Origin of the sequence: Amycolatopsis iheyensis (genome assembly GCF_024703995.1) — a bacterium.
Taxonomy (GTDB): Bacteria; Actinomycetota; Actinomycetes; order Mycobacteriales; family Pseudonocardiaceae; genus Amycolatopsis; species Amycolatopsis iheyensis.
In genome coordinates this window covers 1-54,355 of record NZ_JAMXQV010000026.1, presented here as the reverse complement: position 1 = coordinate 54,355, position 54,355 = coordinate 1, and the positions used below count along the sequence as shown (strand labels likewise).

Below are 54,355 nucleotides of genomic sequence, written 5' to 3'. Positions count from 1 at the left end.
TGGTGCTGGTGCTGACGCTCGGCGGCGGCGCCGAACCGTCCACCGCGCAGCCGCCGCCCGCCGCCCAGCCGGTCGCGGTCGACCCGGAGCCGCCGGCCCAGGGCCAGGACGCCGTCGCGGCCCTGCCGAAGTCCGAGCCGGTCTCGATCGACATCCCGAAGATCGACGCGCACTCTTCGCTGGTCCCGCTGGGTGTCAACGCGGACAACACGATCCAGGTGCCGCCGGTGACCACGCCGCTGCAGGCGGGCTGGTACACCTACGCGCCGACGCCCGGCGAGGTCGGCCCGGCCGTCGTCCTCGGCCACGTCGACGGCAACCACCAGAAGGGCATCTTCTTCCGGCTCAAGGAACTGGCGCCGGGTGACCGGGTCTCGGTCGCCCGCCGGGACGGCACGACGGCGTCGTTCGAGGTGACGAAGGTGCACCAAGTGCCCAAGAAGGACTTCGAGGCCGAGGGCGTCTACGACGACACGGCCGGCCCGGAGCTGCGGCTGATCACCTGTGGCGGCGTCTTCGACCGCAGCGCGCACAACTACGTCGACAACATCGTCGTCTACGCCAAGCTCGTCGGCCGCTGAGAGTCCTTCGGCCCTGGTTTTGTCGGTGGTGGGTGCCAGACTGTGTCGGCCGTCACCTCGGCGGCGCGGACGAGGGTTGGGAGCCGACATGTTGTTCCGGGACGAGCGGTGGCCTGACGGCACACCCAGCTGGGTGGACCTGATGGTCCCCGACCAGGCGAAAGCGGTGGCTTTCTACAGTGGCCTGTTCGGTTGGGACGTGCAGAAGGGCGGCGAGGAGACCGGCTTCTACGGCATGGCGCAGCTGGGCGGCCGGTCGGTCGCCGGGATCGGCCAGACCCCGCCGGGCCAGGAGATGCCGGCGGTGTGGACGACCTACCTCGCGGTGTCCGACGTGGACCGGACGGCGACGGCGATCACCGAGGCCGGCGGGCAGATCCTGATGCCGGTCATGGAAGTGCTGAAGGAAGGCCGGATGGCGGTGGCGGCCGACCCGGCGGGCGCGGTCTTCGGCCTCTGGGAAGCGGGCGACCACATCGGCACCCAGGTCACGGCGGCGCCCGGCACGCTGGCCTGGAACGAGTGCATGAGCCGCGACTACCCGGCGGCGAAGGCGTTCTACGAGCAGGTGTTCGGCTTCGGCTTCCAGGACCTGTCGAACGACGACTTCACGTACGCGGTCCTGCTGATCGACGGCCGCCCGGTGGGTGGGCTCGGCGCGCTGCCCGGCTCGGTGCCGGCGGAGGTGCCGTCGAACTGGTCGGCCTACTTCTCGGTGGCGGACGCGGACGCGAGCGCGGCGAAGGTCGTCGAGCTGGGCGGGCAGGCGCAGGGGCAGCCGTTCGACTCGCCGTACGGACGGCAGGTGCGGGTGGTCGACGACCAGGGCGTGCCGTTCCTGGTGATCTCGCCGAACGAGCAGTCCGGCAAGCCGGAGGGCTGGGACGCCTGAGTGAACGAGCCGGAGGCGCCGCGTGGCGCCCCCGGCCCGAGCCGCTCAGTCCTCGTCGGCCACCCAGTCGAACGTCTTCGTCACGGCCTTCTTCCAGTTGCGGAACTCGCGGTCGCGGCGGGCGTCGTCCATGGCCGGGTCCCACTGCTTGTCCTGGGCCCAGTTGTTCCGGATGTCGTCCTCCGACTTCCAGAAGCCCACCGCCAAGCCGGCCGCGTACGCGGCGCCCAGCGCGGTCGTCTCGTTGACCACCGGGCGGATCACCGGCACGCCGAGGATGTCGGCCTGGAACTGCATCAGCAGCTCGTTGACGACCATCCCGCCGTCCACCTTGAGGGAGGTGAGCGAAACACCCGAGTCGGCGTTCATCGCCTCGAGCACCTCACGCGTCTGGAACGCCGTGGCTTCCAGGACCGCGCGGGCGAGGTGGCCCTTGTTGACGAACCGGGTGAGGCCGACGATCGCGCCACGGGCGTCGGAGCGCCAGTAAGGCGCGAACAGACCCGAGAACGCCGGGACGAAGTACGCGCCACCGTTGTCCTCGACGCTGCGTGCGTGTTCCTCGATCTCGGCCGCGGTCGCGATCATGCCGAGGTTGTCGCGCAGCCACTGCACCAGCGAACCGGTCACCGCGATGGAGCCTTCCAGCGCGTAGACCGTGTCGTTCGAGCCGATCTTGTAGCAGACCGTGGTGAGCAGTCCGTTCTGCGACATCACCTTTTCGGTGCCGGTGTTGAGCAGCATGAAGTTGCCGGTGCCGTAGGTGTTCTTGGCTTCGCCGGGCGAAAGGCAGGCCTGGCCGAACGTCGCGGCCTGCTGGTCGCCCAGGATGCCCGCGATCGGCACCCCGGCCAGCGCGCCCTTCTCGCGGACCTTGCCGTACTCCTCGGACGAGGAGCGGATCTCCGGCAGCATCGAAAGGGGGATGCCCATCTCGCCGGCGATCTCGGCGTCCCATTGCAGGGTGTCGAGGTCCATCAGCATGGTGCGCGAAGCGTTCGTCGGGTCGGTGACGTGCACACCGCCGTCGGCGCCGCCGGTCATGTTCCACAGCACCCAGGTGTCCATGTTGCCGAAGATCAGGTCACCGGCTTCGGCCTTCTCGCGGGCGCCGTCGACGTTGTCGAGGATCCACTTGATCTTCGGCCCGGAGAAGTACGTCGCGAGCGGGAGGCCGACCTTCTCGCGGTAGCGCTCCTGGCCGCCGCCGAGGTTGCCGAGCTCGGTGACGATCTTGTCGGTGCGGGTGTCCTGCCAGACGATGGCGTTGTACACCGGCTTGCCGGTCGCCTTGTCCCAGACGAGCGCGGTCTCGCGCTGGTTGGTGATGCCGACGGCGGCGATGTCCTTCGCGGTCAGGTCGGCCTTGGCGAGCGCGCCCGCGGCGACCCGGCGCGTGTTCTCCCAGATTTCCTCGGCGTTGTGCTCGACCCAGCCGGCCTTCGGGAAGATCTGCTCGTGCTCGCGTTGGTCGACGGCGACCACGCGGCCTTCGTGGTTGAAGATCATGCACCGGGTCGACGTCGTGCCCTGGTCGATCGCGGCTACGTACGAAGTCATGTGTGCTCCAGGAATCCGTTGGGTGAGGCGATCAGGTCAGGTTGTGCACACCGAGGTAGAGCAACGCGGCCAGCGCGCCACCGGCCAGCGGGCCGACGACCGGGATCCAGGAGTAGCCCCAGTTCGCGTTGGCCTTGTTCTTGATCGGCAGCAGGAACGCGTACGCGATGCGCGGGCCGAGGTCACGGGCCGGGTTGATGGCGTAGCCCGTCGGCCCGCCGAGCGAGGTGCCGATCACGAGGACCACGAACGAGACGCCCGCGTAGCCGAGCGCGGAGTTGCCGAAGGTCGGCACCCCGTCGCCGCCGGCCGCCGCCACCGGGCTGAGCAGGATCCACGCCACCAGCACGAAGGTGCCGATGATCTCGGTGACGAGGTTCCACACCTTGTTCGGGATCTGCGGCGCGGTGGAGAAGATGCCGAGCGTGTTCTCGGGTTCGGGGTGGTCGTCGAACTGCAGCTTGTAGGCGGCCCAGCAGAGGACGGCGCCGAGGATCGCGCCGACCATCTCGCCGATGAAGTAGAAGGGGACGTCGGCCCAGGCCGTCTTGCCCGAAATCGCCAGGCCGAGCGTCACCGCCGGGTTGAGGTGGGCGCCGGTCGGCGCCGCGATGCTGGCGCCGGTGAAGACGGCGAAGGCCCAGCCGAAGTTGATGAACAGGAAGCCGGCGTCATGACCGTTGTTCTTGCGGAGCACGTGGTTCGCGACCACACCGTTGCCGAGCAGGATCAGCGCGGCCGTTCCCAATATTTCCCAGACGATTATTGCCCCAGCACTCACCGCTGCACCTCCACACTGGACACTCTGCGCAGGGTCGATCACGGCGTGCCACGGCACCGTTGCCGACCCACGTCGGGGGGACGTTACCGGTGTGCCGAAGATCATTCCAGGCACCGGGTAGCCGAATCTTTTCAAGATCCTTGACGGTTACGCCACACGTGTCATCCGTGGACGGGCGGAGGATCACCAGGTCGTGCGATGCTGGGAGCCTCGCCAGTACGAGGAGGAATGTCACGTGGCGCAGCACGCAGCGGAGACGAACCCGGCTCGGCTCGGCCCGGTCAAGCGGGACGAGACCTGGCAACGGCTGGGCAGCGAAACCTTCGACCTCGTCGTCATCGGCGGCGGTGTCGTCGGCGCGGGCACGGCGCTGGACGCCGCGACGCGCGGGCTGCGGGTCGCGCTGGTCGAGGCCCGGGATCTCGCGTCCGGGACGTCGAGCCGGTCGAGCAAGCTCTTCCACGGCGGCCTGCGCTACCTGGAGCAGCTCGAGTTCGGCCTGGTCCGGGAAGCGCTTCGCGAGCGTGAGCTGATGCTGACGACCATCGCGCCGCACCTGGTCAAGCCGGTCAGCTTCCTCTACCCGCTGACGCACCGCGTGTGGGAGCGCCCGTACACCGCGGCGGGCCTGCTGATGTACGACACGATGGGCGGCGCGCGCAGCGTCCCCGGCCAGAAGCACCTCACGCGCGCGGGCGCGCTGCGGATGGTGCCGGCGCTGAAGCGGTCCGCGTTGATCGGCGGGATCCGCTACTACGACGCGCAGTCCGACGACGCCCGCCACACGATGACCGTGGCGCGCACGGCGGCGCACTACGGCGCGATCGTGCGGACGTCGACGCAGGTCGTCGGGTTCCTGCGCGAGGCCGACCGGGTGTCCGGGGTGCGCGTGCGCGACGTCGAAGACGGCCGCGAGACGGAGATCTCGGCGGCGGCGGTGATCAACTGCACCGGCGTCTGGACCGACGAGCTGCAGCGGCTGTCCGGCGGCCGCGGGCGGTTCCGCGTGCGCGCCAGCAAGGGCGTGCACATCGTGGTGCCGCGCGACCGGATCGTCTCGGAGTCGGGGATGATCCTGCGCACCGAGAAGTCGGTGCTGTTCGTGATCCCGTGGCGCAATCACTGGATCGTGGGCACGACGGACACCGACTGGAACCTCGACCTGGCGCACCCGGCGGCGACGAAGCACGACATCGACTACCTGCTGGAGCACGTCAACAGCGTCCTGGCGACACCGCTGACGCATGACGACATCGAAGGCGTGTACGCGGGCCTTCGCCCGTTGCTGGCGGGGGAGAGCGAAGAGACGTCGAAGCTTTCGCGCGAGCACGCGGTGGCGCGGGTCGCCCCGGGCCTGGTCGCGATCGCGGGCGGCAAGTACACGACGTACCGGGTGATGGCGGCGGACGCGGTCGACGCGGCCGCGGTGGACCTGCCGGGCCGCTCGCAGCCGTCGATCACGGACAAGGTCCCGCTGCTGGGCGCGGACGGCTACCACGCGCTGGTCAACCAGGCCGACCACCTGGCCGCCGAGCACGGCCTGCACCCGTACCGGGTCCGGCACCTGCTGGACCGCTACGGCTCGCTGGTCAACGAGGTCCTGGCGACGGCGGAGGGCCGGCCGGAGCTGCTGAAGCCGATCGAGCACGCGCCGGACTACCTGGGTGTCGAGGTCGTGTACGCGGCTTCGCACGAGGGGGCGCTGCACCTGGAGGACGTCCTGGCCCGCCGGACGCGCATCTCGATCGAGTACGCGCACCGCGGGGTGGACTGCGCGGACCAGGTCGCGACGCTGGTCGGCGAGGTCCTCGGCTGGTCGGCCGAGACGGTGAAGCGCGAGGTGGAGGTCTACCGCGGCCGGGTGGAGGCCGAACGCGAGTCCCAGTCCCAGCCGACCGACGAAGCGGCGGACGCGCTGCGGATCGCGGCCCCGGAGGCCCGGTCGGGCATCGTGGCCCCGGCCGGCTGAGGGGTCAGGAGGTCCGGTGCCACCGGATCAGCCGCTCCCCGGTAGCGGCCGGATCCGGTTCCGGGCCCAGCAACGTGAACCCACAGCGCTCCGCCACGATCGCCGACGCCGTGTTGCTCTCCTCGTACCGGTAGCTCACCTCGGTCAGGCCGAGGCCGCCGAAGCCGAACCGCAGCGCCGCGCTCAACGCCGTCGTCGCGATGCCCTTGCCCCGCTCCGCCGGGTGGACCCAGATCGTCGCCTCGGCGTACGCCGCGGGCAGGTCCAGCTCGCGCAGCCCCACCTCGCCCAGCAGGCGGCCCGACGTCGGTTCGGCGATCGCCCACGAACAGCGCTCGTCGCCGGCCCACTGGGCCGCCCGCAACGCCACGTACTCCGTTGCTTCGTCCACCGTCCGCAGGCGGTAGTTCAGCACGTACTTGCGGTGCGTCGGGTCCGCGAACGCCTCCATCAGCACCCGGCGGTCGTCGATGTGCCGGTCGGCGCGCAGCTGGCGCAGGTAGTAGGTGCCCGCGTTGATCTCCACCGGTTCCACTCCACCCAGCCTAGCCAGGCCGGACGCGCCCCGCGATCAAGGCAGCGAGTAGCGCCACACGACCGGACGGCCGCCGTTCGTCGTCGGCTCGCTGTTCGACACCACGCCCGCGATCGTGCCGTCGTCGCCCACTGCCTTCGCCCAGGCCTGCGTGAATCCGGGCGCCGGGGGCAGCGAGCCCATCGACCGGGTGCCGAGCCAGGCCGCGAGCGGGGTCGCCGAGGTGTCGTACCCCACGATCAGGCCGTACCGGTTGATCCCGAACGCCGCGTGGGACGACGGCAGCGCCGCCGGCTCGGTCGGCGTGCGCCACACCGCCGCTTGGCCGGGACCCCCGGCGAATTCGGCCGAGTTGCCCGTGACCTGCCCGTTCCGGATGGCCTGGGCGAAGGTGTAGGGCTGGCCCGGCAGGGTGGTCAGCTCCTGGAACTCGCCGTCGCGCCAGAGGACCGAGTGCGGGTACGAGTTCAGCAGGACCGTGCCGTCGTCGTCGATGTCCGTCGCGGACAGGGACGGCAGCCCGGTGATCTCCACCGGGTGCGCCCGGTCGGCCGCGTGCCAGACCAGCACCACCGATTCGCCGCTCCAGTTCGACGCGTTCCCCACCACGTCGCCGCGCTCGTTCAGCGCCACCGCCGTCACCAGCGGCCACTCGGTCGGCTGGGCCAAGCCCTGGTAGCCGCCGTCGCGGCCGAGCAGGAAGAGCTGGTGCTCCGAGGCGGCGCCGACAGAGTCGCAGAGCACCGTCCCCGCCGAGTTCTCGTCCGCCACCGCGGTCGACTCGAAGCCCGTGGGCTGGGGGTGCACCGTGGGCTGCCCCTTCGACCACGTGACGACGGTGCCGTGCCCGTCCAGCACGAGGTGCCCGGCGTAGCCGCCGTGGCTGTCGGTGCCGCGGACCCACCCGGTGGCGTCCGGGTGGCCGGCCGGCAACGCCAGCAGGTTCGCCTCCCAGTGACCGACGGCGGCCTCCGCGGGCTGCGCGAGCGTGGTGGCCAGCAGCGCCGCACCGATGGCGGCGAGCATCTTCGACCTCATCCGTTCCTCCCCTGTCCGACGCCACCACGCGCCGGCCCGGGGAACGGTTTAGAGCAGACCCCGCCGGAGCGCCTCGGCGACGGCGGCCGCGCGGTCGCTCACCCCGAGCTTCGCGTAGGCCTGGCGCAAGTGGGTCTTGACGCTCGCCTCGCTGATCACCAGCCGGCTCGCCGCCGCGCGGTTCGTCGCGCCCGCCGCCACCAGGCGCAGCACCTCCAGCTCCCGGGTCGTCAACGGCGACCGCAGGCGGTCCAGCAGGAAGCCCGCCGCGCGCGGGGACAGCACCGGCTCGCCGCGGGCCGCCGCGCGGACCGCCGCCAGCAGGTCCGGCACCGGCGCGTCCTTGAGCAGGTAGCCCAGCGCGCCCGCTTCGATCGCCGGCAGCACGTCGGCCGACGTGTCGAACGTCGTCAGCACCACCACCCGGACCGCGGGGTGCTCGACGGCCAGCCGCTTGATCGCGCCGACGCCGTCCAGCTCCGGCATGCGCAGGTCCATCAGCACGACGTCGGGGCGGTGCCGCGCCACCAGGGCCAGCGCCTCCACGCCCGACGCCGCCTCGCCCACGACCACCAGGTCCGGCTCGCCGGTGAACGCGCCGCGCAGGCCGTCGCGGACGATCGGGTGATCGTCCACCAGCAGGACGCGGATCACGCCGGGATCGCCGGGACCTGGGCGCTCACCGCCGTGCCGCCGCCCGGCGCGCTCTCGATCGCCAGCGTCCCGGCCACCCGGCGGACGCGCTGGCGCATCGCCTCCAGGCCGAACCCGGTGCCCTCGCCCCGGTCGCCGTCGCGGAAGCCGACGCCGTCGTCGACGACGTCGAGCAGCACCAGATCGTCCGAATAGGACAGCGTGAGCGCGATCCGCGACGCCTTCGCGTGCTTCTCCGCGTTCGCCAGCGCCTCCTGCGCGACGCGGTAGAGCGTCTCCTCCAGGTCGGGCAGCAGCGGCCGGGCGTCCCCGGTCGTCTCGGCGCGGACGTCTGCCCCGGACGTGCCGGCCACGCGCGCGGCCAGCCGGGAAAGCGCTTCCGGCAGCTGGGCTTCGGCCAGTGGCTCGGGCCGCAACGCCTGCACCGCGCGACGCGCTTCGCCGAGGCTCTCGCGGGCGAGCACGCGCACCTGCGCCAGCCGCCGGTCCCGGTCCGGGCCGTCGGCGGCCTGCAGCTGCGTGACGATCCCGGTCAGCCCCTGGGCGATCGTGTCGTGGATTTCGCGGGCCATCCGCTGCCGCTCGTCGAGCACGCCGGCTTCGCGTGCCTGCGTCAGGAGCTGGGCGTGCAGGTTGGCGTTCTCCTCGAGCGCGGCCTCCAGCCGGACGTTCGCCTTCCGCCGCTGTTCGCTCTCCGCGCCGACGAACCACGCCGCGTACAGCAGCGGCCCGGCCATCGACAGGACCAGCACCCAGGTCGGGCTCCGCGAGTCCGAGTTGGCGGCCAGCAGCGGCAGCGTCGCCGTCGCGGCCACCGCGAAGAAGCCCCAGCGCGCCGGGAAGAGCACGAAGGCGAGCGGGTACCCGAAGGACGCGAAGCCCATGAAGGAGTCGTCGTTCGCCACCAGCACCGTCGCGGCCGCGAGCACCCCGGCGTAGTAACCCGCGGCCAGCCACGGGTGCGTCCGCCGGTGCGGGAACAACGGGATCAGCAGCGGCACCCACACCGCCGCCGCCACGGCGACCACCAGGGTCACCCCGCGCAGCCCGGACCCCCAGAACGCGCACGCGGCGAGCCCGGCCAGGCCGACGCCGGTGAAGATCGGCCCCGCCAGCCGTTCGCCTCGGGCGTCCAGCGCGCCCGGAACCACGCCCATCACGGGGTGATTCTCGCAGGCTCAGCGCCGGCGGCGGGCGCCGGCGAGCATCGCCACCACGAGCGGCAGCGCGACCGAGATGATCAGCAGCCGGCCGCGGGACAGGATCAGCACCACCACCGCCAGGACGATCGCGATCGGCACGGCGCTGCGGGTCAGGAAGTTCGCCAGCGGGCTGTCGCCGCCGGACATGACCGGCACCTGCGGCGCGGCCGCCCCGTTCAGCAACGCGCTCGGGCGCGGCGAGGGCAGGTCGTCGAACAGCGGGATCAGCTCGCTGACCCGCTTGGCCGCGGTGACCTTCGCCGATCGCGACCCGTACTCGTCGATGTCGAGCCGCCCGGTGCGGACGTGCTCTTCGAGGACGTCCAGGGCGTCCTGGCGTTCGGCGTCGCTCAGCAGCATGTCGCTCACGGCGGGATCAGTGGTCCAGGCCGCGCCGCTGGTCGCGGTAGGACTCGCGCAGCGCGCGGCGGCGTTCGCGGTCGCGCACGTGGTGCTCGTGCCGCCGGTGCTGGTGCCCGCCGTGGCCCCACATCGACCGGCCGAAGACACTCAGGCCGATCGGGACGAGGATCAGCGCCCCGTGCACGACGCCGGTGGCGATCAACGCGATCGTGGCGATCCAGACCAGCGGGATGAACGCGGCGATGAACCGCTGCGGGCTCGTCCAGCCCTCCGGCGCGGCCGGTTGCCGCGGTGCGGGCGCGGCGGCCGGCTCGGGTGCCGCGACGGCCTGCGGGACGTCGTCGTACTTCGGGTGCGGCGCCGGCAGGTCCGCGAAGATCTCGACGAGCTCGCCACGCGTCTTCGCCGCGGTGATCCGCGCCGAGCGCTCGCCGTACTCCTCGATGTCGATCCGCCCCGCGGTCATGTGCTCACCGAGCGCGGTCAGCGCGGATTCGCGGTTCTGGTCGCTGATCCGCAGCTGCGGAGACGGGACTTCGGTCACGTAGTCGATGGTAGGCCGCCTCGGGGGCGGCCCACCACGACATCTGTAACGAACTGTCCTACTTGAGCTCGAGAAGCTGCGTGCCCTGCGTCACGGCGGCGCCGACCTCGACCGCGAGGCCGGTGACGGTGCCCGCTTTGTGTGCGGTGACCGGGTTCTCCATCTTCATCGCCTCGAGGACGACGATCAGCTCGCCGGCCTCGACGCTCTGGCCCTCTTCGACGGCGACCTTGACGATCGTGCCCTGCATCGGCGCGGTGACGGCGTCGCCGCTCACCGACGCCTTGCCGCCGCCGGCGCGCTTGCGCGGCTTAGCCTTCACGGCGGTGCCGCCCCCGCCGCCTTCGAGCGCCAACCCGCCCGGCAGCGACACTTCGAGCCGGCGCCCGCCGACCTCGACGACGACGTTCTGCCGCGGCGCCTCTTCGGGCGTCTCGACGTCCGGCGCGACGAACGGCTCGATCTGGTTGTCGAACTCCGTCTCGATCCAGCGCGTGTGCACGCTGAAGCCGTTCTCGTCGCCGATGAACGCCGGGTCGTCGACGATCACGCGGTCGAACGGCAGCACCGTCGCCATGCCTTCGACGACCATCTCGGCCAGGGCCCGGCGGCTGCGCTCCAGGGCGTTGTTCCGGTCCGAGCCCGTGACGATCAGCTTCGCCAGCATCGAGTCGAACTGGCCGCCGACCACGCTGCCGTCCTCGACACCGGAGTCGACGCGCACACCGGGACCGCTCGGCGCGACGAACTTCGTCACCGTGCCCGGGGCGGGCAGGAAGCCGCGGCCGGCGTCCTCGCCGTTGATGCGGAACTCGATCGAGTGGCCGCGCGGCTCGGGGTCCTCGGTGATCCGCAGCTTCTCGCCGCGCGCGATGCGGAACATCTCGCGCACCAGGTCGAGGCCGGTGGTTTCCTCGGAAACCGGGTGCTCGACCTGCAGCCGCGTGTTGACCTCGAGGAACGAGATCGTGCCGTCGGTCGCGACGAGGTACTCGACCGTGCCGGCGCCGTAGTAGCCGGCTTCCTTACAGATCGCCTTCGCGGATTCGTGGATGCGCTTGCGCTGGTCGTCGCTCAGGAACGGCGCGGGCGCCTCCTCGACGAGCTTCTGGTGGCGGCGCTGCAGCGAGCAGTCGCGGGTGCCGACGACGATCGCGGTGCCGTGCATGTCGGCCAGGACCTGCGCCTCGACGTGGCGCGGCTTGTCCAGGTAGCGCTCGACGAAGCACTCGCCGCGGCCGAACGCGGCGACCGCCTCGCGCGTCGCGGACTCGAACAGCTCCGGGATCTCTTCGCGGGTGCGCGCGACCTTCAGGCCGCGGCCACCGCCGCCGAACGCGGCCTTGATGGCCACCGGCAGGCCGTGCTCGTCGGCGAACGCGACGATCTCGCTCGCGTCCTTGACCGGCTCCTTGGTGCCCGGCACCAGCGGCGCGCCCGCGCGCGTCGCGATGTGGCGGGCGGTGACCTTGTCGCCGAGGTCGCGGATGGCCTGCGGGCTCGGCCCGATCCAGGTCAGCCCGGCGTCGAGGACGGCCTGGGCGAAGTCCGCGTTCTCGGAGAGGAAGCCGTAGCCAGGGTGCACCGAGTCGGCGCCGGCGCGCTTCGCGGCGTCGAGCAGCTTGTCGAAGTTCAGGTAGCTCTCGGCGGCCGTGGTGCCGCCGAGCGCGAAGGCTTCGTCGGCCAGCCGGACGTGCGGTGCGTCGCGGTCCGGGTCGGCGTACACCGCGACGCTGGCGAGGCCCGCGTCCTTGGCGGCTCTGATCACGCGTACCGCGATTTCACCCCGGTTGGCGACCAGGATCTTGGTCACCGGACCACCGGTGGATTCGCCGACCTGCTCGGCCACCCCGCACCTCCTGCGTCCCGACAGCTGCATTGCTGTACCGCCCGAAGCGGCATTGGGGAAGTCTACGGATATGCGGTCGTGAGTCTCTGGAGTGAGAGGTGGACCACGCTCAGACGTGGTGGCGCAGCTGTTCGGGCAGCGGCGAGTCGAGCACGATCACGTCGTACGGGTTCGCCGCGTGGACCTTCGGCAGGTGCTCGGTGTTCACCAGCACCCACGGCTGGTGCTCGCCGCAGCAGTCGATCAGCCGGTCCAGGGCGGTGAACGCGACCAGCGCGGTGCGCCCGTCCGGGGTGCGGCGCAGCTCGATCGAGGCGCCTTCGGTCTCGGCGCTGGCCGGGCCGGTCGGCAGGTACAGGGCGGGGGGAAGGTTGGGGTTCGTCACTCGGACAACATAGACGGACACGTTCCGCTATTCGCGGCCCCGTCGATTCCACCCGGCCGACGAAGGTTGTGCCCCTACCGGGTTGAACCGGCCACACCCCGCCGGGGCGCTGCCCACACACCGTCGCGAAGCGGCTTACGCTCTGTCTTATGCGGACTTCGGCGGCGCGGACGCCACGGTCGGCGCTGCTCACCGCGGTGCTGGCCGCGGTGGTGACCCTCGGCGCGATCGGCGCGGTGTTCGCCCTGCGCCCGCGGCCCGAGCCGCCCTCGGGCGCGGCCGAGCCCGCGGCCGCCCCGGTGACGCCCGTGGTGACCTGCGGCGGCGGTCCGTGCCGCCAGCTCGCGGCGATGACCGTCGGCGGGACGCCGGTGGTGCTGCTCACGGACGCTTCGGGCGGGTCGGCGCGGGTGCGCGTCGGGCCCGAGCCGGGCACGGTGTTCGAGCTGACGATCGCCCAGCTGGGCGTCCGGCTCGACCAGAACTCCCTGCGCTGCATCGACGGCGCGGCCCCGGCGTGCCTGGTCCGCGGCACGATCGGCGACGACAACTCGGCGGCGTACGGCGAGCTGCTGGTGGAAAGCGGGGGAGTGTGGCGTGACCCGGGCAAGCCGTACTTCGCGGACGCCGGGACGCTGTCGCTCTACGACGTCACGGCCGACGGCCGCCCGGACGTGATCGTGGTCCGCCACGACTGCGCGTCGTCGGCCTCGGGCACCCCGAAGTGCGAGGCGGCACCGGTGGTTGGCCAGGTGTACGACCTGACCGGCAAGACGGTCGGCTGCACGCGGCGCGTGACGGCGCCGTCGGACCTGCGCGGCTGGCCGGACATCCGCCTCACCCGCGCCGACCTGCGTTCCTGCCCGTCCTGAAGCGCCCCAATGTGGCCTTGGTTGCTCCACCGATGCCCCCACCGCCACCCTCAACGGAGGCGCTCCGCGCCGCAGTGCCCATTCAACGCACCCAATGTGGCCTTCGGTGCGTCAGACGCACCGAAGGCCACATTGGGGCGCTTGGGTCAGGCGGGGGCGGGTTCGGTGTGGCGGGCCGCGGAGCCGTCGTCGGTGGTCTGGGGGCGGTCCGTCGGGGCGTTGAGGACCTCGTCGTCCAGCAGACCTTCGGCGCGGGCCACGATCGTCGGGACCACGATCTGGCCCGCCACGTTCGTCGCCGTGCGCATCATGTCCATGATCGGGTTGACCGAGTAGATCAGGGCCAGGCCGATCGCCACCTGCTTGGCGTCGAGGCCGATGAACGACGTCGTCAGCGTGAACGCCGTCAGCCAGCCCGTGGTCCCGGCCGTCGCCAGCGCGCCGACCACCGCGACCACCACGATGCCGACGTACTGCCAGAAGTTCAGCGACACCCCGGCCAGGTTCGCGACGAAGATCGCCGCGATCGCCGGGAAGACCGCCGCGCAGCCGTCCATCTTCGTCGCGCTGCCGAGCGGGGTCGCGAAGGCCGCGTACGCCGGCTGGACGCCGAGGTTCACCGCGGACTGGCGGGTCAGCGGCAGCGTCGCGGCCGAGGACTGCGAAGCGAACGCGAACTGGATCGCCGTCGCCGACTTCGAGAAGAACTTCAGCGGGCTGACCTTCGCCACGAACTGCAGCAGGATCGGGTAGACGACGAACAGCACGACCAGGCAGCCGACGTAGACCGCGAGCGTGGTGGAGAACAGCGGGCGGAACAGCGCGTCGCCGTAGTTGGAGACCGCCGCGCCGATCAGGCCGACGATGCCGATCGGGGCCAGCCGGACGATCCAGCCGAGGTAGCGCTGGATGATCTCGAACACGCTCGAGGTGAAGTCCACGAACGGCTTCGCCTTGTCACCCAGGCTGTAGGCCGCCGCGCCGATCACCAGCGCGAGGAACAGCACCTGCAGCGTCTCGCCGTCGGCAAACGCTTTCACGAAGTTCTCGGGGAGCAGCCCGTTGATGAAGGAGTCCCACGAACCCCAGCTGCTGACGCTCTTCGCCGCCTTGTCGGCGTTCTTCGCCGTCGCCTCGACGCCGCCGAGCCCGCCGGCGCCGGGGTTGAAGATCCGGCCGGCGGCGATGCCGATCAGCGACGCGATGAACGAGGTGATGGCGAACCACATCACCGTCTTGCCGCCGAGGCGCGCGGCGGTGCGGCCGCCGCCGAGCTTCCGGAGGCTGTTGATGCCGACCACGATCGCCGTGAAGACCAGCGGGATCACCGCGATCTGCAGCAGCGTGGTGAAGATGGTGCCGATCTGGTCGAGGAGATCGGTCAGCCAGCCGGCCTCGGTCTGCCGTGCGACGACGCCCAGCAGGGCGCCGACGACGAGCGAGCCGAGAACCGCGGCCGCGAACACCCGCGGCTTGGTGTATGTCCGTACGAAAGACACGGGGCGACTCCGGTGCTCGAAAGTTCCTGTCTGACTTGCCTCGTGAAGAGAACGTTAGGCAAGGCAGGACTCTTCCGGATCACCCGTTCGTGTGGTGCCCTTCTCAGGATGCGGGACGCGACCAGAGATCCACGACACTCACGCCGACCTCGGCGAGCAGCCGGCGGGTCAGCGGGAGGCTGATGCCGATGACGCTCGTGTGGCCGCCGTCGAGGCCGTCGACGAACCAGCTGCCCAGGCCGTCGATCGTGAACCCGCCGGCCACGTGCAGCGGCTCGCCGGTGGCGATGTAGGCGTCGATCTCCCGCGCGCTCGGCGTGCCGAACCGGACGGTGGTCGACTCCCAGCCGCTGGTCTCCTTCGCGCGCGTCCCGCCTTCGAGCCGGACGACCGCGTGGCCGGTGAGGAGTTCACCGGATGACCCGGCCATCCCGGCCCAGCGCTCCCGCGCGATCTCCGGGGTGGCCGGTTTGCCGACCATCCGCCCGCCGATGTTCAGCATCGAGTCGCAGGCGACGACGACGGCGTCCGGGTGCGCCGCGGCGACCTGGTCGAGGACGGCTTCGGCCTTGGCGGCGGCGAGCGCGGCGACCAGCTGTGACGGCGTCGGGTCGGTCAGCGAGGCGGCGACGGCGTCCTCGTCGACGCCGGAGACGAACACGGCCGGGTCGAGGCCCGCGGCGCGCAGGAGGGCGAGGCGGGCGGGGGACTGGGAGGCGAGGACGAACTGCACCCGGCGAAGGTACCCGGACGTCCGTCGTGACCGAATTGTGACCGGCGCCACGTTCGGACGGGGCTAGTTTGTTGTGGCGCGCAACATATGGCGCCGGAAGACGTGGAGGTGACCGATGACCGTCCGGGTCACGGAATCTACGCCGGCCACCCGGCCGCATTCGCTGTGGTGGTCCAGGCTCCGCGCGACGAAGGGCCGGGCGACCATCCGGGCGGATTCGGCCTCGGCGCCGAAGAGCACCCGCTGAACCACCGCTCCCGCGGTCCGTGCGAGCCTCCGGTACCCGACACCCGGAGGCTCGCACGGTTTCACGCCGCGGCGGCTTCGGTGGCCGGCGCCGGGGTTTCCCAGCGCGGCTTGACCTTCCGCATGACGGCCGCGGAGAGCACGCCCAGCAGGAGAACGCCCATCGGCAGCAGCATCGTCAGGCGGGCCGCGTCCGTCAGTCCACTGTGGACCGCTTCCGAGGCCAGCTTCCCCGCCTGGGCGGCAATCTCCGCCGGCAGCCCCGGCATCGGCGAGGAGCCACCGGCCGAGCCGAACTCGCCGGTGTTCGCCGCGGCCTTCGCGATGCCTTCCGCGAACGGCGCGCGGTACGGCTCCGGCAGCTGAGCGGCCGCCTTCGTGGCTTCGTCCGCGATCGACGAGCTGACCAGGGCCTGCAGCATCACGCCGATCGCCGCGGAGCCGAGCACGCCGCCGACCTGGCGCGAGGTGTTGAAGATGCCCGACGCGGTGCCGGCCAGCCGCGGCTCGACCGAGCCCATCGTCATGTTGCTCATCGGCGAGAAGATGCAGCCGATGCCGAGGCCGCACAGCAGCAGGGCCGGGATGAACGACCACGGGCTGCTGTCCGGCGCCGCCTGCAGCGCGATGACGCCGAGCCCGGCGGCCAGCGCGGCCAGGCCGAACATCACCAGGTACTTGCCGTTCACCTTGTCCGACGCGCGCCCCACGAACGGCGCGATGATCCCCGACAGCAGCGACATCGGCGCGGTCAGCAGGCCGGCCATGGTCGGGGTCAACCCGAGCACCGACTGGATGTAGATGACCAGCGGCAGGAACATGCCGGTCATCGCGAAGCCGACGGTCGTCGCGGTGAGCGTCCCGGCCGAGAAGTTCCGGTTCGCGAACACCTGCAGCGGCAGCAGCGGCTCACGCTTGTTGTACTTCTGCCACACCAGGAACGCGGCCAGCAGCACCACGCCGGCGCCGATGATCTCGAACACCGTGATGCCGCCCCAGACCGTGCCCCAGTCGTACTGCTGGCCGTTCTGCACGCCGAACACGATGAACAGCAGCGCCAGGCTGGAGAGCAGGATGCCGATGAGGTCGAACGAGTGCGAGTGCTTCGGCTGCCAGTCCGGGACCAGCGCCAGCGTCAGGGCGATGGCGATGACACCGATCGGCACGTTGACGTAGAAGATCCATTCCCAGCCGAGGTGGTCGACGAGCACGCCGCCGAGCAGCGGGCCGGCGATCGTGGCCAGGCCGGCGACGCCGCCCCACATGCCCATGGCCGGGCCGCGCTTGGCCGGCGGGAACAGGTGCGTGATGAACGCCAGCGTCTGCGGCGTCATCAGCGCGGCGCCGAGCCCCTGCACGGCACGCGCGGCGATCAGCATCTCGACGTTGCCGGACAGGCCGCACCACAGCGACGCGCCGGTGAACACGACGAGCCCGGCGAGGAACACGCGCTTGGGCCCGAAGCGGTCACCGAGCCGGCTGGTGAACAGCATCGGCACGGCGTAGGTGAGCAGGTAGACGCTGATCACCCAGACGACCGAGTTCAGCCCGGCGTTCAGCTTGTTCAGCATGGTCGGGATCGCGATCGACACGATCGTCGTGTCGAGCAGGATCATGAAGAAGCCGAGGCACAGCGCGCCGAGCGCCGCCCACGGATTAGCTTGTCTTGCGTTCATCGTCGTCTTCCTGGGTGATGAGCGTGAGCTTGGGTTGTTCGCAGTCCTGGAACTGGATCCGCCCGGACTCGAGGTCTTGGCGCAGGCGCTCGGTCCATTCGAGCTCGAACCTGCGGTGGTCGCACTTGTACCGCCAGTCGAGCCAGTAGATCGGCGGCGTGTGGTCCTCGGCGAGGCGCTCGAGCACGGCCTGGTCGGCCGCGACGGCCGCGCGCAGCCGCGTGATCCGGTGTTCGAGCTCGATCAGCGACGTCTCCTTGCCGAGTTCGTCGATCACCGCGAGCCCGGACAGGTACGCGGGAAACTCTTCGACGAGGTCGCCGAGCAGTTCGCGGCCGCGCTGGCTGAACTCGTCCAGGCCGGCCTGCGTCATGCCGTAGACGGTCCGTTCGGGCCGCCTGCCGTCGCGCTGGGTGTCGACGACCTCGATGAAACCGCTGCGCTGCAAGCGTTCCACGGTGTGGTAGAGCGACCCGGCCTTCACGTTGACGCGGGTGCTGACGTACCGCTCCCGCATCAGTGAAGCCATCTCGTACGGGTGCATGGGCTTCTCGTGGAGCAGCTCCAGCACGGCGAGACCGAGCGGGGTCAGCTTGGCCGAGGCCATGATCATTGCTCCCTTCGGATGACTCCAGGTCGTTTATTCCACGTGGACTATACGGCGCAGACTAGCGACCGGTCCACCGTCATTCCTGTGACGGTCCGTACACAGCGCGGAGGCCCCCATGATCCCGTCATGGGGGCCTCCGCGGCTGCTCTCAGAACGGCCAGTCGGCGTTCGTCCCCGCCTCGAGCAGGGGAATCATCCGGAAACCCTGGTCGGTCAGGCCGCCGAACACGTGCCGCCGCGCGCCGCCGGACGGCGCGTGGCCGAACCGGTAGCCCGCCAGGTTCCACGTGTACAGCGGAACGTGCGGCGGCAGCGCCTGCCCGACGTCGCCGCCGCCGGCCTGCTCGTCGGTGAGGATGACGACGCGGTCGTGGTTCGCGAAGTGCCGCTTCACCGCGGCCACCGTGTTCGTGCCGCCGCCGAGGAAGTACCCCCGGGACTTCCACCGCTCGACGTCGCTCAGCAGCGACCCGCCCGGACGCAGCTTGAACACCTTCGTGTGCGCGCCGCCCAGGAGGAAGCCGTCCGAGAACGACACGACGTCGGCGTCCGCGCACCGCCGGCCCAGCGCGAGCCCGAAGACCGCGGCGGCGTCCCAGCGCAGCAGGGTGCCGTCGCGGCTGAAGCCCATGTTCATCGACGTCGAGGTGTCGACGAGCACGAGCGTCCGCCCGGGCAGCTCCGGAACGTTCGCCAGCGAGTGCGCGATCGCCTGTTCCAGCGCCCACGCCCACCGCAGCGACGGCGCGGCCCGGTAGGCCGACAGGAACCGCATCGGCAGCTGCCGCGACTTCACGACCCGCGCCGGATCGGCGAGCTTCGCGGCAACGCGCTGCGCGACTTCGTCCGAGACGCCGGTCTCGTCGAAGTTCCTCAAGTTGCGCAGGAGCGCCATGTAGCCCATGGACGGGATGAGCGCCTCCCAGGCCTGCGCGTCCAGCGGACCCTGCAGCCAGCCGGCGACCGATTCCCAGGTCATGCCCGCCGCGCGCAGGACGTCCGCCGCGTCCGGCCGCGCGAACAGCTCGCGCCGGCGTGGCGCCTCCCACGCCGTCAGCTCGGCGCGGGCACGCAGCACGTTCAGCTCGGCCGGCAGCGGGTTGCCGCGGTCGTGCCGCTCGTCGAGGACGTGCTTGAACAGCTCGCCCTGGGCGGTGTCGCGGTTGGCCGGGTGCGTCAGCTCGAGGACGTCGGCGAAGCGGAACGCCCGCGCGGCCGAGTCCCACTTGACGTACGAGCGCTCGTCGTAGAGCTTCCGCGCCGCGTCGGCGACGCCGCGCTTGACCGGCTTCGGGATGTTCTTGCCGTGCACGCAAGTCCAGTAGGCGAGCAGTTCCCCGGGTTCGTCGGCACGCTGCAGGACGTCGGCGACGAGCTGCCGGCCGAGCCCGTCGAGTCCGGCGTCGAGGCGGGCCTTGGCGAACTCGGCCGCGCCGACGAGCGACGCGGTCCGCAGGTTCGCCTCGGAACGCAGCCAGCGCAGGAACCGCGCGGTCCACTGTGGATCCTCGAGCGTCGCGGCGTGGACGAGCGCGGTGTACCGCGTGTCGCGCGCGTTCGCGGACTCGTAGAAGGTGTGCTCGCCGACCATGTTGGTGACGGCGAGCAGGAAGAGTTCGGACCGGGCGTCGCGCGCGTAACCGGCGCCGCCCTCGTAGGTGGTGCCCGAAGGCGTGGCTTCACCGCGAACCGGCGAGGTGGCGGCGGGCGCGCGTGCGGTGTTGAACTTGCTCATTTCTCCCCCTTGGTTCGTGGGGGAGTCACGGCTTCGGCGATGCCCGAGATCGAAGTCGGTGAAGGTACGGTTGCTGCTCTGCCAGCTGAGCTACCGGACCGCGTGGTCCGGGAGGGATTCGAACCCCCGACCCGCCCATTCGGAGTGGAAGTAACCCTCGCCTGCGCACCGGGCATCGGTGAAGCCGTGACTCCCGAGGTCGTGCTCGCACCGGGAGTGCGTTCGTCGCCCGAGATCGAAGTGGTGAAGGCTGTTGGGAGTCGAACCCGAGGAATACCAGAGAAGTAACCCTCACCGCCGCACCGGGCGAGAGCAACGTTAGCCGCCGCGGCAGCGGGAGGGAACCGAATATCCCGCCGGCCCCGGCGCACCTGGCGACCGGGGTTGGTTCGTGCCAAGAACTATGTATAGTCAGTTCGTAGCACGAACTAAAACTGGGAGGAATCATGACGCACTTCGGCATCGGCGTCTCCACGGCGGTGACGGCCGTCGAAAGCACCCTGCGCCTCGCCGAGCAGGCCGACCGCGGCGGCCTCGACCTGCTCACCGTCTCCGACCACCCGTACCACGCCGACCGCCTCGACGCGTACGCCGAGATCGGTGTCCTGCTGGGGAAGACCGAACGGATTTCGGGCCTGGTCAGCGTGTCCAACCTGCCGACGCGGCCGGCGTCGATGCTCGCGCGCACCGTCACCAGCTTGTCCGCGCTGACCGGTGGGCGGATCGTGCTCGGCATGGGGGTCGGCGGGCTCTGGGACGACATCGCGCGGCTCGGGTTCGCCAAGCTCACCCCGGGGCAAGCCGTCCGGGCCTTCGAAGAGGGGATCCGGCTCGTGAAGCTGCTCGGCGGAGGGGGCGCGCCGGTGAGTTTCGACGGCGAGTTCTACCAGGTCACGAACCTGGCGCCGGCCGAAGAAGCGATGCCGCCGGTGTGGACCGGGTCCGTCGGGCCGAAGTCGCTCGCCGTCACCGGGCGGGTTGCCGACGGGTGGCTGCCCGGGCACGCCGCCGACTGGCTCAGCGAGCGCTACCGCACCTCCCGGCCGCTGATCGACAAGGCCGCCGTGGACGCCGGTCGCGATCCCGCCGCTATCGCCACCGTCTACAACTTCCCCGGCCGGATCACCGCGGAGCCGCTGCGGACCACCCGCGCCGACGACGGCCGCTGGATCGGTGGCTCGCCCGCCCAGTGGATCGAGGAGCTGACCGGTGCGGTGCTGGACCACGGCGCCGCCGGGTTCGTGCTCTTCGGCCCGGGCGGCAGCACGCCGGACGAGACCGCCGCCGCACGCTGGGCCGAAGAAATCGTTCCCGCCGTGCGGGAAGCCGTAGGCTGACCGGATGGGGAAGAGCGGGGAGGACATCGGTGTCGTCGCGGGGCTCGTGCGCGCGTCGTTCCTGGTGAACGCCGTCTACGCCGAGTCGGCCCGCGAGTACGGGCTCACCGTGCAGCAGGGCCAGCTGCTGTGCGTGCTGATGGGCCGCCCGTACGGCATGGGTGACCTCGGCGCGACGCTCGGCCTGGAGAAGTCGAGCCTCACGGGCCTGGCCGACCGCGCGGTCCGGCGCGGGCTCGTCCGCCGCGAGCCCGACCCGGACGACCGGCGGGCCGTGCAAGTCGTGCTGACCGCCGAAGGCCGCACCCTGGCCGAGGACTTCTACGCGGCGACCTGCCGCCGCGTAGACGAGCTGGCCGCGGGCCTGACCGGCCAGGACCGCGAACGGCTCGCGACGCTGCTCGGCACCGTCGTCCGCGAGAACGAGGTCCCGACCGTGTTCCTCGACGTCGTGGCGCGCTAGAAGCCGGGAAGTCCCGAAGCGCGCCAAGCGCCGTCGCCGGGATGGAGCGGCTTCCGCAGCGAAGCACCGTGATCGCCCCACCACGACGTACGCGGCTTCGGCTTCTCGGCAGGCGCCGCCGCCGAAGCCGCGGCCACGACGGCCGTCAGCGCCGCCAGCTCGGCGTCGCTCGGGTTTCCGCGGACCACCCGCAGCAGGGGGCGCTTCTCGGGCTCGCTCATAGCGGGATGTTCCCGTGCTTCTTCGGCGGCAGCGACTCACGCTTGTTGCGCAGCAACGACAACGCCCGCGCGACGTGCCCGCGCGTGTGCGCCGGCACGATCACCGAGTCGACGTAACCGCGTTCGGCCGCCGCGTACGGGTTCAGCAGCGTGTCCTCGTACTCCTGGATCAGCTCGGCGCGCAACGCGTCCACATCGCGACCCTCGTTTGCCGCGTTGGCCAGGGTCTTGCGGTGGACGATGTTCGCCGCGCCCTGGGCGCCCATCACCGCGACCTGCGCGGTCGGCCAGGCGAGGTTGATGTCGGCGCCGAGGTGCTTCGAGCCCATGACGTCGTACGCGCCGCCGTACGCCTTGCGCGTGATGATCGTGACCAGCGGGACCGTGGCCTCCGCGTAGGCGTAGATCAGCTTCGCGCCGCGGCGGATGATGCCGTTCCACTCCTGGTCGGTGCCCGGCAGGAAGCCCGGGACGTCGACGAAGGTGAGCACCGGGATGTTGAACGCGTCGCAGGTGCGGACGAACCGCGCGGCCTTCTCGGACGCGTCGATGTCCAGGCAGCCGGCGAACTGCGTCGGCTGGTTCGCGACCACACCGACGCTCTGCCCGTCGACGCGGCCGAAGCCGACGATGATGTTCGGCGCGAACAGCTCGTGGACTTCCAGGAACTCGCCGTCGTCGACCACGCGGTTGATGACCTCGTGCATGTCGTACGGCGTGTTCGGCGAGTCCGGGATGAGCGTGTCGAGCTCACGGTCGGCATCGGTGACGTCGTCGAAGAAGCCGGCCGGGGCGTCGGAGGGCTCGAACACCGGCGCGTCGGAGAGGTTATTCTGCGGCAGATAGGAGAGCAGCTCCTTGACGTAGGCGATGGCGTCTTCGTCGTCGGAGCCGAGGTAGTGCGCGACGCCGGACTTCGTGTTGTGCGTGCGGCCGCCGCCGAGCTCCTCGAACGTGACGTCCTCGCCGGTGACCGTCTTGACGACGTCCGGGCCGGTGATGAACATCTGCGAGGTCTCGTCGACCATCACGACGAAATCGGTGAGCGCGGGGGAGTAGACGTGCCCGCCCGCGTTCGCGCCCATGATCAGCGAGATCTGCGGGATCACGCCGGACGCCTTGACGTTGCGGTTGAAGATCTCGCCGTACAGGCCGAGCGAGACGACACCCTCCTGGATGCGCGCGCCGCCGCCTTCGTTGATGCCGACGATCGGGCGGCCGGTCTTGATCGCCAGGTCCATCACCTTGACGATCTTCTCGCCGTACACCTCGCCGAGGCTGCCGCCGAAGACGGTCACGTCCTGGCTGAACACGCACACGGGCCGGCCGTCGACGGTGCCGTAGCCGGTGACGACGCCGTCGCCGTAGGGGCGGTTCTTCTCCTGGCCGAAGTTGGTCGAGCGGTGCCGGGCGAGCTCGTCGAGCTCGACGAACGAGTTCTCGTCGAGCAGCAGCTCGATCCGCTCGCGCGCGGTCTTCTTGCCCTTGGCGTGCTGTTTCTCCACGGCGCGGGCCGAACCCGCGTGGACCGCCTCGTCGTAGCGGCGATAGAGGTCGGCCAGCTTGCCGGCCGTGGTGTGGATGTCCGGTTCGTCCTCGGGCGGCGTCCCGAGCGGCTCCGTCGCACTGCTCATTCCCGGGAGCTTAGCTACTTGCCGGTCACTTCGCGTGTGGCGTAGGCAACGTCGGATGGACATCCGGATACTGGGGGCCGCGGACCTGCCCGCGTGCTCCGACCTGGCGGAATCCCGGTCGTGGCCGCGCGAGCCGGCCAAGTGGGCGCTGCTGCACGACGTCGGGCGCGTGTTCGGCGTCGACGCCCCGGATGGCGACGGCCTGGCCGCGACCGCGGTCGTGGTCGTGTTCGGCTCGGTGGCGTCGATCTCGATGGTGCTGGTCGCGAGCCGGTACGAGCGGCGAGGGCTGGGGCGCGCGATCACCGCGCAAGCGCTTGCGGCGGCCGGGGACGGCGTGACCTTCCTGCACGCGTCGACGTACGGCCGGCCGTTGTACGAGTCGATGGGGTTCGTCCTCGACGGCGGCTGCCAGGGTCACGTCGGCACGTTCGCCGACGACGGCGGGCCGGGTGCGGCGCCGGGGACGGTGTCCGACGTCGTGCCGCTCGACCGCGCGGCTCAGGGCGTGGACCGGCGGCCCTTGCTCGAGCGGCTGGGGACGCCGTTCGTGGTCGAGGGCGGGTTCGCGTTCGGCGTGGACATCGGGCACGTGACGGTCATCGGCCCGGTCGTCGCCGAAACCGAAGAGGGGGCGAAGGCGGTGATCCGCGGGGTCGCGCGGTCGGCGTCCGGACCGGTGCGGGTGGATCCGGACTTCCGGTTCCCGGCGCTGACGGCGTGGGTGCGGGAGCGCGGGCTGGTCCCGGGCGTGCCGGCGCCGCGGCTGGTGCTCGGCGGCCGCGCGCTCCCCGGCGAGGCGTCGATGCGGATCGCTCCGTTCACCCGGGCGGTGTAGGCCGCACCAGCCCGGACTCGTACGCCGCGATCACCAGCTGGGCGCGGTCGCGGGCCGCCAGTTTGTGCAGCAGGCGGCCGATGTGGGTCTTCACCGTCGCGATGCCCAGGTGCAGGCGCGCCGCGATCTCGTCGTTCGACAACCCGCGCGCGATCAGCGTCAGCACCTCCTGCTCGCGGGCCGTGATCCCCGCCAGCCGGGTCGTCACCGGGCCCGCCGGCAGCCGGGCGAACTCGGCCACCAGCCGCCGCGTCACCGACGGCGCGAGCAGCGCGTCGCCCGAAGCCACGACGTCGATCGCCGCCAGGAGGTCCGCCGGGCGGGTGTCCTTGAGCAGGAAGCCGCTCGCGCCCGCCCGCAGCGCCGCGTAGACGTACTCGTCCAGGTCGAACGTCGTCAGCATCAGCACCCGGACCTCGGTTTCCGCGCAGATCCGGCGGGTCGCCTCGATCCCGTCCATCTCCGGCATCCGGACGTCCATCAGCACGACGTCCGGGTGCTCGCGGCGGGTCAGCGCGACGGCCTCGACGCCGTCGGACGCTTCGCCGACGACCTCCAGTCCCGGCGCGCTGTCGACCAGCACGCGGAAACTGCCGCGCAGCAACGCCTGGTCGTCGGCGATGAGGACGCGGGTCACCGGGCCACCGCCGTCTCGTACGGAAGCCGGGCGAACACGCGGAAGCCGTCGCCGGCCGGGGCCGCGGAGAACTCCCCGGCGTAGACCGCGACGCGCTCGCGCATCCCGATCAGGCCGTGCCCGGGGACGGCGACGCCGCCGCGGCCGTCGTCGAGCACTTCGATGCGCACTTCGCCCTCGCCGCCGGTGACGCGCACCCGGCAGTTCGCCGCGTCCGCGTGTTTGACCACATTGGTCAATGCCTCCTGCACGATCCGGTACACGGACTGGCCGACGCCGCCCGGAAGCTCGTCGAGGCCTTCGATCACGAGCTCGACCGAAGGGCCGGCCTGCTGCGCGCGCTCGGCGAGCACACGCAGGTCGTCGAGGGTCGGGGCGGGCGCGAGGGCCGGGACGCCGGTGCCGTCCCGCAGCACGCCCAGCATCCGCCGCAGCTCCGCCAGGGTCTCGCGGCTGGTGTCTTCGATGACCCGCAACGCTTCGCGTGCTTCGGCGGGCTGCTCCAGCGCGACGTGGTTGCCGACCGCCGCCTTCACGGCGATCAGGCTCATGCTGTGCGCGACGACGTCGTGCATCTCGCGCGCGATCCGCAGCCGTTCCGCGGAAACCGCCTGGCGTGCGTGGTTTTCCCGCTCGATCACGGCGAAGTCCCGGCGGCTGCGGACGGTCAGGCCGAGCACGAACCCGACGACCAGCGCCGACGCGCTGAAGTTGACCGTGGTGGCCGCACTGGGGTTCGTCACGACGAGGGCCAGCACGCCGAGTTCGAGCAGGCCGGCCGCGAGGCCGACCTGGCCGACCCGGCTCCTGCACCGCAGCACGACGAGGTAGAGCGCGCACCCGGCGCCCACGACGGCGACGCCGAACACGGGCCCGCCGATCGGGACGGCGGCCGCGGCCAGCACCAGGCTGAGCGCGTAGCTGCCCAGCGGCCACCACCGCCGCGCCACGATCGGCACGACGCTGGCCAGCAGGATCGTCCAGCCGAGCCAGCCGGGCAGCCACGGCGGCAGCGTCCACGCCCCGGCGGCGAGGTTGCCGCCGGCGCCGACGGCCAGCACGAGGGCGGCCAGCACGTCGATGGCCACGCGGATTCGCATGGGACGAACGTAATGCGGACGCGGGTGCCGCGCGTCAACCCTGGGTCGGACGCTCCGCGTAGTGCTTCCGCACCGATTCGACCTGCTCGGAAGTCCAGTCCGGCAGCTCGACGCCGTGCGTCGCGGCGAACAGCCGGTCCAGCTGCTCGTGCCGGCGGGCCAGCTGCGCGGGAACGTCCGCTTCGGCCGCTTCGGTGAACTCGACACGGGTGCCGTCGAGCGGATCCTGCTCCACGTGCCAGCCCGGCTCGTCGGGCAGCAGTGCGCGAACCTCGTCGACCGGCTTCCAGACGAGGTCGCGGCGGAAGCGGATCGTGCCGTCCGCCAGTACCTCGCCGTAGCCCAGCCCGAAATCCTCCACATAGGACGCCATCGCGTCGTGCCAGCGGGTCGGCGGCGTGAAATCGCGGCCGGTGAGGCGGGCGTCGAGGGCGTCGAGGCAGACGTCCCAGCCCGCCGCGTTGCGGCCCGCCGCCAGCTTCGCGATCGCCGGGTCGCCGCGGCCGAACGTGTGCGTGAACTCTAGGAGGCTGCCGTCGCCGTCCGGGGAGATCAGCCAGCGCAGCGTGTCGTCGTTCCAGACGAACGTGAACTCCCGCGGCGGGTCCACGGTGACCACCTGCCCGGTCGTCGTGGTGTCCTCGCCGGGGAAGGTGAACCGGATGGCGCCACCCGCGCGCAGCTGGACGTCGACCTCCGCGGGGAACCAGTGCGCCAGCTCGGCCGGGTCGGTGAGCGCGCGCCAGACGTGCTCCGGCGCGTGCTTCAGGCGGCGCTCCAGCCGCAGCACCGGACGATCATCGACGGTCGACAGCTTCGCGGACACGGCGTCCTCCCGTTGGTTGCCTGTGCCCGTATATAACCACCGAGGAATATGCGGGTCAAGCGCCGCGGACGGCGGCGGCCGCGGCGGCCAGCTCCGGGTCGCTCGCGGCCTTGTCGAGCGCGGTCCGCAGCACGCTGCAGTACGTCGGCTCGGTTTCGGCGTAGCGCTTGCGGCCGGCGTCGGTGATCACCGAATAGACGCCGCGGCGGTCGTCTTCGCACAGGTCGCGAATGGTCAGGCCGGCGTCTTCGAGGCGCGCGCACATCCGGCTCACCGAGCTTTGGTTGAGCCCGATCGCCTCGGCGAGCTCCTGCATGCGCAGGCCGCCGCGCGGGCCCGCGACCAGCTTGCCGAGCGCGCGGTACTCGGACAGGCCGAGCCCGTGGCGGCGCTGCAGCGCCTTCGTCAGCTCCTGCTCGACCCGGGCGTGCAGCACGAGCATGCGTCCCCAGGACTGTTCGTCGACGGTCATTTCCCGCCCTCCTCTTGACTCCAGAGTAGTCCATGGGCAGTCTTTATATGTACATGCAAATACCTGAGGGGACTGACTCACCATGACGCGGAACTTCCTCTTCCTGGTCGGCGCGGCGCGGGCGGGCGGCAACACGGAGATGCTGGCCCGGCGGGCGGCGAAGGCGCTGCCCGGCGACGTCGAACAGTGCTGGCTCCGGCTGCCCGAGCTGCCGCTGCCGCCGTTCGAAGACCGCCGCCACGGCGCCGGTTCGCACCCGGAGCCGGGCGAGAACGAGCAGCTGCTGATGGACGCGACGTTCGCCGCGACCGACATTGTCGTCGTGTCGCCGGTGTACTGGTACTCGGTCGCGGCGAGCGTGAAGCTCTACCTGGACTACTGGTCGGGCTGGATGCGGCTGCCGGTCGAGTTCAAGGCGAAGATGCGCGGCAAGACGCTGTGGGGCGTCAGCGTGCTGAGCGAGACGGCGCGGGAGGCCCAGCCGCTGATCGGCACGCTGGAACTCTGCGCCGAGTACCTGAGCATGAACTGGGGTGGGGTGTTGCTGGGCAACGGAAGCCGTCCCGGCGACGTGCTCCTGGACGCCGACGCGATGTCGGCGGCCGAGACGTTCTTCGACCGGGCGCTCGTGACCGCCTAGGGCAGGGCGCCCGCCGCGATCAGGCGCAGGCCGCGGACCAGGTCGGCGCCCGAGGGCGCGTGGTCCGGGTCGATCAGCCACTGGAGCATCACGCCCGAAAGCAGGGCCTGGTGCACGGTGCCGACGGCCCGGGCCTCGGCGCTCTCGTCGTCGAGGCCCTGGAAGAGGTTCGCCAGGCCGAATCGGGCCTGCTCCAGGGCGTTCGCGAGCTGCGCGCGGACTTCGGGGTCGAGGTCCACCTGCGAGTAGGCCTCGAAGCTGACCGCCCACATCCGGCGGTGCTCCTCGAACGACTCGATCACCCGCTGCCAGATGAGCTCGAAGCGCTCGGCCGGGGACGCGTCCGCCGGCGTCTCGACCTGCAGCACCCCGGCGAGGGTCTCGCCCCACTCCTGGTTGGCCTCGATCAGCGCGGTGTTGAGCAGCGCTTCCCGGGAGCCGAAGTGGTAACCGATGGCCGCCATGCTGACGTTCGCCGCCGAGGCCAGGTCCCGCACCGTCGTGCGGGCGTAGCCCTTCTCGTTCAAGCAGCGCTTCGCACCCGCCAGGAGTGCTTCCTTGTTGCCCATGGCCGGAGCCTAGCACGAACGCCTTAGGCAAACGTCTTGCGCGATCGCCCAAATCGCGGTTATGGTTCCTGGCATGCAGAACAACCGAGTCCTCATCTCCGGCGCCAGCGTCGCCGGCCCTGCCCTGGCCTTCTGGCTCCGTCAGCACGGCTTCACGCCGACGGTCGTCGAACGCGCTCCCGAGCTGCGCGACGGCGGCTACGCGGTCGACTTCCGCGGCGCGTCACTGCGGGTTCTCGAACGGATGGGCCTGCTCGGGCAGGTCGAAGCGGCCGCGACCCGGATGGGCGACGTGACCTACGTGGACGGCGACGACCGGCCGGTGGTCGTCACGCCGGCGACCTACCAGAGCGGCGAGCTCGAGGTCTTGCGCGGCGACCTCTCGCGGATCCTGTACGACGCGACGAAGGACGACGTCGAGTACGTCTTCGGCGACTCCATCACCGGTCTCACCGAGCACGCCCGCGGCGTCACGGTCACCTTCGAACACGGCGAGCCGCGCGAGTTCGACCTGGTGGTCGGGGCCGACGGGCTGCACTCGAACGTCCGCTCGCTCGTCTTCGGCGACGAGTCCGCCTGCCGGCACGACCTCGGGTACTACGTCTCGATCTTCACCGTGCCGAACCACCTGGGTCTCGACCACGTCGGCCGGTTCTACAACGAGCCGAACCGAACGATCGGCGTCTACAGCGCGCGGGACAACACCGAGGCCAAGGCCATGTTCTGGTTCGGCTCGGCCGCGCTCGAGTACGACCACCGCGACGTCGAGCAGCAGCGGCGGATCGTCGAGGAGCGCTTCGCCGGTGTCGGCTGGGAGACGTCGGCGCTGCTCGAGGCGATGCGCGAGGCGCCGGACTTCTATTTCGACTCGGCCAGCCAGATCAAGCTGGACTCCTACGCGAAGGGCCGCGTGGTGCTGGTCGGCGACGCCGCGTACTGCGCGGCGCCGCTCTCGGGCATGGGCACGAGCCTCGCGATCGTCGGCGCGTACGTCCTGGCGGGCGAGCTCGCGGCGGCCGCCGGCGACCACACGACGGCGTTCGGCGCGTACCGGGAGGAGATACGCGGCTTCGTCGACGCGTGCCAGAAACTGGCCGTGGGCAACGGGAAGTGGTTCGTCCCGCCGACCCGCGCCTGGCTGCGGTTCCGCAACCTCAACTACAAGCTGCTGCCGTACCTGCCCTGGCGCAAGCTGATCGAGGAGCTGCCGCTCAAGGCGGGCAACGCGATCACGCTGAAGGAGTATGCGGCGGCGCCGGCGTGACGCCGCGGCGCTTCGCGATGCCCGTCATGTTCTCCTCGCCCCAGTCACCCAGCGGCAGCAACGCGGTGTTCAGCCGCTGACCGAGCTCCGTCAGCGAGTACTCGACCTTCGGCGGGATCTCGTGGAACACCTCGCGGTGCACGATCTCGTCCGCCTCCAGCTCCCGCAGCGCCTGGATCAGCATCTTCTCGCTGATGCCGGCCACCTTCCGCTTCAGCTCGCCGAACCGCAGCGGCTCGGCGTGCAGCGCCCAGAGGATCAGGGCCTTCCAGCGACCGCCGATCACGTCGACGGCCGCGTCCAGTCCGCAGCGGTAGGTTCGCGCCAGCATCCAGGATCCTTACCTTTTGGTGAGTACCCGACTAATTAGTCGGTACTTGTCCATAGTAAAGCGCTGCCCGCAGCATGGAACCCATGGGAGAAAGCAAAAAGCAAGTGGGTGTGCTCGGCTTGGGGCGGATGGGCACCGCCCTCGCCGGCGCGCTGCTGGGGGCGGGCCACGACGTCGTGGTGTGGAACCGGTCGCCGCTCAAGGCGGGGCCGCTGCTCGACCGGGGCGCACGGCTCGCGGCCACCCCGGCCGAGCTGGCTTCGGCCGACTTCGTCGTCAGCTGTCTGTCCACTTACGACAGTCAGCGGCCGGTGCTGGCGGCCTGTGCGCCGAAGGTGCTGGTGAACCTCACTTCGGGGACGCCGGCGCAGGCGCGCGAGACCGCCGCGTGGGCGTCGTCCGCCGGTGTCGAGTACGTGGACGGCGTGATCATGGCCGTGCCGCAGGGCATCGGGACCGCGCAGGCGCGGATCCTGTACGGCGGATCGTCTTCGGCGTTCGACGCGTGGCGCGATGTGCTCGCGGTGCTGGGGGAGCCCGTGTTCCTCGGCGAGGACACCGGGTTGCCGGCGCTGTACGACCTGGCGCTGCTGGGCATCATGTGGTCGACGATGGCCGGGTACCTGCACGCGCTCGCGCTGGTCGGCACCGAGGGCGTCACGCCTGAGACGTTCACGCCGATGGCGCTGGCGTGGCTGTCGTCGGTCGGCGGGTTCCTGTCCGGGATCGGCGCGCAGGTGGCCAGCGGGGACTACCGGACGGATGTGTCCGCTTTGGACATCAACGCGGCCGGCCTGGCGCTGCTGGAAGAGACGAGCCGCGAACAGGGGATCGGGTTTTCGGTCCCGGCCGCGGTGCGGGAGTTGTTCGACGGCGCGGTGGCGAAGGGCCACGGTTCGCACGCCATCGCGAGTGTCATCGAGGAGATCCGGTGAAGTACCAGGGGAAGAAGGCCGTCGTCACGGGCGGCACGCACGGCATGGGGCTGGCGGTGGTGCGGGCGTTGCTCGACGGCGGCGCGGAGGTGCTGCTGACCGGCCGGGACGTCTCGGGGGTGGACCTGCCGGCGCACCTGTTGTCTTCGGACGCGTCCCGGCTCGCCGACATCGACGAGCTGGGCGCGGTCGCCGAAGCGAAGCTGGGTGAGCTGGACCTGGTGTTCGTCAACGTCGGGTACGCGACGTTGACGCCGTACGCCGAGGCGACCCCGGAGATCTACGACCGGACGTTCGACGTCAACGCGAAGGGCGCGTACTTCACCGCCCAGCGGCTGGCGGGCCTGGTGCGGCCCGGCGGTTCGTTCGTGTTCACGACGTCGGTGGCGGCCGAGGCGGGGATCGCCGGCATGGGCCCGTATTCGGCGGCGAAGGCGGCGGTGCGGTCGTTCGCCCGGACGTACGCGGCCGAGCTCGCGCCACGCGGGATCCGGGTGAACGTGGTCAGCCCGGGTTACACGGACACGCCGACGATGGGTGTGACCGGGGTGCCTTCGGAGGTTTTGGCGGCGTTCAAGGAGACGGGCGACGAGATCACACCGCTGAAGCGCCACGCGACCCCGGAGGAAGTGGCGGCGGCGGTGCTGTTCCTGGCCTTCGACGCGACGTTCACGACCGGCGCCGACCTGCCGGTGGACGGCGGCCTGGGGCAGCGCCTCACGCTGCCCGTGTGAGGGCCGCCGGGCGCCTGCGTGCGGGGTGGCGCCCTCGTTTCGCCCCGTGAGGGCTCGCCGGGTGGCGCCCGCATGTGGGCAGCGCACTTATTTCGCCCGTGTGAGGGGCCGCCGGGGTGGCGCCCGTGTGTGGGGCAGCGGCCTCATTGCGCCCGTGTGAGGTGTGCGCTCAGCCCGGTCACGCCGGGCGCGCGGTCGGGGCGCAGCACCAATTCTTCGTCGTAGTCGCCGCTGTTCTGCGTGCGGAACGGGATGGGTTCGGCGGTCTCGAGGGTGCCGAGCCGGGCGCGTAGGAGTTCGCGGGCCTCGGCGAACTGCGTGTCCGGCACCCGGTCGGCGCTGTGGACCGCGACCGGTGGCAGCACCGACATCCCGGCGTAGAACAACGTCCCGTGGTGCAGTGGCCAGAGGACGTCGGCCAGCGCGCCGTTCACCCCACGCGGTCCCATGGCCGGTTCGCGGGCGCCCGCGGTGAGCACCACCATCGCGCGCTTGCCCGCGAGCCGGCCTTCGCCGTAGCGGAGGGTGCGGCCGTCTTCCGCCCGGACGCCGTAGCCGAAGCCCTTCACGAAGACGCGGTCGAACCAGCCCTTGAGGATCGCGGGCAGGCCGTACCACCACAGCGGGAACTGCACGACGACCGCGTCCGCCCAGACCAGCTTCTCCTGCTCGGCCACGATGTCCGGGCTCAGCTCGCCGCGCGCGTGCGCACGGGCCGACGTCGCCCCGACGACGAGGCGTTCGTCCCCGGCCTCGGCGCCGAAGTCGGCCGCGTCGACGACCGGGTTCCACTTCATCGCGTACAGGTCCGACTCGCGGACGTCGTGCCCCAGCTGCCGGAGCGTCCGGACACCGTCGTCGCGGAGGGCCCCGCTCAGCGAGCGCGGCTCAGGGTGCGCGAAAACCCACAAAACGTTCATGACCTCGATGGTCACGCAGGTCGCGGTCCGGATCGAGTGGCCTGATAGCCAACATGTGCAAGAATCGAGCCATGGCCGAATTCGTGCACCCTTCGAGGCACCACGTCGCGGTGCTGGTCCGCCACGGCATGCTCGTGATGGAGCTCGGCATCGTCCACCGGCTGTTCGGGCAGGCGCGTTCGGCGTCCGGCGAGCCGCTGTACGAGGTGGTGACCTGCACGCTCGAGCCCGGGCCAGTGCGCACCGACTCCGACATCACCATCCCGGTCGAGCGCGGCCCCGAAGTGCTGGCCGAGGCCGACACCGTGATCGTCCCGGCGTCGCTGGTCGAGTACGAGCCGATGGCGCGCGTCCTGACCCCGCCGCTGGCGGCCGCGCTGGCCCGGATCCCGGCGGCGGCGCGCATCGCGTCGATCTGCACGGGTGCGTTCGTGCTCGCCGCGGCCGGCCTGCTCGACGGCCGCCGCGCGACCACCCACTGGCGCTCCGCCGACGAGCTCCAGACCCGGTTCCCGGAGGTCGAAGTCGACCCGTGCGTGCTGTACACCGACGACGGCAACGTCCTCACGTCGGCGGGTGTCGCCTCGGGGATCGACCTGGTGCTGCACATGATCCGCCGCGACCACGGCGCGGCGGTGGCCAACGACGTCGCCCGCGGCACAGTGGTGTCCCCGCACCGCGAAGGCGGCCAGGCCCAGTTCGTCCGCCGGCCGGTGCCCGAACCCCGCACGTCCTCGACGAAGGCGGCGCGGGCGTGGGCACTGGAGAACCTGCACCGCCCGCTGACGTTGCGCGAGCTCGCCGCCCGCGAAGCGATGAGCACCCGCACGTTCACCCGCCGCTTCCGCGACGAGGTCGGTGTCTCGGCGCTGCAATGGCTGACGCAGCAACGGATCGAGCGTGCCCGCCAGCTGCTGGAGGAGTCGGACCTGCCGGTCGACCGCGTCGCGGCGGAGGCCGGCTTCGGCACGGCGGCGTCGCTGCGCCAGCACTTCCAGGCCGCGCTCGGGGTGTCGCCGAGCGCGTACCGGACGACGTTCCGCGGCGAGCTGGCGGCGCAGGCGAGCTGAGGCCGGTTCGGCGCGAGTGGCTTTTGTGGCACCGAATTCATTAGTCTCGCCGGCATGGACTGGTACGCCACGCACAGCCGGTTTTCCGAGCCGGGCGCGCAGGCCCCTTGGCTGGACGCCACGCCGTCCGAGCTCGGCGCGCTGCGGCGGGCCGCTTCCGAGCTCGTGTTCCATTACTGGGCCCAGGGTGACATCACCCGGCACGGCTTCCCGGCATCGCGGCGCGAAGAGATCAACCTGCGCTACGCCGCGGACATGTTCGCCCGCCTGCGCGAACTCGACCCGGCGCCACCCGGCGGCCCGCGCTCGCCGCTGAAGCGGATCGTCGGCTGCTGCCGGGACTTCACGCTGCTGTTCGTGTCGATGGCACGCCACCACGGCATCCCGGCCCGCACCCGGGTCGGGTTCGCGAACTACCTGGTGCCGGGCTGGCACCTCGACCACGTCGTCGCCGAAATCCACGACGGCACCGGCTGGCGCCTGGTCGAACCCCAGCTGCAGGACGACTTCGGCGAGTTCGACCTCCTCGACGTCCCCCGCGACCGGTTCCTCGTCGGCGCCGACGCGTGGTCGGCCGCCCGCGCCGGCGACCTCGACCCGGACCGGCTGGTCGTTTCACCGGAGCTGGACGTGCCTTTCCTGCGTGGGTTGCCGTACGCGCGCCACAACCTGGTGCTCGACCTCGCCGCGCTGAACAAGCACGAGATGATCCTCTGGGACCTGTGGGGCGACCTGAACGACGACGCCCCTCTAGCCCCGGCCGCCGTCGCCCGCGCGGACGAGCTCGCCGAGCTGATGGCCGACGCCGGCCTCGAGCAGCTGCGGGCCGCGTTCGAGGCCGAAGACGTGCGGGTACCGCCGGTGATCCGGTCGCTCACCCCGCCGGAACAGCACCCGGTCGAGGTAGTGCTCCGCTAGCTTTCATGGCGCTGCTTTTGACAGCGCTGTTCTTGATGGCGCTGGCTTCGAGGGCGGTGCCCACGAACCGCGCGATGCGCAGGTCCCGCGCCCCGGCCGGCCAGGCGAGCGCCAGCGAGTAGGGCGTCGCGTCGACGACCGGCCGGTAGACGATGTCGGCCCGCGCCCGCCACTGCGCGACCGACGCCGGCAGCAGCGCGATCGCCTGCCCGAGCGCGACCGTCTCCAGCAGCTGGGCGCTGTCGTGCACCACCGGCCCCGGCGTGACCGCGCGGCCGGTGACGTCCTGCCCCGACCAGTACGCCCGGTCCGCGGCGGACGCGTCCGGCCAGAACGGGGTCGGCCGCCCGGTGAAGTCCGCGCAGACCAGCGCGGCCCGGCCGGCCAGCTCGTGGCCCGAGGGCAGCGCCGCGACCCGCGGCTCGGTGAAGAGCACCTCGACGTCCAGGTCGTCGTGGTCGCCCGGGCAACCGAGCAGGGCCACGTCGGCCCGGCCCTCGCGCAGCATCTCCGCCTGCTCACCGGACCCGCTGACCCGGATCTCGACCGGGTCGGCGTGCACGTCGGCGATGCGTCGCAGCAGTTCGGTCGCGACACCCGGTTTCGCGGTGACGACGAGCGCCGGCTTCTGCTGCGCCGCCCGCCTCGTGCGCCGGACGGCGGTGGTGACCGCGTCCAGCGCCTTCGCCGACTCCGTGAACAGCACGTTCCCGGCCGGGGTCAGCGAAACGTGCCGGCTCGTGCGTTCGAAGAGCTGGACGCCCAGCCGCCGCTCCAGCAGCCGGATCGCGCGGGACAGCGGTGGCTGCGCCATCCCGAGCCGCTCGGCGGCGCGGGAGAAGTTCAGCTCTTCGGCCACCGCGCGGAAGTACCGCAGCTCACGGACCTCGACGTCGTCCATACCGCGAGGGTATCGCGGCAGGGTCCATCGGTCTTTCCCTTTCTGTGTCGCGAATGGTGGGTTCGGTGTCGAGAATTCCACAATGGACGGAGCCGGAGACGCCTTCGTCGGCGTCGAGCACGTGGCCTAGGGAGCCAGGCCGTCGAGGAGCGCACGCACGACGGACTCCGCCGCCGGCGGGACCTCGGGGCCCGTGTGGGGCAGCACCTCCGCCAGCACCACACCGTGGCAGTGGCCGACCAGCAGGGCCGCCGCCGCCTCCACCCGGGACTCCGGGCGCAGCCGGCCGAGGATGCGCTCCGCCTCCAGGTACCTCAGCAGCCGGTCGTGCCAGTGGCTTGTCCGCGTGCTGAGCTCCGCGAACCGCCTCAGCACCTTCGGCTGGCCGAGCAGGCCGACGAACGCCGGGACGAGCACCTCGTGCAGGGTCAGTCCGTATTCCAGGTGCTGCATGAGGTTGTCCGCCACCGTGCCCTCGCCCGGCACCGGCAGCTCGTCGAGGTCCGCTTCCGTCTCGCGCACGTGCTCCAAGAGGGCCCGGGCCACCAGCTCCTCCTTGTCGGAGAAGTGGTTGTAGAGCACACCGTCGGCGACGCCGGCCCGGCGCGCGATCTCGCGCACGGTCAAGCCGACCGTCCCCTGCGTGTCGATCAGCTGCCGGGTGGTTTCGACCAGCAGGTCGGGCAGGGACTGGCCGTCTCGTTGGGCGGCGGCTTTCCTCGGTGACATCCGGGCCATCGTACGGCTGCCCGCTACGACCTCCTTCCCGTGACCAGCCACGCGGCGCCGCGCAGCCGGACCGCGTCCGGGTGTTCGAATGGTTGCAGTGCTTCCGTGAGCGCTGCGACCGCCTTGGCCGCTGTCGCTTCGTCGACCTGGCCCAGGTGGTGGCGCACCGGGCCCCAATCGGCGATGAACCGGGCCGCGTCGGGAACATCGCGCCCCCAGACCTGGTCGGCTTCGACGCGGGTCGACACCACGTCTTCGAAGCCGGCCTCGGTCAGCACCGCTCTCGTCCGCTCCGGGTCCGCGAACGACGTCGGGCCGCTGCCGTCCGGCCCGGTCGGCTGGGGGAGGAACGGCGCCATCGCGCCGAACACCCGGCCGAGGTCGGTGCCCGCGAGCGCCGTCATGCAGAGGAACGCGAGCCGCCCGCCCGGGCGCAGGGCCCGCCGGACGTTGGCGAACGCCGCCACCGGGTCGGCGAAGAACATCACCCCGAACCGGCTGACCGCCAGGTCGAACCCGCCGTCCGGGAACGGGTGGACCTGGACGTCACCTTGCTCGTACGTCACGTTCGGCACTTCCGCCGCCCGTTTTCGCGCGGTGGCGAGCATCGGTCCGGAGAGGTCGACGCCGAGCGCCGTCCGGGCCCGCGCCGCGGCGAGCCGGGTCAGCAGGCCGTTGCCGCTGCCGATGTCGAGCACCCGGTCTTCCGCGCTCACCAGGTCGAGCAGGAAGCCGTTGAACCCGCCGTTCACCGCGTCGTAGCGGTCGGCGTTCGACGCCCAGTGCTCCCCTTCGTAGCCGTTCCACGCGGCTGCCTGCGCGGTGTTGACGATCCCGGTCATCCCGGCTCCCCTCATCGTGAACTCGCGTTCATGAACCTCCATTCATGGTGTCGCCATCGGCCGGGGCTGTCAAGGCATCGGCCACCCCGCCACGGATGTCGGCCAGGTGGCAGATCTTCCGGGCGGCGCCGCGCGGAAGACTTCTCGTCATCAGGGCAAACCGCCTCTGACCAGCGCAAAGGAGCTAAAAATGGCCGACGTCATCGCCAACATGTCCATGTCCCTCGACGGCTTCGTCGCCGACCCGGAGGACCGCATCGATCACCTGTTCGAGTGGTTCGGCAACGGTGACGTCGAGGTGCCCACCGCCGTCGACTGGGCGACCTTCAAGACCTCCGAAGCCAGCGCGAAGATGCTGCGCGACGCGATGGACAACGTCGGCGCCCTGCTGACCGGCCGCCGGCTGTTCACCCTCACCCAGGGCTGGGGCGGGGCGCACCCGATGGGCGCGCCGGTCTTCGTCGTCACCCACGAGGCGCCCGCCGACTGGGCGCACCCGGACGCGCCGTTCACGTTCGTCACCGACGGCCTCGAGAGCGCCGTCGAGCAGGCCAAGAAGGTCGCCGGCGACAAGAACGTCGCCGTCGCCAGCACGACGCTCGCGCAGCAGTGCCTCAACCTCGGCCTGCTCGACGGCATCCAGGTCGACCTGGTCCCGGTGCTGCTCGGCGCCGGCGTCCGCTTCTTCGACCACCTCGACGCCACGACCAGGCTGACCGGCCCCGAGGTCGTCGAGGGCACCGGCGTGACGCACCTGTCCTACCGGATCAAGCGAGGAGCGTGACGTGCAGCGCGGCGAGGCGGGCGGGGTCGGCGATCACTTCGTACGCCGCCACCCGCTCGCCCTCGACCGTCACCGCGAGGGCGAGCAGCAGCCGGCCGCGCGGGGCCACGACGACGCCGACCGCGCCGTCCAGCAAGGCCGCTTCGGCGAAGTGAGCCCGTTTCCCGAACACCTGCGTCTCCTCGGCGACCGCCCGCGCGCCCCGTGCTTCGAGGGCCGCGCCGACCGGCAGCGCGGCCGCGTCGGCCCGGCGGACGACGTCGGGGGCCAGCACGTCCAGGAGCTCGCCGAGGTCGCCGCCGCGCGCCGCGGCCAGGAACGCGTCGACCACCCGGCGGTGACGCGCCAGGTCGGCCGCCGGCAGCGGGGACGTGCCCCGCACCCGCTGCCGGGCGCGGCTCGCGAGCTTCTTCGCGGCCACCGGCGTCCGGTCCAGCACCGGCGCGATCCGGTCGAACGGCACCGCGAACAGGTCGTGCAGCACGAACGCGATCCGCTCGGCCGGGCCGAGCGCGTCGAGCACGACGAGCAGCGCACGGCCCACCGACTCGGCCAGCTCGACCTCGCCCGCCGGGTCGGCGTCGGCCGCCGGCTCCGCCAGCACCTCGAACGGCTCCTCGCGGCGGGCTTTGCGCGTGCGGAGGACGTCGAGGCAGACGCGCGAGACGACCGTGGTCAGCCAGGCCGCCAGGTTGTCGACCGAGCCGGCCCGGTTCAGCCGCAGCCAGGCCTCCTGGACGGCGTCTTCCGCCTCGGCCGCCGAGCCGAGCATCCGGTACGCCAGCCCGCGCAGCCGGGCGCGTTCGGCTTCGAACCGGGCCGCCAGCTCGTCCATCGGTCACCTTTCGTCGGCCTCCACCGTCGCCCCCACGACGGATCCCGACAAGCAGAGGTGACCGGATGAGCTTGCTGACCCCCGCCGACCTGGGCGGCTGGCGCCTGCCGAACCGCGTGGTGCTGGCACCGACGACTCGTGCGCGCGTTCCCGGCGGCGTGCCCGGCGAACTGCAGGCCGCCTACTACGCCCGGCGCGCCGGCGCCGGGCTCGTCATCACCGAAGGCACGTGGGTGAGCGAGCGGGCCGTCGGGTTCTCGGACGTCCCCGGTCTGCACACCGGTGAACAGGTCGCCGGGTGGCGGCCGGTCACCGACGTCGTGCACGCGCTCGGCGGGCGGATCGTCGCGCAGCTGTGGCACACCGGCGCGGTGTCGCACCCGGACTTCCTGGGCGAGCCGCCGGCCGGGCCTTCGGCGGTGAACCCGGGCGAGCCGGTGCACACGGCCTCGGGACGGCAGCCGACGGTGACCCCGCGGGCGATGAGCGCGGCCGAGATCCGGGCCGTCGTCGCCGACTACGCCGCCGCGGCCGCGAACGCCCGCCGCGCCGGCTTCGACGGCGTCGAGGTGGCCGCCAACGGCGTGTATCTGCTCGCGCAGTTCCTCCACCCGCGGCTGAACCACCGCACCGACGCCTACGGCCGTTGCCGGGGGAAGCTGCTGCTCGACGTCGTCGACGCGGTGCGCGCGGCCGGGATCGCCGTCGGAGTCCGGCTTTCGCCGTGGTGGACCGGCGGACTGTTCACTGTGGACGAAGCACTGCGCGCCGAGTACGACGAGCTGGTGGCTTCACTCGATGTCTCCTACCTCCACCTCCGTGGGCCTGACTCCGGGCCGGACTTCGCCGGCTTCGCGCGCTACCGCCGGCTGTTCGCCGGCTCGCTGATCGTCAACAACGGCTTCGACCGCGACTCCGGGAACGCCGTGGTCGCCGCGGGAATCGCCGACGCCGTCTCCTACGCACGCCACTTCGTCGCGAACCCCGACCTGGTGACGCGGTTCGCGCTGGACCTGCCGCTCCGGGCGGCCGATCCGGCGACCTACTACGGCGGTGGGGCCGCCGGCTACCTCGAGCGGGCCGTCACGGCGTAGCGTCCGGGCACCACACAGCCAGCTCGCTCCCGCCGGGCTCGCGGAAGTGGAAGCGCCGCCCGCCGGGGAAGGCGAAGGGTTCCTTCGTCACCTCCCCGCCGGCCGCTTCGACGGCGGTTCGCGCCGCCGCCAGATCGTCCGTGCGGATCGTGATCAGGGGTGCGCGGGGCTGCTCGGCCGCGTCGGCCTGGAAGCCGAAGGTGAGGCCGGCGGCCCGGACGTCGGTGTAGTCCGGGCCGTACGGCGTCACCGCCCAGCCGAAGGCGCGCGTGAAGAACTCGCCGGACGCGGTGGCCGACGTGGACGGGAACTCGACGAAGTCGACTTCGAACATGGCTCGACGCTAGCGGCCACCACCGACAAAAACGGGCGGCAGAGGTAGCGACCGAACCGGCTCAGGCCGGGCGGCCCGCACCCGCGTAGTCGTCGCCCTTCGAGTGGTACGTGTGGATCTGGATGGCCTGGCCCTCGGTCGGGGCGTTGATCATCAGGCCGTTGCCCAGGTACAGGCCCACGTGGTGGATGCGCGTCGCCGGGCTGCCGTAGAACACCAGGTCGCCCAGGCGTGGTTCCTGCGCCGCCGGCACCGGGGGCAGGGCGCGGAACTGGCTGTCCGCCGTGCGCGGCAGGGCCACGCCCGCGCTGTCGTACGACGCCTTCGTCAGCCCCGAGCAGTCGAAGCCCGCCGCGCCCGCGTCGGGGCCGTTGCCGCCCCAGACGTACGGGAGGCCCAGCTGGCCCAGCGCGAAGCGGGTCGCCTGGACCCGCGGTGACGACGCCGACGACGGGTCCAGGGACAGCGTCGCGTAGAGCTGCGCCATGCCGAGGACGCGCTGGCGGAACAGCTCGGTCCCGTCGCCCGGGTGGTACGCCGCGATCGCCTTCCACCAGCCGGGGCCCGCGCCGAGGTCCGTGCCGCCGGCGCACAGCGCCCGGCCGGCCGCGATCGGCGCCTCGCCGCCGTACTTCTTCGACTGGGCCGCCGTCAGCCCCAGGAGGTCGCCGCCCGCGCGGCCGTGGTTCGACGCCGCCGACCCGACACCCGCCAGCGTCACCCACGACAGGTGGCACGACGGGTCTTCGCTCCGCAGCGCCAGCTCGCCGTTCGCGTACCCGATCAGGGCCTCCGCCGGGATGTCCAGTGGCCCGGACAGCTGCTCGGCCCACTGCTGCAGCGGGCTCTTGCCGCCCTGGCCGGACGCGCCCTGACCAGGCTCCCGCACCTGCACCGGGGCGCTGACTTCGAGGACCGACGGCCCCGAAGCGGCGGCCACCGGCACCGGGGCGGGCGCGGGTTCCGGCGACCGGTCGGCCAGCAGCCAGCCCGCGGTCACCAGCCCCGCGACGAGCGGCAGCGCGACGAGGCCGCGCAGGGCCGCCCCACGGGCCCAGGAACTCGGCTTCGTCGTCACGGGATCCAACTTAGAAGAGCGCACCTCTAAGTGAACGACTGAGTGGCTTGCACGTTAGGGGGACTCCCATATGGTGGACACATGGCCGAGATCGACGCTGCCCGCCTGAACGCGGCGCTCAAGGGCCGGTTCGCGCGGATCGACGTCGTCGAGCGCACCGGCTCCACCAATGCTGACCTGCGCAAAGCCCTCGACGAAGGGGTCGCGGACCGGACTGTTCTGCTCGCCGAAGAGCAGACCGCCGGGGTCGGACGGCGGGCTCGGAGCTGGAGCTCGCCGAAGGGCGCCGGGCTGTACCTCAGCGTGGCGCTCCGGCCGGGCGTGCCGTTCCACGCCCTCGGCTCACTCTCCGTCGTCGCCGGGCTCGCCGTCCGGGCGGCCGCGGCCGCCGTCGGCATCGACGCGCGGCTGAAGTGGCCGAACGACGCCCTCATCGACGGCGCCAAGTGCGCCGGCATCCTCGCCGAAGCCGTCGCGGGCGAACCGCCGTCGGTCGTCCTCGGCATCGGCCTGAACGTCCTGCCCCTGGGCGACGTCGAGCCCGGCCCCGGTGGCCTGCCCGCGACGTCGCTCGCCGAGCACGACGCCTGGAACACCGACCGCACCGACGTCGCCATCGCGCTGCTCAGCGAGTTCGACGGGCTGGAGAAGCGCTGGCGGCTCGCGGCCGGTGACCTGACCGAAGCGGGCCTGCTCGGCGACTACCGCGCCGCCTGCGCGACCCTCGGCCAGGACGTCGAAGTGCAGCTCCCGGACGGCGCCTCGCTCATCGGCCGGGCGGCCGACATCGACCCCGCCGGGCAGCTGCAGGTCGACGTCGCGGGCGGCCAGCGGCACACCGTGTTCGCGGGTGACGTGGTCCACGTCCGCCGGGCCTGATTCTTCGGGGCGTTGCACTCACCGGGCAGGCGTCTCGCCGGTACGGTGAAGCGACATCGCCGCACCGACCTTGGGAGCGTCCGCCGTGGCTTATCCGGACGATTTGCTCAGCGAGCAAGAGCACGTCGTGGTGCACAGTCACCCGCACTTCAAGATGCTGATCTTCCCGACGCTCGCGTTCCTGGTCACCCTGGGCGCGGGCATCTGGCTGGCGATCCTCGCGAAGGACGCCGGCTCGCCGTGGAACACGGTCGGGCTGATCGCCATCGGGGTCGTCGCCCTGGTGCTGATCGTGTGGCTGTTCCTGGCGCCGCTCGTGCGCTGGCGCACGACGCACTTCATCGTGACCACCGACCGGCTCATCGTCCGCGAAGGCGTCCTGAAGCGCACCGGCATCGACATCCCGATGGGCCGCATCAACAGCGTCCAGTTCGAGCACGGCCTGCTGGACCGCGTCTTCGGCTGCGGCTCGCTGATCATCGAGTCGGCGTCGGACGAGCCGCTGCGGTTCGAGGACATCCCGCACGTGGAGAAGGTGCACACGGTGATCTACCGCGAGGTCAACGACAACCCGTACGACGACTACCGGCCGGGCGCGCCGCAGGCCGGCCCCCAGCAGGCCGGTCCCCAGCAGACCGAGCCGCTGCCGCCCCAGGGCGGGCACCCGCCCCGCGGCGATCGACGTCGCCGCTGATGGGCACGCGCGAACTGGGCCTGCCGGACCGGGTCCCCGCCACGGGTGAGCTGCCGGAGCGGGTCACGATCTGGGAAGTCGGCCCGCGGGACGGGCTCCAGAACGAGAAGACGATCGTCCCGGTCGAGGTCAAGCTGGAGTTCCTCGACCGGCTCGCGGGCGCCGGGCTGACGACGCTGGAGGCGACCAGCTTCGTGCACCCGAAGTGGGTGCCGCAGCTGGCCGACGCCGAGCAGCTGCTGGCCGGGCTGGACCGTCGCGAAGGCGTCCGGTACCCGGTGCTGGTGCCGAACGAGAAGGGCCTGAACCGGGCGCTCGACGCCGGTGTCGAGCACATCGCGATCTTCGCCAGCGCGACGGAGACGTTCGCGCAGAAGAACCTGAACTCCTCGCTGGACGACCAGTTCGCGATGTTCGAACCGGTCGTCACGCGAGCCCGCGAAGCCGGCGTCGATGTGCGCGGCTACCTCTCGATGTGCTTCGGCGACCCGTGGGAGGGCGCGGTGCCGGCGAAGCAGGTCGCCGACGCCGGCCGCCGCCTGCTGGAGATGGGGTGTTCGCAGCTTTCGCTGGGCGACACGATCGGCGTCGCGACCGCGGGCCAGGTCGAGCACCTGATCGGGCTCTTCGGCGATGTCGGCAGTTTGGCCGTGCACTTCCACGACACCTACGGCCAGGCTCTGGCCAACACCCTGGCGGCGCTCCGATGTGGAGTGTCGACTGTGGACTCTTCGGCGGGCGGGCTCGGCGGTTGCCCGTACGCCGAGTCGGCGACCGGGAACCTGGCGACCGAAGACCTCGTCTGGATGCTCGACGGGCTGGGTGTCGCGCACGGGGCCGACTTGGACGCGCTGGTGGCGGCCAGCGCGTGGATGGCGGGACAGCTCGGCCGCCCGAGCCCGTCCCGGGTGGTCAACGCGCTGAGCTGACCTCGGTGCGCCCGCGCCGGGCGGGTGCGGTATCAAGGGTGACCGGCAGCGCCGCGGCCGCGTCGAACAGCGTTGTGCCCGCGGGCACCGACCGAGCCGGAGGATGGGTGTGACCGAGCCTTCCGAGGCGGGCTCCGAACCGGTCGAGGCCGACCTCGACACCGGGCCGGTGCAGCTGCCCGGGTACGGCGCCGAGGACGCCCCGACACCGCCATCGGGGAGCCCGGCCGCGTGGCCGCACGCGGTGTCGCCCCTGCTGCCGCCGTTCCCGCTGCCCCCGGCCCCGCCCGCGCCGCCGTCGGTGCCGAACCCGGTCCCGCCGCCGGTGGCCGGGCCGCCGCCGAACCCCGGCTCGCCCGCGCCGCTGCCGCCGCTCGGGTCGCCGCGCACGGAACGGGAAAGCGTTGTCGCGCTCTTCCTCGTGCACATGTTCCCGATCGGGCACCTGCCGGTCGCGATGGACCGGCCGGCGCTGCAGCTGCCGCTGCCCGAGGACCCGGACGGCTTCGGCCCGAACGACCACCCGGACGCCCGGCTGATCTTCGACGACCAGGCGCTGACCAACGTCACCGCGGGGTTCCGCCGCTCGCCGACCGCGCCGTCGCGGCCGGTGCCGCGGCACCTGACCGACGGCTACGTGCCGTACGCCCACGCGACGCAGGCGGTGTGGATCCGCCGGTTCGTCGTCGGGCACAGCGAACTCGGCCCCGAGTACGCGTGGCCGCCGGGCGACCACTACCCGGAGGGCGGCGTCGACCACGCCGAGCCGGTGATGGTCCCGGCGAACACGGTGCTCGACCGCTTCGGCCCGGCGTACGGGCGGGTGTTTTCCGCCGACGGCACGCGCTTCGCGGAACGCTCGCTGCCGCCGGGGATGCTGGACGCGGAGTACCGCCGGTACGTCGTGGTGCGCGCGGTGCCGATGTGGCGTTCGGAGACGGCGAACTGGTTCGGCCAGGTCGGCGGCGGCACCCGGTACCGCGCCCTGCTGGCCGCGGACGAACTCGTGACCCTCGGCTACCTGGCCGAGGCCAAGGGGGAAGAGGATTGATGAACACCCAGTCGATCCAGCGCTGGCTCGGCGTGCTGGGCGTGCCGCCGGAGGTCGTCTCGCTCGGCGCCGAAGTCGACAACGCCTGGTGCCTGATGCAGGGCGAGGACGAGGCGTGGGAGGTGTTCTGGCGCGAGCAGGGCAACCGGTACGACTGGGCGCGGTTCACCAGTGAGCAGGTGGCTTGCCATTACCTTTTCGGGCGGCTGGCCTGGGCGCAGGTCGCCCGCGGTGCGGTCGGTCTGCTGCCGGGTTCCTGAACCCGGAAGCGGCACTTTCGTCGTGAAAGTGCCGCTTTTGCTCAGCGCTTGAGGATCGCCAACGCTTCGTCGTGCAGGCGGCCGTTCGTGGACAACGCGCTCCCGTTGTCGTAGCGGGCCAGCCCGTCGAGGTCGCTGAAGCGGCCGCCGGCCTCGGTGACGATCACCTGGGCCGCCGCGACGTCCCACGGGTTCACGATGCACTCCGCCGCTACGTCCAGTGCGCCCTCCGCCACCAGCACGTGGTGCCAGAAGTCGCCGAACGCGCGGGTTTCCCAGCACGCGTCCACCAGGTCGAGGTACTTCTCGCGCGAGTGGTGCTCGGTCCACGAGTTCAAGTCCGTAGTGGACAGATAGGCGTCGGAAAGCGACGAAACCCCGGAAACCGACAGCTGCCGGGTGCCCGCGGAGTCCGACGAAAACGCCCCCGAACCCGTGGCCGCCCACCAGCGGCGGCCCAGCAGGGGCGCGCTGATCATGCCGACGACCGGGTCGCCGTCCGACACCAACGCGATCAGCGTCGCCCAGACGGGTACACCGCGGAGGAAGTTCTTGGTGCCGTCGATCGGGTCGAGCACCCACGCCCGGCCGGTCGCCGCCGAACCGCCGCGCTCCTCGCCGAGGACCGCGTCGGAAGGGCGCTCCGATGCCAGCACCGCGCGGATCGCGTCCTCGACCGCGGTGTCCGCGTCGGTCACCGGGGTGCGGTCGGGTTTGCGCTCCACCGCCAGGTCCAGGGCGCGAAACCGCGCCGTCGTGATCGCGTCGGCGGCGTCAGCCAGCCGGGTGGCGAGGGCCAGATCATCTCCGTAGCCAGGCACGGTCACGATGGTTTCACGCCCCGCCGCCGTAGAGTTGACCAGGTGAGCATGGTCCTACTTGCCGAAGACGATCCGGCCATCGCCGAACCGCTCTCCCGCGCCCTCGAACGCGAGGGATACGAGATCCACGTCGTCACCGACGGTCCTTCGGTCCTCGACGCCACCGCCGCGCAGAGAGTCGACCTGCTCGTGCTCGACCTCGGGCTGCCCGGCATGGACGGCCTGGAGGTCTGCCGCCGGCTCCGGGCCAACGGCACCGAGCTGCCCGTCCTCATGCTCACCGCCCGCACCGACGAGGTCGACTTCGTCGTCGGCCTGGACGCGGGCGCCGACGACTACGTCGCCAAGCCGTTCCGGCTCGCCGAGCTGCTCGCCCGGATCCGCGCGCTGCTGCGCCGCCGGGTGCCCGAGGTGCTCGAGGCCGGCGGCGTGCGGATGGACCTCGGCGCCCGGCTCGTCACCGTCGACCTGCACGAGGTGCAGCTGGCGAACAAGGAGTTCGAGCTGCTGCGCGTGCTGATGAGCCGCGCCGGGCAGGTCGTCAGCCGCGACGAGATCCTCGCCGAGGTCTGGAACGACCTCGAGTCGAAGACGTCCAAGACCCTCGACATGCACATGTCGTGGCTGCGCCGGAAGCTCGCCATCGCCGCCGACGAGGCCGCCGGGCGCACCACCAAGGCCCACGACGGCGAACGGCGGATCGCGACCGTCCGGGGCGTCGGCTTCCGCTTCAACGCCGAATAAGCCGTGCGCCGCCGCATCCTGCTGGCCATCCTCCTGGCCGTCGCGGTCACCGCGGCGGTCCTCGGCATCCCGCTGGGCATCGTGGCGAGCTGGCAGATCGAGTCGAGCTACCGGGAGACGCTCGCCGAGAACGCCCGCGCGGCGGCGGCGATCCTCGACACCGAAATCGCCAACGGCCAGGAGATCGACCTCGACCAGGTGCGCGCCGCCGTGCCGGCGAACGGCCTGCTCACCGTCCAGGTGCCCAGCCAGCAGGAGAAGCGCTACGGCTCGGACCCGGGCGCCGACACCGTCACCGAGACCGCGGACCTGGCCCGCGACGGCAAGGTGGCGATCGCCGTCCCGGCCGGCCCGATGCACGAGCGGCAGACGACGGTCACGCTCGTCGTCGTCCTGCTGGTGCTCCTGTCCGTCGGCACCGGCGCGGTGGTGGCGATCGCGACGGCGCGGAGGCTGGCGAAGCCGCTGCGGCACGTCGCCGAACGCGCGTCCCGCCTCGGCGGCGGCGACTTCCGGCCCGACCCGAGCCGCTACGGCGTCGGCGAGCTCGACATGGTCGCCGAGGCGCTCGACGCGTCCGGCACCGCGCTCGCCCAGCTCGTCCAGCGGGAACGGCAGCTCGTCGGTGACGTCTCGCACCAGCTGCGCAGCCGCCTGACGGCGTTGCAGCTGCGGCTGGAACCGCTGACCGTGCACCCGGACGACGAGGTCGCCGACGAGTCGAAGGCGGCCCAGGAGCAGGCGGACCGGCTCGCCGAGGCGCTCGACGAGCTGCTGGCGGCGGCCCGGGCGGCGCGTGAGGTCGGCGCGGAACCGGTCGACCTGCCGACGCAGCTGCCCGAGATGGCGCAGGAATGGCGTGAGCTGCTCCGCTCGGAGGGCCGCAACCTGCGGATGCGCGTGGCCGACGGGCTGATGGCACGAGCGACCCCCGGCCGGCTCCGCGAGGTCATCGGGGTGCTGCTGGACAACGCGCTGCGCCACGGCTCGGGCACGGTCAACCTGGTCGCCCGCCGCGGCGACGCCGAGGGCACCGTGGTGATCGAGGTCAGCGACACCGGCTCGGGCGTGCCGGACGAGCTGGCCCCGCACATCTTCGAGCGCGGCTTCTCCGGCGGCGGCTCGACCGGCGTCGGGCTGGCGCTGGCGCGGGCGCTGGTGGAGGCCGACGGTGGCCGGCTGGAGCTGTCGAACCGGCGGCCGGCGGTGTTCAGCCTGTTCCTCAAGGTGCCGCGCCCGAGCGACGTGCCCGAGGTCCGGTGGCCCGCGGAGCGCGTCCCGCGTTAGCCGGCGTCGGTCGTCACCAGCAGGACGAACCCGGCCCGCGCGGGCATGCCCAGGCTGGGCCACAACGTCGACGGATCCGTCGAGGCCAGCGCCAGCCGCGCCGGGGAAGCGCTTTCAGTGGCCAGCTGCCCGGTGTCGAGCACGGCCCGCAGGGCGGCGTCGAGCAGGTCGTGCTCCTCGCGGACCGCCCCGGCCCGCGCGGTGACGAGGTAGGAAAGCGCGCAGCGACGGGCCGCGCGCTTCCCCTCCCTCTCTTCCGCGTCGACGGCGTCGTGCAGCGCGAAGAGGAACAGCTCCACGCTCCGCACCGGCGACTCCGTCTGCCAGGCCGGCTTCGGCGGATCGAGCCGGATCTGCGTCCCCGCCGGCAGGCGGGGACGCAGCAGCCGGCACAAAGCCTCGTCGACCTGGGCGATCATGGGTCAGATCAACCCTTCACGCAGGGCGTACGCGACCGCGTGCGAGCGGTTGCGCAGCTGGAACCGGTTGGTGACGTCGTGCAGGATGCTCTTCACCGTCCGCTGCGAGTAGCACAGCTCGTCGGCGATCTCCTGCGTCGAGTACCCCGCCGCCACGAGCCGGAGCACCTCCGTCTCCCGGTTGCTCATCCCGCCCAGGTGCAGCCCGCGTGGCTGGAGCACCTGACGCTGCAGGCGGGACACCCGGTTCAGCAGCCGGCCGAGCAGGTCGGGCGGCAACGCGCCTTCCCCGGCCGCGGCGGCCTTGATCAGCCGGACGAGAACCTCCGGTCCGGCGTCGGCGCGGCGGGCCACCGCGCAGACGCCGTGCTCGACGGCGTTGAGGATCTCGTTGTCGTCGACTTCGCCCGCGATCAGCACGATGCGGGTGAAGCCCTGGTGGTGCAGCGCGGACAGCAGCTGCGTCATCGTCTCGTCGAGCCGGTCGGCGACCAGCAGCGCGACCACCGCCGCGTCGGCCGGCTCGCCGTCCACCACCCGGACGTCGTCACGCGAACGCAGCGCCATGCAGACGCCGTTGTGCAGGATCGGATCGGTGGCGCGGACCACCACCGGTGTCCGGTCGGTTTCGAACATCGTCACCCATTCCCCTCGAACGGTGCGAAGGGGTTCCACCCCTCACGGTGACCACAGTGCCCGCCGAGGTGTCCCGGGCACATGGGACCGGCGTCCCGATGTTGCCCGGACCGGCCGCCCTTCAGGACTGGCCGAGGCCCGCGTCCCGGGCCCGGACGATCGCCTCGGCCCGGTCGGCGACGTGCAGCTTCGCGAAGACGTTCGAGATGTGGTTGCGCACCGTCTTCGGGCTCAGGCACAGCGTGTTCGCGATGACGGCGTTGCTGTGCCCGGCCGCGATCAGCGCGAGCACCTCGCGTTCGCGGCCGGTCAGCTCCGGGAAGACCGGCTCGCTGGCCGGCGGCTGGTTGAAGAAGCCGAGGACGCGGTTCGCGATGTCGGGCCCGAAGATGGCCTCCCGCCGCGCGACCGCCTGGACCGCGCGGATGATCTCGTCCGGCTCGGCGTCCTTCAGCAGGTAGCCGCGGGCACCGGCGCGCATCGCCGCGAAAACCGACTCGCTTTCGTCGGCCATCGTCAGCATCAGCACGCCGGTGTCCGGGCTGGCCTGGGCGATGTGCCGGGTCGCCTGGATCCCGGACAGGTCGGGCAGGTGGAGGTCCATGACCACGACGTCGGGGCGCAGCGCGGCCGCGGCGTCGACCGCGGTGGCGCCGCTGGCGGCCTCGCCGACGACCTCGATGCCCGGTTCGGCGGAGAGCAGCGTGCACACCCCGAACCGGAACAGCGGGTGGTCGTCGACGACGAGCACGCGCAGACCCATCCGGTCACCTCCCCGGCCGTCACCCCCGGTAATGGTAGGGGAACGCGGCCGCGTTCTCACCCGCCCAGTTCGCGAAAGTCAGCGGCGGGCGGCCGAGCAGCCGCTCGACGGTGTCGAAAACGACGTGTTCGCGTTGGGCGGATTCCCGCTTGAGCGCGAAGAAACCGTCGACGGCCTGGGCGGGCCAGCCGTATTTCCGCATCATGCGTTCGCGGGCGGCGCTTTCCGGTTCTTCGACGAATTTCACCGATCGGCCCAACGCCGCCGAAAGAATCGCGACCTGCCGCTCGGTCGTGAGGGCTTCGCCGCCGGTGAGCTCGTACGTCGCGCCGTGGTGGTCCGGCGTCGTGAGGGCGAGCGTCGCGACCGCGGCGATGTCGCGGACGTGGATCAGCGCCGACGCCGGGTCGCCCTCGGCGGCGTACACGGTGTTCTCGTCGCGGATGGTGTCGCGCCAGGCGAACCGGTTGTCCATGAACGCGCCGGGCCGCAGGATCGTCCACGCCGGCCCGGCTTCGCGGATCGCCTGCTCGGCATCGGCGTGGGCGCGGGTGATCGGATCTGTCTGTCCGAAGTGGACACCGGTGGTGGACAGCTTGACGAGGTGTGTCACACCGGCGCGGGTGGCGGCCCGCGCGACCGCCGCTTCGCGTTCGGTGCTGTGGCCCTGGGTCAGCACGAAGACGCGGTCCGCGCCGTCGAGCAGCGCGGGCAGGTCGGCGGTGTCGAGGTCGCCTTGGACGACGTCGGCCCGCGGGTCGACGGTGGCTTTCGCCGGGTCGCGGGTGAGGGCGCGGACGTCGGCGCCGGCGTCGAGCAGGGTGGGGACGAGGGCGCGGCCGACCTTGCCGGTGGCGCCGAGGACGAAGATCATCGGGATTCTCCTTCGAGCGGGACGTGCGGGAGCGCGAACGCCGTGACGAGGGCGAGCGCGAGGACCGGCAGCAGGGCGAGGAAGACGCCGTGGGTGCCGGCTCGGTAGGCGAAGCCGAGCGCGACCGGGCCGAGGGCCGAGCCGAGCGCGCGGGCGAGGTTCACGGTGGCGGCGACGGCGCCGCGGTCCGCCGGTGGTGCGGTGTTCTGCGTCGCCATGGCCAGGACCTGCAGGTTCAGCCCGGCCGCGAGACCGAAGAGGACCAGGCAGGTCATGATCAAGGGCAGTCCGTGGACGGTGGTCAGGCCGAGCACCGCGAGCAGGCCGAGCGCCATGCTCAGCCGCGGCGCCCAGCGGTAGTGGCCGGTGCGGGCGATGATCTTGCTCGCGACGACCGAGGACAGCGACACGGCGAGCGTCATCGGCACGAGCCGCAGGCCGCCTTCGGCCGGGCCGGCGTCGGCCTGCAGCAGGACCGCGATGTAGTTGATCGAGCCGAGGAACGCGAAGCCGGCGAGCACGCTGAGGACGATCGACACGCTGAACGTCCGGTCCTTGAAGAGCCGAAGTGGTAGCACGGGCGCCTCGGCTCGCCGTTCGACGACGACGAAGGCGACGGCGGCCGCCGCGCCGAGCGCGATGGACCACGGCGTCAGCAGGGTGAAGCCGGTGATCGTCGCGCCCAGCAGGACGACGCCGGTGAAGTCGAACGGTGCCGCACGTCGTCGTCTCGGGAGATCGAGCCGGTTGACGAGTGCGACGGCGACGAGCCCGAGCGGCAGGTTGACGAGGAAGATCGACCGCCATCCGGCAACGCCGGTGAGCAGGCCGCCGACGACCGGCCCGGCGAGCGACGCGACGGCGAAGCAGATCGAGAACCACCCGAAGTACTTCGCGCCTTCGCGGGGCGTGAACATCTCGCCGAGCGAAGCGCCGACGGAGACGAAGAGCCCGCCGGAGCCGGCGCCCTGCAGCACCCGTCCGACGATGAGCGCGGTGGCTGTCGGGGCGAGGCCGCAGGCGAGTGAGCCGAGCAGGAAGAGAGTGAGGGCGCCCAGGAGCACGCGTTTGCGGCCGAAGACGTCACCGAGCTTCCCGAAGAGCGGGGCGGTGACGCTGCCGGCGAGCAGGTAGGCGGTCGTGACCCAGGCGTAGGCGCCGGTGCCGCCGAACTCGCCGGCGATCCGGGGGAGCGCGGTGGCGACGACCTGGGCGTCGAGCATCGCGAGGAAAACGGACAGGAACAGGCCGGCGATGGCCGGGCTTTGGGCGCGTTTCAGCGCGGTGGCAGGCAAGAAATGTCCTTGGTTCGTCAGAAGGGACGAGAGATGCGGACGTGTTTTTACGCACGTCCCGTCGAGTCGGGAAAAGGCTCCATCGTCACCCGTGGAACGGGTGCGACCTCTTCGCGCTCGGAAACCACCTCGAATCGTCCCGCTCGCCCGGCCGAATCCGGACGGCGTCCTCACGAAGGAACACTGTCGAAGATGACTGTAGACAACTACATGTCAGAAGACAAGCACTTTTCCGGAACCGGCGTGAGCAGGGCCGGGGCCCGCCGGGAATCGCGGGAAAGGGTCAGCGGAGGCGGGTGACGTCGCCGTTGTCGCGGCGGCGCTCGCCCAGCTCGTCCGGGAAGACCCACTTCTTGAAGCCCCAGAAGCGGAAGAACATCGCCAGCAGCATGCCGATGATCGACCCGCTCGCGAAGTCCGCGACCTCCTGCACCAGCCGCGTCACGTGCGGCATCTCCAGGTGCAGCACGTACCGGGACACGTACAGCGGGATCAGGTTCACCACGACCGCGACGCCGCTGATCACGAAGAACAGCGCGGCCTCGTGGTGGCGCTCCCGGCCGCCGCGGGTGCGGAACGACCACTCGCGGTTGAGGATGTACGACACGATCGTCGCGACGATGATCGCGATCGCCTTCGCCGTGGTCGGTTTCGACTCCAGCACCGACAGCTTCAGGAAGTACCAGACGCCGTTGTCGACGAGGAACGTCGTGCCGCCCACGATCGCGAACTTCAGCAGCTCCCGGTGCTTGATCAGCACCGAACGCAGTGGCTCCGGCGTGCGCTTGAGCACGGTTTCCACAACGGTCACATGACGCAGTCTAGAAGCTTGTGGGGGTCCGGGTGGCGGAGCCCCCGGCCCGGGGCGGAGCCCCGGTTGTTACGGCACACCGCGTTGACCTGTGGTTCAGGCGGCCTTGCGGTCCTGAATGTCCGGATCATCCACGACCCGCAACACGCGGCCGTCTTCCTGCGGGAAGACCCACTTCTTGAACGCCCACCAGCGGAACACCGTGCCGAGCAGGGTGCCGATGATGATCCCGCTGACGAAGTCGGCCACCTCGACGCCGAACGGCGACAGCCGCGGCGCCTGCAGGTCCAGCACGTACCGCGAGAACCACTGCGGCAGCGCGTTCAGGCCCAGCGCGATGCCGCTGAACAGGAAGAACAGCGCGGCCTCGTGGGTCCGCTCGCGGCCGCCGCGGGTGCGGAACGACCACTCGCGGTTGGCGACGTAGGAAAAGATCGTCGCGACCAGGACGCCGATGATCAGCGCCGTCACCGGGTGGGTCCGCAGCACGGTGAACTTCAAGCCGTAGTTGACGGACATCGTGATCACGAAGCTGATCCCGCCGACGACGGCGAAGCGGAGGAGCTCGCGATGCTTCTTCAGCAGCTCGCGCACCGCGCGGACGCTACCCGGTCAGCCAGCCGAATCCCTTCCCGGGGGTGACGGTCGGCCGCTGGTCGCCGGGCCGGCCGGTCGGAGGTGGCGGCGGCGCGCTGGTCGTGGTCGTCGACGTCGGAGGCTCGCTCGGCTCGGTCTTCGACGTCGTCGCCGGCGGGGTGGACGACGGCTTCGGTGTCGTCGGCTTCGGCTTGGTCGGCGTCGTCGAAGGCGAGGTCGACGGCGACGGCAGCGGGTCCTTCCCGCACCAGTGGTGGTAGCAGCCGAAGTCGATCGTCACCGGCTCCGCCGACGCCTTGCCGAGCTTCGCGTTGATCGTGACGCGCCCGTCGTCCGGGCGGCCCTTCAGCCGCACCCACAGGTTGACGTGCTGGCCGGGGGCGACCGCGCTCTTCGTCGTGCAGCTCGCGCCGCCGTCGGTGGGCGTGCACGGGAAGCCGCGCAGGCTCCACCACTGCCACAGCGGGTGGTCGAAGGTGACCGTGACCGGCCGGGTCGTCTCGCCGGTGTTGCGGACCCGCACGTACACCAGCGGGTTGCGGGTCCAGGGGAACGCCGAGAGCCCGTCGCCCTGGGCCTCGAGGACCACCGCGTCCGGCGGCTGCTTCACGGTGACCTTGACGCTCACGGCGACGTTGATCTGCACGCCGGCGGTGACCGACCCGGTCACCGTGCCGCCCTGGGCGTCCTCGTCGGCCTGGAGCCGGAAGTTCAGCGTGGCGCTCTGGCCCGGCTGGAGGCCGCTGCCGGTCTTGCAGGTGACCGTCCCGTCGCCGCCCGGGCAGTTCACCGAGATCGGCGCGCCGGCCTGGGCGAACGCCATCGGCGCGCCGCCGCCCGCCGCGTCGACCGCGTGCACGCCCGGTGGCAGCTTCAGCGCGACGGCCACCGGGTCGGACGGGCTGCCGCCGTCGTTGCGGACGGTGATCGGCAGGTTCGTCGCCGCGCCGGGGCTCAGCTCGACGCCCTCCGGCGGGGTCGTCGCGGACATCGACGGCGGGGCCGGCGCGGGCGGGGCCGGCGGCGCGGGCGCGGGCGGCACGACCGGCGCCGGCGGCGGTTCGA

General features: G+C 71.7%; 60 protein-coding genes, 1 tRNA gene and 1 pseudogene (1 of these 62 cut by a window edge). 22 read left to right on the top strand and 40 right to left on the bottom strand.

Annotated elements, in window-relative coordinates; translation table 11 throughout:
- On the top strand, positions 1-581 hold the 3' portion of the coding sequence (locus M8542_RS37650; protein WP_372508706.1) for a class F sortase. 55 nt of this gene lie to the left of the window's left edge; 581 of the gene's 636 nt are visible here — the last part of the coding sequence; its start codon lies off the left edge, out of view; it ends in the stop codon at positions 579-581.
- Between the two features lie 88 nt (positions 582-669).
- On the top strand, positions 670-1,473 hold the full coding sequence (locus tag M8542_RS37645) for a VOC family protein (protein ID WP_257925119.1): 804 nt from the start codon (positions 670-672) through the stop codon (positions 1,471-1,473).
- Between the two features lie 45 nt (positions 1,474-1,518).
- On the opposite strand, the gene glpK is transcribed toward M8542_RS37645, so the two are convergent.
- Positions 1,519-3,033 (bottom strand): glycerol kinase GlpK, encoded by a 1,515-nt coding sequence (gene glpK, locus M8542_RS37640; protein WP_257925118.1) that lies wholly within the window; start codon positions 3,031-3,033, stop codon positions 1,519-1,521.
- A gap of 31 nt (positions 3,034-3,064) precedes the next feature.
- Positions 3,065-3,814: an MIP/aquaporin family protein gene (locus M8542_RS37635; protein WP_257925117.1), complete on the bottom strand. Its 750-nt coding sequence runs from the start codon at positions 3,812-3,814 to the stop codon at positions 3,065-3,067.
- A 235-nt stretch (positions 3,815-4,049) separates the two neighbouring features.
- Between M8542_RS37635 and M8542_RS37630 the strand changes: the two genes are divergently transcribed.
- Positions 4,050-5,783, top strand: coding sequence for a glycerol-3-phosphate dehydrogenase/oxidase (locus M8542_RS37630; protein WP_257925116.1), 1,734 nt, complete (start codon positions 4,050-4,052; stop codon positions 5,781-5,783).
- A 4-nt stretch (positions 5,784-5,787) separates the two neighbouring features.
- Here M8542_RS37630 and M8542_RS37625 read toward each other — a convergent pair whose 3' ends face one another.
- The 8 genes from M8542_RS37625 to M8542_RS37590 form a co-directional block, all read right to left on the bottom strand.
- A complete protein-coding gene (locus M8542_RS37625) occupies positions 5,788-6,318 on the bottom strand; it encodes a GNAT family N-acetyltransferase (RefSeq protein ID WP_257925115.1) in 531 nt (176 codons plus the stop codon).
- Positions 6,319-6,354: 36 nt separating this feature from the next.
- Complete coding sequence (locus M8542_RS37620; protein ID WP_257925114.1) at positions 6,355-7,356, bottom strand: hypothetical protein; 1,002 nt, start codon at positions 7,354-7,356, stop codon at positions 6,355-6,357.
- 48 nt (positions 7,357-7,404) lie between these two features.
- The gene (locus tag M8542_RS37615; protein ID WP_257925113.1) at positions 7,405-8,010 is read right to left on the bottom strand and encodes a response regulator transcription factor; all 606 of its coding nucleotides are present in this window, start codon (positions 8,008-8,010) and stop codon (positions 7,405-7,407) included.
- On the bottom strand, positions 8,007-9,167 hold the full coding sequence (locus M8542_RS37610) for a sensor histidine kinase (RefSeq protein ID WP_257925227.1): 1,161 nt from the start codon (positions 9,165-9,167) through the stop codon (positions 8,007-8,009). Before M8542_RS37610 ends, M8542_RS37615 begins: the two co-directional genes overlap by 4 nt.
- Before the next feature lie 21 nt (positions 9,168-9,188).
- Positions 9,189-9,581, bottom strand: a complete 393-nt coding sequence (locus M8542_RS37605) for a DUF1707 SHOCT-like domain-containing protein (RefSeq protein WP_257925112.1) — start codon at positions 9,579-9,581, stop codon at positions 9,189-9,191.
- A gap of 7 nt (positions 9,582-9,588) precedes the next feature.
- The gene (locus tag M8542_RS37600) at positions 9,589-10,119 is read right to left on the bottom strand and encodes a DUF1707 SHOCT-like domain-containing protein (RefSeq protein WP_257925111.1); all 531 of its coding nucleotides are present in this window, start codon (positions 10,117-10,119) and stop codon (positions 9,589-9,591) included.
- A gap of 58 nt (positions 10,120-10,177) precedes the next feature.
- Positions 10,178-11,968, bottom strand: a complete 1,791-nt coding sequence (locus M8542_RS37595) for an acetyl/propionyl/methylcrotonyl-CoA carboxylase subunit alpha (RefSeq protein WP_257925110.1) — start codon at positions 11,966-11,968, stop codon at positions 10,178-10,180.
- 109 nt (positions 11,969-12,077) lie between these two features.
- Positions 12,078-12,353 carry an SAV_915 family protein gene (locus tag M8542_RS37590; RefSeq protein ID WP_257925109.1) on the bottom strand — a complete coding sequence of 92 codons (276 nt, stop codon included), beginning with the start codon at positions 12,351-12,353 and terminating at the stop codon, positions 12,078-12,080.
- Positions 12,354-12,502: 149 nt separating this feature from the next.
- On the opposite strand from M8542_RS37590, the gene M8542_RS37585 reads away from it, so the two are divergent.
- A complete protein-coding gene (locus M8542_RS37585; protein ID WP_257925108.1) occupies positions 12,503-13,225 on the top strand; it encodes a hypothetical protein in 723 nt (240 codons plus the stop codon).
- A 146-nt stretch (positions 13,226-13,371) separates the two neighbouring features.
- Here M8542_RS37585 and M8542_RS37580 read toward each other — a convergent pair whose 3' ends face one another.
- The 6 genes from M8542_RS37580 to M8542_RS37555 all read right to left on the bottom strand — a co-directional run bounded on the left by M8542_RS37580 (position 13,372) and on the right by M8542_RS37555 (position 19,896).
- The gene (locus tag M8542_RS37580; protein ID WP_257925107.1) at positions 13,372-14,724 is read right to left on the bottom strand and encodes a dicarboxylate/amino acid:cation symporter; all 1,353 of its coding nucleotides are present in this window, start codon (positions 14,722-14,724) and stop codon (positions 13,372-13,374) included.
- A gap of 103 nt (positions 14,725-14,827) precedes the next feature.
- Positions 14,828-15,457: a Maf family protein gene (locus M8542_RS37575; protein ID WP_257925106.1), complete on the bottom strand. Its 630-nt coding sequence runs from the start codon at positions 15,455-15,457 to the stop codon at positions 14,828-14,830.
- A gap of 308 nt (positions 15,458-15,765) precedes the next feature.
- Positions 15,766-17,379: a DHA2 family efflux MFS transporter permease subunit gene (locus tag M8542_RS37570; protein WP_257925105.1), complete on the bottom strand. Its 1,614-nt coding sequence runs from the start codon at positions 17,377-17,379 to the stop codon at positions 15,766-15,768.
- Complete coding sequence (locus M8542_RS37565; RefSeq protein ID WP_257925104.1) at positions 17,360-17,986, bottom strand: PadR family transcriptional regulator; 627 nt, start codon at positions 17,984-17,986, stop codon at positions 17,360-17,362. The genes M8542_RS37570 and M8542_RS37565 overlap by 20 nt, the downstream gene beginning before the upstream one ends.
- A gap of 151 nt (positions 17,987-18,137) precedes the next feature.
- On the bottom strand, positions 18,138-19,724 hold the full coding sequence (locus M8542_RS37560; RefSeq protein ID WP_257925103.1) for a TROVE domain-containing protein: 1,587 nt from the start codon (positions 19,722-19,724) through the stop codon (positions 18,138-18,140).
- Positions 19,725-19,827: 103 nt separating this feature from the next.
- Positions 19,828-19,896 (bottom strand) — tRNA-OTHER (locus M8542_RS37555).
- Between the two features lie 274 nt (positions 19,897-20,170).
- Here M8542_RS37555 and M8542_RS37550 point away from each other — a divergent pair.
- The gene (locus tag M8542_RS37550; RefSeq protein WP_257925102.1) at positions 20,171-21,061 is read left to right on the top strand and encodes an LLM class flavin-dependent oxidoreductase; all 891 of its coding nucleotides are present in this window, start codon (positions 20,171-20,173) and stop codon (positions 21,059-21,061) included.
- A gap of 4 nt (positions 21,062-21,065) precedes the next feature.
- A complete protein-coding gene (locus tag M8542_RS37545) occupies positions 21,066-21,524 on the top strand; it encodes a MarR family winged helix-turn-helix transcriptional regulator (protein ID WP_257925101.1) in 459 nt (152 codons plus the stop codon).
- Here the strand turns inward: M8542_RS37545 and M8542_RS37540 are convergent.
- Complete coding sequence (locus tag M8542_RS37540; RefSeq protein WP_257925100.1) at positions 21,521-21,745, bottom strand: acyl-CoA carboxylase subunit epsilon; 225 nt, start codon at positions 21,743-21,745, stop codon at positions 21,521-21,523. The genes M8542_RS37545 and M8542_RS37540 overlap by 4 nt on opposite strands.
- Positions 21,742-23,379 carry an acyl-CoA carboxylase subunit beta gene (locus tag M8542_RS37535; RefSeq protein WP_257925099.1) on the bottom strand — a complete coding sequence of 546 codons (1,638 nt, stop codon included), beginning with the start codon at positions 23,377-23,379 and terminating at the stop codon, positions 21,742-21,744. Before M8542_RS37535 ends, M8542_RS37540 begins: the two co-directional genes overlap by 4 nt.
- Positions 23,380-23,434: 55 nt before the next feature.
- Between M8542_RS37535 and M8542_RS37530 the strand changes: the two genes are divergently transcribed.
- Positions 23,435-24,217: a GNAT family N-acetyltransferase gene (locus M8542_RS37530; protein ID WP_257925098.1), complete on the top strand. Its 783-nt coding sequence runs from the start codon at positions 23,435-23,437 to the stop codon at positions 24,215-24,217.
- Here the strand turns inward: M8542_RS37530 and M8542_RS37525 are convergent.
- The 4 genes from M8542_RS37525 to M8542_RS37510 are packed head-to-tail and all read right to left on the bottom strand — an operon-like array spanning position 24,201 to position 27,252.
- Positions 24,201-24,854, bottom strand: coding sequence for a response regulator (locus M8542_RS37525; protein WP_257925097.1), 654 nt, complete (start codon positions 24,852-24,854; stop codon positions 24,201-24,203). The genes M8542_RS37530 and M8542_RS37525 overlap by 17 nt on opposite strands.
- Complete coding sequence (locus tag M8542_RS37520; protein ID WP_257925096.1) at positions 24,851-25,954, bottom strand: sensor histidine kinase; 1,104 nt, start codon at positions 25,952-25,954, stop codon at positions 24,851-24,853. The genes M8542_RS37525 and M8542_RS37520 overlap by 4 nt, the downstream gene beginning before the upstream one ends.
- A 34-nt stretch (positions 25,955-25,988) precedes the next feature.
- A complete protein-coding gene (locus M8542_RS37515; RefSeq protein WP_257925095.1) occupies positions 25,989-26,780 on the bottom strand; it encodes an SRPBCC family protein in 792 nt (263 codons plus the stop codon).
- A gap of 55 nt (positions 26,781-26,835) precedes the next feature.
- Positions 26,836-27,252, bottom strand: coding sequence for a MarR family winged helix-turn-helix transcriptional regulator (locus M8542_RS37510; protein WP_257925094.1), 417 nt, complete (start codon positions 27,250-27,252; stop codon positions 26,836-26,838).
- A gap of 82 nt (positions 27,253-27,334) precedes the next feature.
- On the opposite strand from M8542_RS37510, the gene M8542_RS37505 reads away from it, so the two are divergent.
- Entirely contained in the window at positions 27,335-27,892 is a 558-nt protein-coding gene (locus M8542_RS37505) for a flavodoxin family protein (protein ID WP_257925093.1), read from the top strand.
- On the opposite strand, the gene M8542_RS37500 is transcribed toward M8542_RS37505, so the two are convergent.
- Positions 27,889-28,461 carry a TetR/AcrR family transcriptional regulator gene (locus M8542_RS37500; RefSeq protein ID WP_257925092.1) on the bottom strand — a complete coding sequence of 191 codons (573 nt, stop codon included), beginning with the start codon at positions 28,459-28,461 and terminating at the stop codon, positions 27,889-27,891. The two genes, M8542_RS37505 and M8542_RS37500, sit on opposite strands and share 4 nt — an antisense overlap.
- A gap of 73 nt (positions 28,462-28,534) precedes the next feature.
- Here M8542_RS37500 and M8542_RS37495 point away from each other — a divergent pair, with 73 nt between their 5' ends.
- Positions 28,535-29,725: an FAD-dependent monooxygenase gene (locus M8542_RS37495; protein WP_257925091.1), complete on the top strand. Its 1,191-nt coding sequence runs from the start codon at positions 28,535-28,537 to the stop codon at positions 29,723-29,725.
- On the opposite strand, the gene M8542_RS37490 is transcribed toward M8542_RS37495, so the two are convergent.
- Positions 29,691-30,056, bottom strand: coding sequence for a winged helix-turn-helix transcriptional regulator (locus M8542_RS37490; RefSeq protein ID WP_257925090.1), 366 nt, complete (start codon positions 30,054-30,056; stop codon positions 29,691-29,693). The two genes, M8542_RS37495 and M8542_RS37490, sit on opposite strands and share 35 nt — an antisense overlap.
- Before the next feature lie 83 nt (positions 30,057-30,139).
- On the opposite strand from M8542_RS37490, the gene M8542_RS37485 reads away from it, so the two are divergent.
- Together M8542_RS37485 and M8542_RS37480 are read left to right on the top strand one after the other, a co-directional pair.
- Positions 30,140-30,991: an NAD(P)-dependent oxidoreductase gene (locus M8542_RS37485; protein WP_257925089.1), complete on the top strand. Its 852-nt coding sequence runs from the start codon at positions 30,140-30,142 to the stop codon at positions 30,989-30,991.
- Positions 30,988-31,725 carry an SDR family NAD(P)-dependent oxidoreductase gene (locus tag M8542_RS37480; protein WP_257925088.1) on the top strand — a complete coding sequence of 246 codons (738 nt, stop codon included), beginning with the start codon at positions 30,988-30,990 and terminating at the stop codon, positions 31,723-31,725. Before M8542_RS37485 ends, M8542_RS37480 begins: the two co-directional genes overlap by 4 nt.
- Before the next feature lie 143 nt (positions 31,726-31,868).
- Here the strand turns inward: M8542_RS37480 and M8542_RS37475 are convergent, their stop codons facing one another.
- Positions 31,869-32,645, bottom strand: coding sequence for an NAD(P)H-dependent oxidoreductase (locus M8542_RS37475; RefSeq protein ID WP_257925087.1), 777 nt, complete (start codon positions 32,643-32,645; stop codon positions 31,869-31,871).
- 71 nt (positions 32,646-32,716) lie between these two features.
- Here M8542_RS37475 and M8542_RS37470 point away from each other — a divergent pair, with 71 nt between their 5' ends.
- The gene (locus M8542_RS37470; RefSeq protein ID WP_257925086.1) at positions 32,717-33,715 is read left to right on the top strand and encodes a GlxA family transcriptional regulator; all 999 of its coding nucleotides are present in this window, start codon (positions 32,717-32,719) and stop codon (positions 33,713-33,715) included.
- Positions 33,716-33,769: 54 nt separating this feature from the next.
- Entirely contained in the window at positions 33,770-34,633 is an 864-nt protein-coding gene (locus M8542_RS37465; protein WP_257925085.1) for a transglutaminase-like domain-containing protein, read from the top strand.
- Here the strand turns inward: M8542_RS37465 and M8542_RS37460 are convergent.
- The 3 genes from M8542_RS37460 to M8542_RS37450 all read right to left on the bottom strand — a co-directional run bounded on the left by M8542_RS37460 (position 34,590) and on the right by M8542_RS37450 (position 37,105).
- On the bottom strand, positions 34,590-35,534 hold the full coding sequence (locus M8542_RS37460) for a LysR family transcriptional regulator (RefSeq protein WP_257925084.1): 945 nt from the start codon (positions 35,532-35,534) through the stop codon (positions 34,590-34,592). The genes M8542_RS37465 and M8542_RS37460 overlap by 44 nt on opposite strands.
- Positions 35,535-35,660: 126 nt before the next feature.
- The gene (locus M8542_RS37455) at positions 35,661-36,263 is read right to left on the bottom strand and encodes a TetR/AcrR family transcriptional regulator (protein WP_257925083.1); all 603 of its coding nucleotides are present in this window, start codon (positions 36,261-36,263) and stop codon (positions 35,661-35,663) included.
- Between the two features lie 23 nt (positions 36,264-36,286).
- The gene (locus M8542_RS37450; protein WP_257925082.1) at positions 36,287-37,105 is read right to left on the bottom strand and encodes a class I SAM-dependent methyltransferase; all 819 of its coding nucleotides are present in this window, start codon (positions 37,103-37,105) and stop codon (positions 36,287-36,289) included.
- A 190-nt stretch (positions 37,106-37,295) separates the two neighbouring features.
- Between M8542_RS37450 and M8542_RS37445 the strand changes: the two genes are divergently transcribed.
- Positions 37,296-37,889 (top strand): dihydrofolate reductase family protein, encoded by a 594-nt coding sequence (locus M8542_RS37445; RefSeq protein WP_257925081.1) that lies wholly within the window; start codon positions 37,296-37,298, stop codon positions 37,887-37,889.
- On the opposite strand, the gene M8542_RS37440 is transcribed toward M8542_RS37445, so the two are convergent.
- Entirely contained in the window at positions 37,873-38,724 is an 852-nt protein-coding gene (locus M8542_RS37440) for a sigma-70 family RNA polymerase sigma factor (RefSeq protein ID WP_257925080.1), read from the bottom strand. The genes M8542_RS37445 and M8542_RS37440 overlap by 17 nt on opposite strands.
- Positions 38,725-38,789: 65 nt before the next feature.
- Between M8542_RS37440 and M8542_RS37435 the strand changes: the two genes are divergently transcribed.
- A complete protein-coding gene (locus tag M8542_RS37435; protein ID WP_257925079.1) occupies positions 38,790-39,818 on the top strand; it encodes an oxidoreductase in 1,029 nt (342 codons plus the stop codon).
- Here the strand turns inward: M8542_RS37435 and M8542_RS37430 are convergent.
- Both M8542_RS37430 and M8542_RS37425 read right to left on the bottom strand, forming a co-directional pair.
- Positions 39,808-40,152, bottom strand: a complete 345-nt coding sequence (locus tag M8542_RS37430; protein ID WP_257925078.1) for a VOC family protein — start codon at positions 40,150-40,152, stop codon at positions 39,808-39,810. The two genes, M8542_RS37435 and M8542_RS37430, sit on opposite strands and share 11 nt — an antisense overlap.
- A gap of 61 nt (positions 40,153-40,213) precedes the next feature.
- The gene (locus M8542_RS37425; RefSeq protein ID WP_257925077.1) at positions 40,214-41,230 is read right to left on the bottom strand and encodes a C40 family peptidase; all 1,017 of its coding nucleotides are present in this window, start codon (positions 41,228-41,230) and stop codon (positions 40,214-40,216) included.
- Between the two features lie 81 nt (positions 41,231-41,311).
- On the opposite strand from M8542_RS37425, the gene M8542_RS37420 reads away from it, so the two are divergent.
- From M8542_RS37420 to M8542_RS37400, 5 genes are all read left to right on the top strand, one after another.
- Entirely contained in the window at positions 41,312-42,109 is a 798-nt protein-coding gene (locus M8542_RS37420) for a biotin--[acetyl-CoA-carboxylase] ligase (RefSeq protein WP_257925076.1), read from the top strand.
- An 85-nt stretch (positions 42,110-42,194) separates the two neighbouring features.
- Positions 42,195-42,803 (top strand): PH domain-containing protein, encoded by a 609-nt coding sequence (locus M8542_RS37415; protein ID WP_257925075.1) that lies wholly within the window; start codon positions 42,195-42,197, stop codon positions 42,801-42,803.
- Positions 42,803-43,732: a hydroxymethylglutaryl-CoA lyase gene (locus M8542_RS37410; protein WP_257925074.1), complete on the top strand. Its 930-nt coding sequence runs from the start codon at positions 42,803-42,805 to the stop codon at positions 43,730-43,732. Before M8542_RS37415 ends, M8542_RS37410 begins: the two co-directional genes overlap by 1 nt.
- Before the next feature lie 109 nt (positions 43,733-43,841).
- Positions 43,842-44,783 carry a TNT domain-containing protein gene (locus M8542_RS37405; RefSeq protein ID WP_257925073.1) on the top strand — a complete coding sequence of 314 codons (942 nt, stop codon included), beginning with the start codon at positions 43,842-43,844 and terminating at the stop codon, positions 44,781-44,783.
- Positions 44,783-45,043 (top strand): hypothetical protein, encoded by a 261-nt coding sequence (locus M8542_RS37400; protein WP_003105220.1) that lies wholly within the window; start codon positions 44,783-44,785, stop codon positions 45,041-45,043. The genes M8542_RS37405 and M8542_RS37400 overlap by 1 nt, the downstream gene beginning before the upstream one ends.
- A gap of 41 nt (positions 45,044-45,084) precedes the next feature.
- Here the strand turns inward: M8542_RS37400 and hisN are convergent, their stop codons facing one another.
- Positions 45,085-45,870, bottom strand: coding sequence for a histidinol-phosphatase (gene hisN, locus M8542_RS37395; RefSeq protein WP_257925072.1), 786 nt, complete (start codon positions 45,868-45,870; stop codon positions 45,085-45,087).
- A gap of 42 nt (positions 45,871-45,912) precedes the next feature.
- Here hisN and M8542_RS37390 point away from each other — a divergent pair, with 42 nt between their 5' ends.
- Both M8542_RS37390 and M8542_RS37385 read left to right on the top strand, forming a co-directional pair.
- The gene (locus M8542_RS37390) at positions 45,913-46,608 is read left to right on the top strand and encodes a response regulator transcription factor (protein ID WP_257925226.1); all 696 of its coding nucleotides are present in this window, start codon (positions 45,913-45,915) and stop codon (positions 46,606-46,608) included.
- Between the two features lie 3 nt (positions 46,609-46,611).
- Positions 46,612-47,895, top strand: a complete 1,284-nt coding sequence (locus M8542_RS37385) for a sensor histidine kinase (protein ID WP_257925071.1) — start codon at positions 46,612-46,614, stop codon at positions 47,893-47,895.
- On the opposite strand, the gene M8542_RS37380 is transcribed toward M8542_RS37385, so the two are convergent.
- From M8542_RS37380 to M8542_RS37345, 8 genes and pseudogenes are all read right to left on the bottom strand, one after another.
- A complete protein-coding gene (locus M8542_RS37380; RefSeq protein WP_257925070.1) occupies positions 47,892-48,314 on the bottom strand; it encodes a Pvc16 family protein in 423 nt (140 codons plus the stop codon). The genes M8542_RS37385 and M8542_RS37380 overlap by 4 nt on opposite strands.
- 3 nt (positions 48,315-48,317) lie before the next feature.
- Positions 48,318-48,950 (bottom strand): response regulator transcription factor, encoded by a 633-nt coding sequence (locus M8542_RS37375; protein WP_257925225.1) that lies wholly within the window; start codon positions 48,948-48,950, stop codon positions 48,318-48,320.
- Positions 48,951-49,071: 121 nt separating this feature from the next.
- The gene (locus M8542_RS37370) at positions 49,072-49,713 is read right to left on the bottom strand and encodes a response regulator (protein ID WP_257925069.1); all 642 of its coding nucleotides are present in this window, start codon (positions 49,711-49,713) and stop codon (positions 49,072-49,074) included.
- A 19-nt stretch (positions 49,714-49,732) separates the two neighbouring features.
- The gene (locus M8542_RS37365) at positions 49,733-50,587 is read right to left on the bottom strand and encodes an NAD(P)H-binding protein (protein ID WP_257925068.1); all 855 of its coding nucleotides are present in this window, start codon (positions 50,585-50,587) and stop codon (positions 49,733-49,735) included.
- The gene (locus tag M8542_RS37360; RefSeq protein WP_257925067.1) at positions 50,584-51,882 is read right to left on the bottom strand and encodes an MFS transporter; all 1,299 of its coding nucleotides are present in this window, start codon (positions 51,880-51,882) and stop codon (positions 50,584-50,586) included. The genes M8542_RS37365 and M8542_RS37360 overlap by 4 nt, the downstream gene beginning before the upstream one ends.
- Before the next feature lie 283 nt (positions 51,883-52,165).
- Positions 52,166-52,693 (bottom strand): GtrA family protein, encoded by a 528-nt coding sequence (locus M8542_RS37355; protein ID WP_257925066.1) that lies wholly within the window; start codon positions 52,691-52,693, stop codon positions 52,166-52,168.
- Between the two features lie 96 nt (positions 52,694-52,789).
- A complete protein-coding gene (locus M8542_RS37350; protein WP_257925065.1) occupies positions 52,790-53,287 on the bottom strand; it encodes a GtrA family protein in 498 nt (165 codons plus the stop codon).
- 10 nt (positions 53,288-53,297) lie between these two features.
- Positions 53,298-54,355 (bottom strand): annotated as a pseudogene (locus M8542_RS37345) (sigma-70 family RNA polymerase sigma factor); the annotation flags it as partial.

What these genes read in the sequence shown, in the direction of transcription:
- M8542_RS37495 (WP_257925091.1), top strand. Translation starts at nt 28,535, where the DNA reads ATGCAGAACAACCGAGTCCTCATCTCCGGCGCCAGCGTCGCCGGCCCT.
- glpK (WP_257925118.1), bottom strand. Translation starts at nt 3,033, where the DNA reads ATGACTTCGTACGTAGCCGCGATCGACCAGGGCACGACGTCGACCCGG.
- M8542_RS37465 (WP_257925085.1), top strand. Translation starts at nt 33,770, where the DNA reads ATGGACTGGTACGCCACGCACAGCCGGTTTTCCGAGCCGGGCGCGCAG.
- M8542_RS37570 (WP_257925105.1), bottom strand. Translation starts at nt 17,379, where the DNA reads ATGAACGCAAGACAAGCTAATCCGTGGGCGGCGCTCGGCGCGCTGTGC.
- M8542_RS37610 (WP_257925227.1), bottom strand. Translation starts at nt 9,167, where the DNA reads ATGGGCGTGGTTCCGGGCGCGCTGGACGCCCGAGGCGAACGGCTGGCG.
- M8542_RS37410 (WP_257925074.1), top strand. Translation starts at nt 42,803, where the DNA reads ATGGGCACGCGCGAACTGGGCCTGCCGGACCGGGTCCCCGCCACGGGT.
- M8542_RS37560 (WP_257925103.1), bottom strand. Translation starts at nt 19,724, where the DNA reads ATGAGCAAGTTCAACACCGCACGCGCGCCCGCCGCCACCTCGCCGGTT.
- M8542_RS37435 (WP_257925079.1), top strand. Translation starts at nt 38,790, where the DNA reads ATGAGCTTGCTGACCCCCGCCGACCTGGGCGGCTGGCGCCTGCCGAAC.
- M8542_RS37440 (WP_257925080.1), bottom strand. Translation starts at nt 38,724, where the DNA reads ATGGACGAGCTGGCGGCCCGGTTCGAAGCCGAACGCGCCCGGCTGCGC.
- M8542_RS37540 (WP_257925100.1), bottom strand. Translation starts at nt 21,745, where the DNA reads ATGAGCGAGCCCGAGAAGCGCCCCCTGCTGCGGGTGGTCCGCGGAAAC.
- M8542_RS37620 (WP_257925114.1), bottom strand. Translation starts at nt 7,356, where the DNA reads ATGAGGTCGAAGATGCTCGCCGCCATCGGTGCGGCGCTGCTGGCCACC.
- M8542_RS37390 (WP_257925226.1), top strand. Translation starts at nt 45,913, where the DNA reads ATGGTCCTACTTGCCGAAGACGATCCGGCCATCGCCGAACCGCTCTCC.
- M8542_RS37460 (WP_257925084.1), bottom strand. Translation starts at nt 35,534, where the DNA reads ATGGACGACGTCGAGGTCCGTGAGCTGCGGTACTTCCGCGCGGTGGCC.
- M8542_RS37490 (WP_257925090.1), bottom strand. Translation starts at nt 30,056, where the DNA reads ATGCTGGCGCGAACCTACCGCTGCGGACTGGACGCGGCCGTCGACGTG.
- M8542_RS37370 (WP_257925069.1), bottom strand. Translation starts at nt 49,713, where the DNA reads ATGGGTCTGCGCGTGCTCGTCGTCGACGACCACCCGCTGTTCCGGTTC.
- M8542_RS37380 (WP_257925070.1), bottom strand. Translation starts at nt 48,314, where the DNA reads ATGATCGCCCAGGTCGACGAGGCTTTGTGCCGGCTGCTGCGTCCCCGC.
- M8542_RS37400 (WP_003105220.1), top strand. Translation starts at nt 44,783, where the DNA reads ATGAACACCCAGTCGATCCAGCGCTGGCTCGGCGTGCTGGGCGTGCCG.
- M8542_RS37450 (WP_257925082.1), bottom strand. Translation starts at nt 37,105, where the DNA reads ATGACCGGGATCGTCAACACCGCGCAGGCAGCCGCGTGGAACGGCTAC.
- M8542_RS37585 (WP_257925108.1), top strand. Translation starts at nt 12,503, where the DNA reads ATGCGGACTTCGGCGGCGCGGACGCCACGGTCGGCGCTGCTCACCGCG.
- M8542_RS37535 (WP_257925099.1), bottom strand. Translation starts at nt 23,379, where the DNA reads ATGAGCAGTGCGACGGAGCCGCTCGGGACGCCGCCCGAGGACGAACCG.
- M8542_RS37420 (WP_257925076.1), top strand. Translation starts at nt 41,312, where the DNA reads ATGGCCGAGATCGACGCTGCCCGCCTGAACGCGGCGCTCAAGGGCCGG.
- M8542_RS37430 (WP_257925078.1), bottom strand. Translation starts at nt 40,152, where the DNA reads ATGTTCGAAGTCGACTTCGTCGAGTTCCCGTCCACGTCGGCCACCGCG.
- M8542_RS37485 (WP_257925089.1), top strand. Translation starts at nt 30,140, where the DNA reads ATGGGAGAAAGCAAAAAGCAAGTGGGTGTGCTCGGCTTGGGGCGGATG.
- M8542_RS37565 (WP_257925104.1), bottom strand. Translation starts at nt 17,986, where the DNA reads ATGGCCTCGGCCAAGCTGACCCCGCTCGGTCTCGCCGTGCTGGAGCTG.
- M8542_RS37505 (WP_257925093.1), top strand. Translation starts at nt 27,335, where the DNA reads ATGACGCGGAACTTCCTCTTCCTGGTCGGCGCGGCGCGGGCGGGCGGC.
- M8542_RS37530 (WP_257925098.1), top strand. Translation starts at nt 23,435, where the DNA reads ATGGACATCCGGATACTGGGGGCCGCGGACCTGCCCGCGTGCTCCGAC.
- M8542_RS37365 (WP_257925068.1), bottom strand. Translation starts at nt 50,587, where the DNA reads ATGATCTTCGTCCTCGGCGCCACCGGCAAGGTCGGCCGCGCCCTCGTC.
- M8542_RS37445 (WP_257925081.1), top strand. Translation starts at nt 37,296, where the DNA reads ATGGCCGACGTCATCGCCAACATGTCCATGTCCCTCGACGGCTTCGTC.
- M8542_RS37375 (WP_257925225.1), bottom strand. Translation starts at nt 48,950, where the DNA reads ATGTTCGAAACCGACCGGACACCGGTGGTGGTCCGCGCCACCGATCCG.
- M8542_RS37475 (WP_257925087.1), bottom strand. Translation starts at nt 32,645, where the DNA reads ATGAACGTTTTGTGGGTTTTCGCGCACCCTGAGCCGCGCTCGCTGAGC.
- M8542_RS37510 (WP_257925094.1), bottom strand. Translation starts at nt 27,252, where the DNA reads ATGACCGTCGACGAACAGTCCTGGGGACGCATGCTCGTGCTGCACGCC.
- M8542_RS37645 (WP_257925119.1), top strand. Translation starts at nt 670, where the DNA reads ATGTTGTTCCGGGACGAGCGGTGGCCTGACGGCACACCCAGCTGGGTG.
- M8542_RS37500 (WP_257925092.1), bottom strand. Translation starts at nt 28,461, where the DNA reads ATGGGCAACAAGGAAGCACTCCTGGCGGGTGCGAAGCGCTGCTTGAAC.
- M8542_RS37520 (WP_257925096.1), bottom strand. Translation starts at nt 25,954, where the DNA reads ATGCGAATCCGCGTGGCCATCGACGTGCTGGCCGCCCTCGTGCTGGCC.
- M8542_RS37455 (WP_257925083.1), bottom strand. Translation starts at nt 36,263, where the DNA reads ATGTCACCGAGGAAAGCCGCCGCCCAACGAGACGGCCAGTCCCTGCCC.
- M8542_RS37470 (WP_257925086.1), top strand. Translation starts at nt 32,717, where the DNA reads ATGGCCGAATTCGTGCACCCTTCGAGGCACCACGTCGCGGTGCTGGTC.
- M8542_RS37550 (WP_257925102.1), top strand. Translation starts at nt 20,171, where the DNA reads ATGACGCACTTCGGCATCGGCGTCTCCACGGCGGTGACGGCCGTCGAA.
- M8542_RS37545 (WP_257925101.1), top strand. Translation starts at nt 21,066, where the DNA reads ATGGGGAAGAGCGGGGAGGACATCGGTGTCGTCGCGGGGCTCGTGCGC.